General features: G+C 60.6%; 42 protein-coding genes. 20 read left to right on the top strand and 22 right to left on the bottom strand.

The features are described from left to right. Positions 1 to 403: 403 nt before the first annotated feature. The 6 genes from ytfQ to U1A24_RS20805 all read left to right on the top strand — a co-directional run bounded on the left by ytfQ (position 404) and on the right by U1A24_RS20805 (position 6,709). Positions 404 to 1,372 carry a galactofuranose ABC transporter, galactofuranose-binding protein YtfQ gene (gene ytfQ / locus U1A24_RS20830; RefSeq protein WP_322323906.1) on the top strand — a complete coding sequence of 323 codons (969 nt, stop codon included), beginning with the start codon at positions 404 to 406 and terminating at the stop codon, positions 1,370 to 1,372. A gap of 109 nt (positions 1,373 to 1,481) precedes the next feature. Beyond that, on the top strand, positions 1,482 to 3,017 hold the full coding sequence (locus U1A24_RS20825; protein WP_322323905.1) for a sugar ABC transporter ATP-binding protein: 1,536 nt from the start codon (positions 1,482 to 1,484) through the stop codon (positions 3,015 to 3,017). Next, positions 3,014 to 4,015, top strand: coding sequence for an ABC transporter permease (locus tag U1A24_RS20820; RefSeq protein ID WP_322323904.1), 1,002 nt, complete (start codon positions 3,014 to 3,016; stop codon positions 4,013 to 4,015). Before U1A24_RS20825 ends, U1A24_RS20820 begins: the two co-directional genes overlap by 4 nt. Then, positions 4,012 to 4,989, top strand: a complete 978-nt coding sequence (gene yjfF / locus U1A24_RS20815; protein WP_322323903.1) for a galactofuranose ABC transporter, permease protein YjfF — start codon at positions 4,012 to 4,014, stop codon at positions 4,987 to 4,989. Before U1A24_RS20820 ends, yjfF begins: the two co-directional genes overlap by 4 nt. 1 nt (position 4,990) lies before the next feature. Further along, positions 4,991 to 5,725, top strand: a complete 735-nt coding sequence (locus tag U1A24_RS20810) for a FadR/GntR family transcriptional regulator (protein ID WP_322323902.1) — start codon at positions 4,991 to 4,993, stop codon at positions 5,723 to 5,725. Positions 5,726 to 5,728: 3 nt separating this feature from the next. Further along, complete coding sequence (locus tag U1A24_RS20805; protein WP_322323901.1) at positions 5,729 to 6,709, top strand: aldose epimerase family protein; 981 nt, start codon at positions 5,729 to 5,731, stop codon at positions 6,707 to 6,709. Here U1A24_RS20805 and U1A24_RS20800 read toward each other — a convergent pair. The 5 genes from U1A24_RS20800 to U1A24_RS20780 all read right to left on the bottom strand — a co-directional run bounded on the left by U1A24_RS20800 (position 6,706) and on the right by U1A24_RS20780 (position 12,934). Then, positions 6,706 to 8,268, bottom strand: a complete 1,563-nt coding sequence (locus tag U1A24_RS20800; RefSeq protein WP_322323900.1) for a CRTAC1 family protein — start codon at positions 8,266 to 8,268, stop codon at positions 6,706 to 6,708. The genes U1A24_RS20805 and U1A24_RS20800 overlap by 4 nt on opposite strands. A 3-nt stretch (positions 8,269 to 8,271) precedes the next feature. Next, positions 8,272 to 9,573 (bottom strand): vanadium-dependent haloperoxidase, encoded by a 1,302-nt coding sequence (locus U1A24_RS20795; RefSeq protein ID WP_322323899.1) that lies wholly within the window; start codon positions 9,571 to 9,573, stop codon positions 8,272 to 8,274. Positions 9,574 to 9,629: 56 nt separating this feature from the next. Next, complete coding sequence (locus U1A24_RS20790; protein ID WP_322323898.1) at positions 9,630 to 10,388, bottom strand: ATP-binding cassette domain-containing protein; 759 nt, start codon at positions 10,386 to 10,388, stop codon at positions 9,630 to 9,632. A 12-nt stretch (positions 10,389 to 10,400) separates the two neighbouring features. Next, positions 10,401 to 11,705, bottom strand: coding sequence for a sugar ABC transporter permease (locus U1A24_RS20785; RefSeq protein ID WP_322323897.1), 1,305 nt, complete (start codon positions 11,703 to 11,705; stop codon positions 10,401 to 10,403). Between the two features lie 203 nt (positions 11,706 to 11,908). Further along, positions 11,909 to 12,934, bottom strand: a complete 1,026-nt coding sequence (locus tag U1A24_RS20780) for a substrate-binding domain-containing protein (protein WP_322323896.1) — start codon at positions 12,932 to 12,934, stop codon at positions 11,909 to 11,911. A 213-nt stretch (positions 12,935 to 13,147) separates the two neighbouring features. Here U1A24_RS20780 and U1A24_RS20775 point away from each other — a divergent pair, with 213 nt between their 5' ends. After that, a complete protein-coding gene (locus tag U1A24_RS20775; RefSeq protein ID WP_322323895.1) occupies positions 13,148 to 14,425 on the top strand; it encodes an ROK family transcriptional regulator in 1,278 nt (425 codons plus the stop codon). 124 nt (positions 14,426 to 14,549) lie between these two features. Here U1A24_RS20775 and U1A24_RS20770 read toward each other — a convergent pair whose 3' ends face one another. Together U1A24_RS20770 and U1A24_RS20765 are read right to left on the bottom strand one after the other, a co-directional pair. Next, positions 14,550 to 15,470: an NAD(P)-dependent oxidoreductase gene (locus tag U1A24_RS20770; RefSeq protein WP_322323894.1), complete on the bottom strand. Its 921-nt coding sequence runs from the start codon at positions 15,468 to 15,470 to the stop codon at positions 14,550 to 14,552. Positions 15,471 to 15,576: 106 nt separating this feature from the next. After that, a complete protein-coding gene (locus U1A24_RS20765) occupies positions 15,577 to 15,744 on the bottom strand; it encodes a hypothetical protein (protein ID WP_322323893.1) in 168 nt (55 codons plus the stop codon). Positions 15,745 to 16,035: 291 nt separating this feature from the next. Between U1A24_RS20765 and U1A24_RS20760 the strand changes: the two genes are divergently transcribed. Then, a complete protein-coding gene (locus U1A24_RS20760; RefSeq protein WP_322323892.1) occupies positions 16,036 to 16,500 on the top strand; it encodes an Rrf2 family transcriptional regulator in 465 nt (154 codons plus the stop codon). Positions 16,501 to 16,509: 9 nt separating this feature from the next. Here the strand turns inward: U1A24_RS20760 and U1A24_RS20755 are convergent, their stop codons facing one another. The 5 genes from U1A24_RS20755 to U1A24_RS20735 all read right to left on the bottom strand — a co-directional run bounded on the left by U1A24_RS20755 (position 16,510) and on the right by U1A24_RS20735 (position 22,010). Next, positions 16,510 to 18,573, bottom strand: coding sequence for an NAD(P)-binding protein (locus U1A24_RS20755; RefSeq protein WP_322323891.1), 2,064 nt, complete (start codon positions 18,571 to 18,573; stop codon positions 16,510 to 16,512). A 90-nt stretch (positions 18,574 to 18,663) separates the two neighbouring features. After that, positions 18,664 to 19,608, bottom strand: a complete 945-nt coding sequence (locus U1A24_RS20750; RefSeq protein WP_322323890.1) for a LysR substrate-binding domain-containing protein — start codon at positions 19,606 to 19,608, stop codon at positions 18,664 to 18,666. A 63-nt stretch (positions 19,609 to 19,671) separates the two neighbouring features. Next, a complete protein-coding gene (locus U1A24_RS20745) occupies positions 19,672 to 20,343 on the bottom strand; it encodes a DUF1028 domain-containing protein (protein ID WP_322323889.1) in 672 nt (223 codons plus the stop codon). Positions 20,344 to 20,440: 97 nt separating this feature from the next. After that, a complete protein-coding gene (locus U1A24_RS20740) occupies positions 20,441 to 20,857 on the bottom strand; it encodes a RidA family protein (RefSeq protein ID WP_322323888.1) in 417 nt (138 codons plus the stop codon). A gap of 19 nt (positions 20,858 to 20,876) precedes the next feature. Beyond that, a complete protein-coding gene (locus tag U1A24_RS20735; RefSeq protein WP_322323887.1) occupies positions 20,877 to 22,010 on the bottom strand; it encodes an aromatic ring-hydroxylating oxygenase subunit alpha in 1,134 nt (377 codons plus the stop codon). A 230-nt stretch (positions 22,011 to 22,240) separates the two neighbouring features. Between U1A24_RS20735 and U1A24_RS20730 the strand changes: the two genes are divergently transcribed. After that, positions 22,241 to 23,458: an NAD(P)/FAD-dependent oxidoreductase gene (locus tag U1A24_RS20730; RefSeq protein ID WP_322323886.1), complete on the top strand. Its 1,218-nt coding sequence runs from the start codon at positions 22,241 to 22,243 to the stop codon at positions 23,456 to 23,458. 79 nt (positions 23,459 to 23,537) lie between these two features. Here U1A24_RS20730 and U1A24_RS20725 read toward each other — a convergent pair whose 3' ends face one another. Both U1A24_RS20725 and U1A24_RS20720 read right to left on the bottom strand, forming a co-directional pair. Then, a complete protein-coding gene (locus U1A24_RS20725; RefSeq protein WP_322323885.1) occupies positions 23,538 to 24,557 on the bottom strand; it encodes an ACP S-malonyltransferase in 1,020 nt (339 codons plus the stop codon). Further along, positions 24,554 to 26,734, bottom strand: coding sequence for a thiamine pyrophosphate-dependent enzyme (locus U1A24_RS20720; RefSeq protein ID WP_322323884.1), 2,181 nt, complete (start codon positions 26,732 to 26,734; stop codon positions 24,554 to 24,556). The genes U1A24_RS20725 and U1A24_RS20720 overlap by 4 nt, the downstream gene beginning before the upstream one ends. A 203-nt stretch (positions 26,735 to 26,937) precedes the next feature. Here U1A24_RS20720 and tpa point away from each other — a divergent pair, with 203 nt between their 5' ends. The 11 genes from tpa (at position 26,938) to U1A24_RS20665 (ending at position 42,137) form a co-directional block, all read left to right on the top strand. Then, a complete protein-coding gene (gene tpa / locus U1A24_RS20715; protein ID WP_322323883.1) occupies positions 26,938 to 28,320 on the top strand; it encodes a hypotaurine--pyruvate aminotransferase Tpa in 1,383 nt (460 codons plus the stop codon). A 245-nt stretch (positions 28,321 to 28,565) separates the two neighbouring features. Then, positions 28,566 to 30,026, top strand: a complete 1,461-nt coding sequence (locus U1A24_RS20710; RefSeq protein WP_322323882.1) for a PLP-dependent aminotransferase family protein — start codon at positions 28,566 to 28,568, stop codon at positions 30,024 to 30,026. 88 nt (positions 30,027 to 30,114) lie between these two features. Beyond that, positions 30,115 to 30,513, top strand: coding sequence for a hypothetical protein (locus U1A24_RS20705; protein ID WP_322323881.1), 399 nt, complete (start codon positions 30,115 to 30,117; stop codon positions 30,511 to 30,513). A 180-nt stretch (positions 30,514 to 30,693) separates the two neighbouring features. Further along, positions 30,694 to 32,466 (top strand): sulfoacetaldehyde acetyltransferase, encoded by a 1,773-nt coding sequence (gene xsc, locus U1A24_RS20700; protein ID WP_322323880.1) that lies wholly within the window; start codon positions 30,694 to 30,696, stop codon positions 32,464 to 32,466. Further along, positions 32,463 to 33,209, top strand: a complete 747-nt coding sequence (locus U1A24_RS20695) for a sulfite exporter TauE/SafE family protein (protein WP_322323879.1) — start codon at positions 32,463 to 32,465, stop codon at positions 33,207 to 33,209. The genes xsc and U1A24_RS20695 overlap by 4 nt, the downstream gene beginning before the upstream one ends. A gap of 1 nt (position 33,210) precedes the next feature. Then, on the top strand, positions 33,211 to 34,281 hold the full coding sequence (locus U1A24_RS20690) for an acetate kinase (RefSeq protein ID WP_322323878.1): 1,071 nt from the start codon (positions 33,211 to 33,213) through the stop codon (positions 34,279 to 34,281). Between the two features lie 148 nt (positions 34,282 to 34,429). Further along, complete coding sequence (locus U1A24_RS20685; protein ID WP_322323877.1) at positions 34,430 to 37,213, top strand: molybdopterin-dependent oxidoreductase; 2,784 nt, start codon at positions 34,430 to 34,432, stop codon at positions 37,211 to 37,213. Next, positions 37,210 to 37,947, top strand: coding sequence for a 4Fe-4S dicluster domain-containing protein (locus U1A24_RS20680; RefSeq protein WP_322323876.1), 738 nt, complete (start codon positions 37,210 to 37,212; stop codon positions 37,945 to 37,947). Before U1A24_RS20685 ends, U1A24_RS20680 begins: the two co-directional genes overlap by 4 nt. Then, complete coding sequence (locus tag U1A24_RS20675; RefSeq protein ID WP_322323875.1) at positions 37,947 to 38,816, top strand: dimethyl sulfoxide reductase anchor subunit family protein; 870 nt, start codon at positions 37,947 to 37,949, stop codon at positions 38,814 to 38,816. Before U1A24_RS20680 ends, U1A24_RS20675 begins: the two co-directional genes overlap by 1 nt. 8 nt (positions 38,817 to 38,824) lie before the next feature. Beyond that, positions 38,825 to 39,697, top strand: coding sequence for a choline kinase family protein (locus U1A24_RS20670; protein ID WP_322323874.1), 873 nt, complete (start codon positions 38,825 to 38,827; stop codon positions 39,695 to 39,697). Between the two features lie 7 nt (positions 39,698 to 39,704). Beyond that, positions 39,705 to 42,137, top strand: a complete 2,433-nt coding sequence (locus U1A24_RS20665) for an FAD-dependent oxidoreductase (RefSeq protein ID WP_322323873.1) — start codon at positions 39,705 to 39,707, stop codon at positions 42,135 to 42,137. Positions 42,138 to 42,139: 2 nt separating this feature from the next. On the opposite strand, the gene U1A24_RS20660 is transcribed toward U1A24_RS20665, so the two are convergent. From U1A24_RS20660 to U1A24_RS20625, 8 genes are all read right to left on the bottom strand, one after another. Beyond that, positions 42,140 to 42,454, bottom strand: coding sequence for an L-rhamnose mutarotase (locus U1A24_RS20660; protein ID WP_322323872.1), 315 nt, complete (start codon positions 42,452 to 42,454; stop codon positions 42,140 to 42,142). Between the two features lie 2 nt (positions 42,455 to 42,456). Further along, complete coding sequence (locus U1A24_RS20655; RefSeq protein WP_322323871.1) at positions 42,457 to 43,266, bottom strand: sugar phosphate isomerase/epimerase; 810 nt, start codon at positions 43,264 to 43,266, stop codon at positions 42,457 to 42,459. Position 43,267: 1 nt separating this feature from the next. Beyond that, entirely contained in the window at positions 43,268 to 44,317 is a 1,050-nt protein-coding gene (locus U1A24_RS20650) for a Gfo/Idh/MocA family oxidoreductase (protein ID WP_322323870.1), read from the bottom strand. Position 44,318: 1 nt separating this feature from the next. Continuing rightward, positions 44,319 to 45,035, bottom strand: coding sequence for a FadR/GntR family transcriptional regulator (locus U1A24_RS20645; RefSeq protein WP_322323869.1), 717 nt, complete (start codon positions 45,033 to 45,035; stop codon positions 44,319 to 44,321). Continuing rightward, the gene (locus U1A24_RS20640) at positions 45,032 to 45,991 is read right to left on the bottom strand and encodes an ABC transporter permease (protein WP_322323868.1); all 960 of its coding nucleotides are present in this window, start codon (positions 45,989 to 45,991) and stop codon (positions 45,032 to 45,034) included. Before U1A24_RS20640 ends, U1A24_RS20645 begins: the two co-directional genes overlap by 4 nt. Beyond that, entirely contained in the window at positions 45,988 to 47,004 is a 1,017-nt protein-coding gene (locus tag U1A24_RS20635) for an ABC transporter permease (protein WP_322323867.1), read from the bottom strand. The genes U1A24_RS20640 and U1A24_RS20635 overlap by 4 nt, the downstream gene beginning before the upstream one ends. Continuing rightward, a complete protein-coding gene (locus U1A24_RS20630; RefSeq protein WP_322323866.1) occupies positions 47,004 to 48,503 on the bottom strand; it encodes a sugar ABC transporter ATP-binding protein in 1,500 nt (499 codons plus the stop codon). The genes U1A24_RS20635 and U1A24_RS20630 overlap by 1 nt, the downstream gene beginning before the upstream one ends. A 56-nt stretch (positions 48,504 to 48,559) precedes the next feature. Continuing rightward, positions 48,560 to 48,952: substrate-binding domain-containing protein (locus U1A24_RS20625; protein ID WP_416173512.1), on the bottom strand; the 393-nt coding region annotated here is incomplete at its 5' end.

The raw sequence follows: 48,952 nt of genomic DNA, 5'->3' as shown, positions 1-48,952 counted from the left end.
TTCGAATAGAGCAATTCCAAGAGTCCCCGCCTCTAGTAGCTCTTTCTGAAATACTCCCGCCGGAGGCTTCTGCAACTCATGCCGGAGACTGTCGCCTAAAGAATGAAATGGTTTTTCATAGTGCGAATCCAAAACGGAATTCTTCGCGATTGCGTGATTCTCTTTTTCGACTCGTGCTTGGGTCTGTCGATTTGCGCTGCGCTGCGGCTGAAAAATGCTGCGGACGCGCCTTGCGCCCTCTCGTTCAACGTTTTGTGATTTCGCAACGGCTTAGCTTTGCAATCTGCCCCAAATACCGGCAAAACGCCCTCAAACTTCGTATTTTACATATAGTAATACTTTTGCTAGCCTTCTCTCAGGCCGGTGAGGGAAGACACCTGCCGCAAAATCCTAGGGAGGGATCATGTCCATTATCAAAAAACTCGCGCTGGCCGCGGGTGTCAGCGCCTTATTGTCTTCGGCTGCCTATGCCGACCTGTCGGGCAAAGTTATCGGCTTTTCGCAGATCGGCTCAGAGTCTGGCTGGCGTGCGGCAGAGACGTCGGTGACGAAATCCGAAGCTGAAAAGCTGGGGGTTGATCTGAAATTCGCCGATGCGCAGCAGAAACAAGAGAACCAGATCAAGGCGATCCGGGGCTTCATCGCCCAAGGTGTTGCGGCGATTTTGGTGGCACCCGTGGTTTCGACCGGCTGGGAAGAGGTGCTGACCGAGGCCAAGGAAGCCAACATTCCGGTCATCCTGCTCGACCGTGGCATTGACGCGCCGCAGGATCTGTATCTGACCTCGGTGGCCTCGGATCAGGTCAAAGAAGGCCGTGTGGCGGGCGAATGGCTGGTCGGCGCTGTGGGTGACAAAGAGTGCAAAGTTGTGGAACTTCAAGGCACTGTGGGCTCCAGCCCGGCGATCAACCGCAAGCAGGGCTTTGAAGAAGGCATCGCGGGCCATGCCAATCTGTCGATCATCCGCAGCCAGACCGGCGATTTCACCCGTGCCAAGGGCAAGGAAGTGATGGAAGGTTTCCTGAAAGCCGAAGACGGCGGCAAGGGGATCTGCGCGGTTTATGCGCATAACGACGACATGGCGGTCGGGGCGATTCAGGCGATCAAGGACGCCGGCCTGAAGCCGGGGGCCGATATTCTGGTGGTGTCGATTGACGCTGTGCCGGATATTTTCCAGGCGATGGTGGCGGGCGAAGCCAATGCGACGGTTGAGCTGACGCCGAACATGGCAGGCCCGGCCTTTGCGGCGCTGGATGCCTATCTGACCGACGGCACGGTGCCCGAGAAGTTCATCATCACCGAGTCGAAGCTGTATACCCCGAATGATGATCCGCAGGGCGAATATGATCGCCGCAAGGGTCTGGGCTATTAATCTGGCCTGAAGGTTGCGTCGGCCAGAGCGATCTGGCCGGCGTTGCTTTATCTGGGCTTTATCCAGGCTTTCGCGCAGAGTGGAAAGCAGGACATTGGGGAGCAAGGGCATGGTCGAAGGCATAAAGCCAGTCGTGCAAGCGCGCGGCATTGTTAAGATTTTCGGCCAGCATCGGGCTTTGGATGGCGTTGATTTCGAAGTGCGCCCCGGCGAGGTGCATGCGCTTCTGGGCGAGAATGGTGCCGGAAAATCTACACTTATCAAGATCTTGACCGGGGCCTATCAGCCTGATGGCGGTGAGATCTTGCTGGATGCAGCGCCAGTGCGATTTTCAGATCCGCTGGATGCGCAGCGCAATGGCATCGGCACGGTTTACCAAGAGGTGAATTTGCTGCCGAACCGCTCGGTGGCTGAAAATCTTTTTCTCGGGCACCAGCCGACACGGTTTGGCATCGTGCAGCGTAAGGTGATCGAGGTGCGGGCGCGGGAGTTGCTGGCGGGCTACGGGCTGGAAATCGACGTGAAGGCGGAGCTGGGCAGCTATTCGGTTGCGATGCAGCAGATCGTGGCGATTGCGCGGGCGGTGGAGCTTTCTGGCAAGGTTCTGGTGCTGGATGAGCCGACGGCGAGCCTTGATCGCAATGAAGTGGCGAAGATGTTTGAGGTGGTGGGACGGCTGAAGGCGCGCGGCCTTGGCATCATCTTCATCACGCATTTTCTGGATCAGGTGTTTGAGATTGCCGACCGGGTGACGATCCTGCGCAATGGCCGTCTGATTGGCACCAAAGTGCTGTCAGAGGTGACGGCGACCGATGTGGTGCGGATGATGCTGGGCAAGGATCTGGCGTTTGATCATGGCGGCGTGGGCGTGGCCGAAGCCCTGCAAGGCCCGGTGCGGGTAGAGTTCAAGTCTTTGGGAAAGCAGGGAAAAGTGGCTCCGTTCTCTTTGACCCTGCATGAGGGCGAGGTCGTGGGTGTGGCGGGGCTTTTGGGCTCGGGTCGCACCGAGATGGCGCGGCTGATGTTTGGCGTCGATACCGCGGATGGCGGCGAGATTTCGGTGGGCGGGCGCGTGGTCAGCATCCGCAATCCCGCACAGGCGGTGGCGGCGGGCTTTGGATTTTGCCCGGAGGACCGCAAGCTGGACGGGATTTTTGGTGAATTGTCGGTGCGCGAGAACATCATCATCGCGTTGCAAGCCAAGCTTGGTTGGTTCCGCGCGCTGAACCGCGATGAGCAGATCGAGATTGCCGGCAATTATGCCGAGGCGTTGGACATTCGCGCGGCGGATCATGAAATGCCGGTAAAGCTGCTGTCGGGCGGCAATCAGCAGAAGGTAATCCTGGCGCGCTGGCTGGCGATTGACCCGAATTTCCTGATCCTGGACGAGCCGACGCGGGGGATCGACGTGGGGGCACATGCGGAAATTGTGCGCACGATCAATCGGTTGCGCGAGGAGGGCTTAGCGTTGCTGGTGATTTCATCCGAGTTGGACGAGGTGGTGGCCTATTCCAACCGCATCGTGGTGATGCGCGATCGTGAGATGGTGGCGGAGCTGAGCGGCGCAGATATTGCGCCTTCGGTGATTGTGGCGGCGATTGCGGATAATCCGGGAGCCAAAGTTACGGCGGAGGTGGGGGCATGAAGCGGATGAACTGGCGGGGCGCACTGCTGCGGCCGCAATTTATGGCGCTGGCGGCAGTGTTGTTGATCAACTGGCTGCTGTTTCCGGGGTTCTTCGACATCACCTTGCAGGATGGGCGACTGTTTGGCAGCGTGATTGACGTGCTGAACCGCGGTGCTCCGGTGGTGATTTTGGCGATTGGCATGACGGCGGTGATCGCGACCAAGGGCGTCGATCTGTCGGTGGGCGCGGTAATGGCGATTGCAGGGGCGGTGGCCGCGGTGCTGGTGACAAGCGGGGCCTCTGCCGTGGTGGCGGTGGCGGCGGCGCTGCTGGTGGGGCTTTTGTGCGGGTTGTGGAACGGGATTCTGGTGACCTATCTGGAGATCCAGCCGATTATTGCCACGCTGGTGTTGATGGTCGCGGGGCGCGGGTTGGCGCAGTTGGTGACCGAGGGGTCGATCGTGACCTTCTCGGATCCGGTGCTGATTTTCATCGGCACGGGGTCGTTTTTCGGGATGCCGATGCCGATCGTGATCGCGGCGGTTTTGGCGGTGGCGGCGACGCTGATCGTGCGCAAAACCGCGTTGGGATTGCTGATCGAAGCAGTGGGGGTGAACCGCTCGGCTGCCAGATTTGCGGGCATTTCCAGTGGCTTGCTGTTGGTGGTGGTCTATACGTTCGCGGGGTTCTGTGCGGCAACCTCGGGGTTGATCGTGGCGGGGGATATTCGCGGCGCGGATGCCAATAACGCCGGGTTGTGGCTGGAGCTGGATGCGATTTTGGCTGTGGTGATCGGCGGCACCTCGCTACTGGGCGGGCGGTTCTCGATCCCGATGTCGGTGGTTGGTGCCTTGATCATTCAGGCGATGAACACCGGGATTCTGATTTCGGGCTTCTCACCCGAGTTCAACCTGGTGGTGAAATCCGGGGTGATCATCCTGATCTTGATGCTGCAATCGCCGATGGCCGGACAATGGCTGCGCAACCGGACTTCGGTGGAAAGGAAGACGCTATGAACCGCGCTTTGCGGCCCTTGGTGGCCACCACAGCGATCTTTGCGCTGGCGTATCTGGCGGCAATTCTTCAGTTTCCGGCCATGCTTTCGACGCGGGTGTTGGGCAATTTCCTGACCGACAATGCCTTTCTTGGCATCGCGGCGGTGGGGATGACATTCGTGATCATCTCTGGTGGGATTGACCTTTCGGTGGGGGCGGTGATCGGTTTTACCACGGTGCTGAACGCGGTTCTGATCATGTGGCTGGGGCTGCACCCGCTGTTTGCTTTCGCGATTTCGCTGACGGTGGCGGCGGGGTTTGGCGCGGTGATGGGGGCGGCTATCCACTATCTGAAGGTGCCAAGCTTTATCGTTACATTGGCGGGGATGTTTCTGGCACGCGGCGGGGCTTCGGTTTTGTCGCCCGACAGCATTGGCATCAAGCATGAGCTTTATACAACGATATCAAAGAGCTACATCCTGCTGCCCGGAGGCGGGCGGCTGACGGTGATCGGGATGATCATGCTGACAGTGTTCGCGCTGGGGATGATTTTGGCGCATCGCACGCGGTTTGGCAGCTATGTCTACGCCTTGGGCGGATCAGAGGTTTCTGCCGGGCTGATGGGGGTGCCGGTCGCGCGCACCACGATCTTGATCTACACGCTGTCGGGGTTTCTGGCGGGACTCGCCGGGATCGTGTTTTCGCTTTACACCTCGGCGGGCTATTCGCTGTCGGCGCTGGGGGTGGAGCTGGACGCCATCGCGGCGGTGGTGATTGGCGGCACGTTGCTGACCGGGGGCTATGGCTTTATCGCCGGCACCTTTATCGGGGTGATGTTGCAGGGCCTTGTGCAGACTTACATCGTGTTTGACGGCTCACTTTCGAGTTGGTGGACAAAGATTGTGATCGGCGGCTTGCTTTTCCTGTTCATATTGTTGCAAAGGCTGGTGTTCTCGGCCGCATCGCCGCGCAGGAAAGTGTTTTGGAAAACCTGAGATGAGTGAACCCGGAAGCCTTGTCCGTGCGCTTTCCGGGCGGCAGGTGGCGCGTAATTTTCATTCCTATGTGATCAGTGAGGTCGGCATCGGCATCGCCTCGGGGCAGCTTGCGGTGGGCTCGATCCTGCCGAACGATGCCGAGATGATGGACAAATACGGCGTCTCGCGCACGGTGTTGCGCGAGGCGCTGAAAACGTTGGAGGCCAAGGGGCTGGTGGAAGCGCGGGCCAAGGTGGGCACGCGGGTTTTGCCGCGCAGTCGCTGGAATCTTTATGATCGTCAAGTGCTTGGCTGGCTGCAAGAGGCGGGGCCGGGCTTGGCTTTTCTGCAATCCTATGTCGAATTGCGCGAGATGATCGAGATGCAGACGGCGCGTTTGGCAGCTTCGCGGCGTTCGGCGGAACAGTTGCGCATGCTGTTGTATTGGCTGAACCAGCGCAGCACGATGGCCGCATTGGCAGAGCCCTTCGCGCTGGCAGAGTTCGAATTTCACCGGATCTTGTGTGAGGCGAGCCAGAACCCGTTTCTGCGCGCGGCTTCGGCTTTGGTGGAATTTGGCGTGGTGCAGGCGGTGGCACCGCAATTGCGGGCGGGCTTGGCGGATTTCGCGGCAGAGAAAGCTGTCTGGTATCAGGCCTTGGCGGATGCGGTTGGCCATGCCGAGCCTGACATGGCGGGTGCCGCGATGGCTGCGATACTGGCGGTGGATCGGGTTTGGATTTTGGGGGCGTAAAGCATGGATACGCAGGTTTTCACGATCAGCGACGGGGCGGATTGTTCAGCGGTTCTAAGCCCTTACGGCGCGCGGCTGATGCAGTTGTGGGCTCCGGGGCGTGGGGGCGTGCTGGCCGATATTGTGCTGGGGCATGATGATGTGCAGGGTTATCTGGATCATCCGGGGACGTATTTTGGCGCGACCTGCGGGCGCTATGCCAACCGGATTGCGGGCGGGCGGTTTGACTGGCCGGGTGGCGTGGTGCAGCTGGATTGCAATGAGGGCGTTAACCATTTGCATGGCGGCGCGCGTGGGTTTGACAAGCGGGTGTGGCAGGTGCTGCGGGCGGATGCGCGGGGCGTGACGTTCGGGCTGCATTCGCCTGATGGTGAGATGGGGTTTCCGGGCGATTTGGATGTCGAGGCGCGGTATGAGTTTACGGGGCCTGCGCGGTTGCAGATTGAGATGACGGCGCGGGCGGCTGCGGATACCGTGGTTAATCTGGTCAACCACGCCTATTTCAACATGGCGGGGCAGGGCAGCGGGGTGGTGGACAGCCAGCTGTTGCAGATTGATGCGGATCGCTATTTGCCGGTTGATGCCGCGCTGTTGCCTTTGGGTGCGCCTGCGGATGTGGCAGGAACTCCTTTTGATTTCAGAGAGTTGCGGGAACTGGATGCTGATGTGCCTGCGGGTGGGTTTGACCACAACTTTTGCCTGAACGGCGGGGTGGGGCCTGCGGTGGTGGCGGTTGATCCGGTGTCGGGACGGGGATTGCGGTTGTTTACCAATCAGCCGGGGGTGCAGTTATATACCGGATCTTATCTGCCCGAGGGGCTGCCGGGGAAAGCTGGCGCTGTGACGGGCGCGCGGGCGGGGTTCACGCTGGAGACGCAAGTTTGGCCGGACGGTCCGAACCATGCCGATTACCCCTCCGCCGTGGTGGTGGCCGGAGGAGTTTATCGGCATGAGATGGAGTTCGCGTTTTTCGTGGCCGATTAGGGTTTTTGCAGGCGGTAAGACGCGTCGGCTTTAACCATTTCCCACGCACCGATCGTGCCATCCGGCCAGATCACCCGCACCTCAGCCTGCGTCAGATTACCCAAGCCGAAATGGCTGGGGCCAAGACTGCCACCCGCCTGACCGCCGCCGATGGTGATCTCGCGGCGCTGGATGTGGTCGGGCATTTTTACCTCGACCCAAGCGCCAATGGCATCGGTGTTCGGCGCGGTTTGGGCGAGGGTGAGCTTAAGCCAATGGTTCGGGCTTTGGCTGGTGTTGCGCCAGATTTGCGCGGGTTCGCGGCGGTTGACGACGACCAGATCCACCAGGCCATCGGCGTTGAAATCGGCCAGCGCCGCCCCGCGTGACAGGCCGGTGGCGGCAACGCCTGCGCGGTCACCGGCCTCTTCGAACGTGCCGTCGGCGCGTTGCAGCAGCAGGTTGTTGGGATCGCGCAGCGCGAAATCCGGCATGGAATCGACGTTGCCTTTGGCGATGAACAGATCGACGAGGCCATCATTGTTGACGTCTTCAAACTGGGCGTGCCAGCCGGTCGAGGGGTTCAGATCGTCGCCGGTATAGGGGCGTTGGGCGATGGCGTGTTTGGGATAGGCCACGTCTTTGAACGTGGCTTTCGCGGTGCCATCGGTTGGGATTTCTGCCAATGTTTGCAGCTTGTTATCCGCCATCGAAGTGACGAAATACTCCGGGTAGCCGTCGAAGTTCAGATCATGGCTGGCGATGCCCATGCCCCAGATGCGCAGGCGTTTCCAACCCTCTTTCTCGGTGTAAAGTGCGGGTTCCTGACCGGGGATGACGTGCCAGAGCTGCTCTTGCCCGCCTTTGTAATATTCGCGGTCATTGGCGATGCGTAAGGACGGCGTGCCAGACCGGTTCCAGTCGGAGAACAGCATCGACAGGGCGCAGAAGCTGGGTTTCAGCGCGGTCGGGGCGGCGAATTTCGCGCCCTCGGGGCGGTGCAGCCAGTTGTCGGTGCAAGAGCCCCAGGGGAACATGTCTTGTGCGATGTCGATGTAGTTGCCGACTGCCAAGGTGGGCCAAGACTGGCCTTTCTCCCAAGTGGCGGCGAAGGCGGCGGACCAGGCGTTGCCGCCGTCGAAGCCCCAAGCCTCATTCGCGCGTTCAAACTTGCAGTTGCCAAGGCCCCGCATCACCTCATTTTCGCCTTGGCGCAGCAGGACGATGTCGGGGACGCCGTCGCTGTCGATGTCGATGGGATAGGCACCGAGGACGTCTGTGCGTTCCAACCCGCTTTCGGTTTCTGTGAAGGCCAGATCACCGCCTGCTTCGCTGTTGTTGATGAACAGTTTTGCTGGGTTGGTGCCGCCCGCGATGATCAGATCGGGGCGGGCGTCGGCGTTGCAGTCGAAGCTTGAGACCCCGCCGCCAACCATGTATTCCCAATCGCCCGCGAAGATCTGAGTGACGCCTGCGGTGGCGGTGACTTCGCTGAAGCTGGGCAGCAAGGGTGCGGGAGGGGCAGTTTCGGCATGGGCAGCGACGGGCAGTAGGGCGAGGCTGAAGGTGAGAATTTTCATCGTTTAGGCCAGCGTTTTCAGGGTGTTGATAAAGCTGCCAACTTCGGCGCCTTGCCGCAGGCCGTTCTCATTTGCGGCGCGGAAATGGATGCCACCATAAAGGCGCGATGCGGCGGCCTCGGCTGCGGCGGCGTCGAAATTGGGGAAATGCCGGGGTTTGATGCCATCATCGGCATGGGTGGCATCGTCAAACGCGAAGTTCTCACCGAACACCGCTGTCAGCACCACAGCCGCCGCACCCGATTGGGTGGAATGGCCCGAGGGATATTCCGCGAAGGGCGGGGTGATCAGCATCGGCTCCCACGTTTTGTCGATCACCCGCTTGATATAGGTGACGGGGCGCAGGCGGTTGTAATTGATTTTATCGGCCCAGCAGGCGACGAAGGCATCGCTGACCACCATGCCGACCCGTGCCAGTGCATCGGCTGCGTGCAAGGCATCGGTGCCGTCGCGATGCAGGATTTGCAGGGTGATCGAGATCCAGTGGCCGGGCGGGGTGGGCGACAGCATCGGGTCATCCGACCAGAAGCGGGCGATGGCTTTTTGATCATCGGTCAGGGTTTTGGAGACCTCGTAGACCTCCATCGCCTCTAAGTAGAACTCGGAGGTTGGGTCTTCGGAATAGGCGGGCGGATCGCCTGCGGTGCAGGGGGCATCTACGGGCATCGCGAAGGGGCGGTTTTTGCCCCAGTTGGGCAGCAGCGGAGCCTGTTGCTGGACGATCACGCTGGTGGGCACCCAGAATTCGGGGCCTTTTTGCAGGGTCCATTCCATCGGGAAGCCCATGTTTTTCACATCATGGCCGCCATCGGATTTGCTGTAGTCTTCGATGTGTTTGGCAACGGCGAGGCCGTAGGCCGCAGAGCGGGCTGCGACATCTTCGGCAACGCCGTCGCGCAGTTTCATGCCGAGTTTGTCGCGCATCGCGGCCATCGAGCGTTGGCCGGTGGGTCCGGTATTGCCAAAGAAGGCAGCCACCGTTTCGCTGAGCACAGCATGCAGCACGAGGGCTTCGTCATAGGTGCCTGCATCACGCGCGGGCAGGGCGGTGAGCCCGTTGATTTGGCCTGCAAGGCTGACAGCGCCGGCACCTGAGGCGAGGGATTCATAGGCTGCGACGCCGAGATAGCCGAAAGCGCGGGCCGCGACCGGGGGGGAATAGGTGGCGGTGTGGCGGACCAGCTCTATGACCAGTTTATACCATGTCAGCAGGGTATCAGTTGGGGTGAGGTTGGCTGCGTGCAGCGGCAGAGCGGGAAGGGCAAAGGCGGCCCCGGTCAGGGCGAGAAAATGGCGGCGCTGCATGACGGCTCCTGATGGGGATGGAAAAATGGCGCGAGGTTGCCCCCGCGCCTGATGCTTCAAACGGCTTGGGGCGGTTTCTTGCCCATGATGATCATGCCAAGGATGTCTTCATCGGTGACTTCATTGACGTTCACCGTGCCAACGCGCTGGCCGTTCTTCATCACCACGGCACGATCACACAGATCCATGACGGCGTGAATGTCGTGTTCGATCAAGAAGATACCGAGGCCCTGCTTTTTCAGCTCTTGAATAAGCTCGGCCACCATCTGGGTTTCTTGCGGGCCCAGAGCGGCGGTCGGCTCATCCATGATCAGGATTTTGGCGTTAAAATAGACCGCGCGGGCGATGGCGACGGATTGGCGCTGACCGCCCGACAAGGCGCTGACCGGCACGTTGAACTTGCGGAAGTTCGGGTTCAGTCGGGCCATGATCTTGCGGGTTTCAGCCTCCATCGCTGAATCGTCAAGGAAACCGCCTGCGCCGACAATTTCGCGGCCCAGAAACAGGTTGGAGGCGGCGTTGAGGTTATCGGCCAGTGCGAGGGTCTGGTAGATGGTCTCGATATTATACTCGCGCGCGTCGCGGGGATTGTTGATCTCGGCGCGCTCACCGTTGATGTAAATCTCGCCCGCATCGGCTTTGTATGCGCCCGAAAGACATTTGATCAGCGTCGATTTGCCAGCGCCGTTGTGGCCAAGAAGGCCAACAACTTCGCCGGGATGCAGATCAATGGTGACGTGATCGACGGCCTTGATGCCACCAAAAGCGATGGAGATGTCACGCATCTCGACCAGAGGAGTGCCAGTGTTTGCCATTGCTTCAACTCCTCACTTGGTTTTCTTGCGGTAAAGATTGTCGAGATACACGGCCAGAACCAGCGCCACACCGACGACGATCTTGCGATACGATCCATCGCCAAAGCCGATCAGCACCATGCCGGTTTGCAAGCTTTGCATCACCAAAGCGCCGATGATCGCGCCGTAGATGGTGCCGACACCGCCCGCGAGCGAAGTGCCGCCGACCACGGCAGAGGCGATGACGTAAAGCTCGTCCAGATCGCCAAGCGCGTTGGTGGCCGAGTTCAACCGGGCCGAGGCCACGACAGCGGCGAGGCCGGACAGCATCCCCATCAGCGCGAAGATTTTCAGCGTGACCCAGCGGGTGTTGATGCCGGAAAGTGCGGCTGCCTCGGGGTTGCCGCCGATGGCGAAGACGTAGCGGCCAAAGCGGGTGCGGGTCATCAGGATGGTCATGACGATGCCGACAACCGCGAGGATCAGCACCGGATAGGCGAAGCCGTGGCTGACAAACGCGTCTTCCGGCAGGTTCATCTGCTTCAGGATGCCTTTCGGCCAGGGGTAGGCGTTGACCACCAGAACGGCGCCAATCAGTGCGCCGCAGCCCAATGCGCCAAGGGTGTATTCAGCCCAGACCGGGCGCAGCGCGAAGCCATGTTTCTTGCGGGCGGTGCGGCCCGAACGCAGGATCCACAGCACGGCCACACAGCCCAACAGGCCGACGATCCAGCTGCCGATCTCACCAATCGAGCCTTTTGGTCCGCCACCGAGCAGGGCGAAGCTGGAATCCACCGGCGAGATCGTGCGGCCGCTGGCCGACAGAAACGCCATGCCGCGCCAGACCATCAGGCCGCCCAAGGTGACGATGAACGAAGGGATGCCGCGATAGGCGATCAGCCAGCCGTGGAAGGCGCCGATCATCGTGCCGGCAATCAGGCCGACGATGACGGTGATGATCCAGATCGCCGGATGGCCAAGCCCAAGGTATTGCGGCAGAAATTCAACTTGCAGCAGGCCCATGACCATGCCCGTCACGCCGACAATCGAGCCGACCGAAAGATCAATGTTGCGGGTGATGATGACCAGCACCATCCCCGTCGCCATGATCCCGGTCATCGAGGTTTGCACCGACAGGTTCCACAGGTTGCGCGGGGTGAGGAACACGCCCTCGCCGTTGACCAGCGCGCCATAGAGGTGAAAACTAAGCCAGATCAGCAGCAAAGCGCCAACCATGCCCAGCATCCGGGTGTCGAGTTCGGTGTCGCGCACAAACCGGGCGACGGGGCCGAGTTTGACATTGCTGCCCTGTGGGGCGTGGGTGGGGGTATCTGTCATGTCCTCGTCCAGCTTGTGAGAGGTGGGGCGACCGGGCTGTTTCTGAACGCCAGTGCGACCCTGCGCGCTGATTTGCGGAGGGGCGGGCAATCGGGGGCCTCGGGTCTTGGGAAAAGCCCGGCGTCAGCTTAGGCTGACGCCGGACCGCTTAGATCAAAGCCGTGGCAGGATTGGCAAAGCGCCGATCCGCCGCAAGCGATGGCTTACTGGCAGGCTGCAACGCCTTCCATAGCGCCTTCACATGCCACTTCTTTGGTGATGTGGCCTGCGTCAATCGCAAGGTTCAGCGTGTCTTTGGTGATCGGCGTCGGGGTCAGCAGGATGGCGTTCATCTCGACACCCTTCTCGCCGTCGCTGAATTTGGTCGCGCCCTCGATGGCGTCAAGTGCAGCACCGTTCGCCAGAGCGGCAGCAATTTCGCCCGCTGCTTTGCCGAGTTGACGCGAGTCTTTCCACACCGAAACGGTCTGGGTGCCGCGTGCCACACGGTTGATTGCCGCCATGTCGCCATCTTGGCCACCGACCGGGATCACCATGCCCTGAGCCGACAAAGCAGCCACAACGCCGCCAGCCATACCGTCATTTTCCGACAGAACAGCGTCAACCGCGTTGTTGTTGGCGGTCAGGATCTGCTCCATGTTCTTCTGAGCGTTTTCCGGCTTCCAACCATCCGACGAGGCTTCGCCGACAATCTTGATGGTGCCAGCTTTCACCGCATCACCGATGACTTCTTCCATGCCGGCACGCAGGAAAGCTGCGTTCGGATCACCGGGGTCGCCCAGGATGATCGCGTAGTTGCCATCCGGTTTCACCTTGGTGACTTCTTCGGCGATGATCCGGCCCACGCCTTTGTTGTCAAAGGTGAGATAGAAGGTGCGGTCGTCTTCGATCAGACGGTCATAGCCGACCATCGGAATGCCTTCAGCGGCAGCCTTTTCGACGGCTGGGCCGATGGCATCTTTGTCCCAAGCGTTGATGATCAGCGCATCCACGCCTTGCGCGATCAGCGCGTCGATGTCGGAGAGCTGTTTTTCCGCCGACGATTGCGCGTCAGCCGAGATGTATTCATCGCCAGCGGCTTCGATCGCGGCCTTCATTGCGGCTTCGTCGATCTTCCAACGCTCTTCCTGGAACTGCGCCCAAGACACGCCGATTTTCTTGCCTTCTGCCAAAGCAGCCGACGAGAAACCCGCTGCGGCGATGACCGCAAGCATAATTACCTTACGCATTTTTATCCTCCCTATGGATTCGGCCAGCGTATGACCTGTTCCGCAGATTCGCTAGAACTGGCAGAAAATTGCCGCTAATAAATTCAGTTGTCAAAATAAAACTGATGGGCCAGAACGGAACAGCCGGAATATCTTGCAAATCTGCGCTGCAATGCAGCAATAATAGATCGTGTAAGAACAATTTCGCCTTGTTTTTGTTCGGAGATCAAATAAATGGCGGGTTTTGGCGGTGCAGAATCGGCAGAAGTGGGGGGCTTGGGCTGCGGCCCGCTGATCGCGCCGCTGTCCGAATCAATGCGTCCGCTGCGCCAGCAGGTGTTTGAACGGGTGCGCGCGGCCGGGCTGATTGCGCGGGTGCAGGTCGCCAAGGATCTGGGGGTTTCTCCGGCCTCGGTGACCACAATCACCTCGGAATTGATCGAGGCCGGGTTGATCGAAGAGGTCAGCGCGCCGCGCGATACCGATGTGGGGCGGGGCCGTCCTGCGGTGGCGTTGGGGGTGCGGGCGCAGGCGCATCTGGTGGCGGGCATGAAGATGTCAGACCGCGAACATTCGGCGGTGATCGTTGATTTTGCGGGCAATCTGCTGGCGAATGAGGTGGTGCCGCGCAGGCCGGGTCCGTTGCCTTTGCCGGAAATGCTGGACGCGATGGAAGCTTTGCTGAACCGGGTCTGCGCCAATGCCGGGATCGGGCGCGAGGCTTTGTCCGAGATTGGCATCGGCTTGCCGGGCTTTGTCGATCAGGCCGAGGGCGTGGTGTTGTGGTCATCAACCCTGACCGAGCGGGCGGTGCCACTGGCGCTGGCGGTGCAACAGCGGCTGGGCCTGCCGGTCAGCATCGACAATGACGCCAATCTGGTGGCGCTGGCCGAATTGTGGTTTGGGGCAGGGCGCAGTTTGGCGGATTTTGCGGTGGTGACGTTTGAGCATGGCGTGGGCATGGGGTTCGTGATGAACCACCGGATTTATCGCGGCGCGCAACGTCTGGGGCTGGAATTGGGCCACACCAAGGTGCAGCTGGACGGGGCTTTGTGCCGCTGTGGTCAGCGCGGCTGTCTGGAGGCTTACGTTGCCGATTACGCTTTGGCACGCGAGGCGACGACGGCGCTGAACTGGGGCCACCGCGAGGGACAGTCAATCTCGGTGTTGCTGGAGAGTTTGTATGAACACGCGCAGGCCGGGGACGCCACGGCGCGCAGTATTTTCCGCCGTGCCGGGCGCTATCTGGCGGTGGGGCTGGCGAATGTGGTCAATCTGTTTGACCCCGCGCTGATCATTCTGTCGGGAGAGCGGTTGAAATTTGACTATCTTTATGCGGCCGAGACTTTGGCCGAGATGGACAATCTGGTGATCAACACCGGACGGCCGCGCCCGCCAATAGAGATCCACGCTTGGGGCGATCTTTTATGGGCGCATGGGGCGGCGGCTTTGGCTTTGTCTTCGGTGACCGAGCGCGTTTTGACGGCACCGCGGGAGCTTGCGGCGCAGTAGGCTTGCGGCGTTGCACGCCGGGGGTATCACACCCCCCATGCCATTGGTCTCTCGAACCAATGGCGATACCAATGGCAAACCCGTGGGATATTTGAGCGCAGAGGATGACAATTTTAGTCAAAGTTTAGCTGCTGCCGTTCTGTTTGGCGGTGAAATCGGCCAGATGCGGGACGTAATCTTCCGCGCCATCGCCACCATTTGCCATCGCATAGGCGAAGGCGTTCTTTGCCGCCGATGCCATGCTGGTGACCACCTTGGCATCGTTCGCCATCGATTCCAGATAGCGCAAGTCCTTGTAAGCATTTGATATGGTGAAGCGATGCGCCTCGCGGTTGCCTTCCAAGGCGCAGGCCATGAAGGTTTGGTAAAAGCCGCAATCCATCCGCCCGCCGCGAATAACGCTGTCAAAGCGCGCTATCGGGATGCCGACCTTTTCCGACAGTGCAATCGCCTCGGCATAGATCGCGGCATAGCCGAGCGAGATGAAATTGTTCAGCAGTTTCATGCGGTGGCCGTCGCCGACCCCGCCGATATGCACGATCTTGCCCGCCCAAGTGGCGATGATCGGGTGGATGCGGGCGAAGACTTCTGGCGTGGCGCCGACCATGCAATCGAGTGTGCCCGCCCACGCCTCTTTCGGGGTGCGCGATAGCGGGGCATCGGCAAAATCAACGCCGATGGCCGCCAGATCGCGGGCCAGGCTTTCGGTGATCACCGGGTCAGAGGTCGAGCAATCGATCAACACCGCACCTGGGGTGAGGCCGGGTTTCAGGGCTGTCACCACCTCGGAGACCTGCGGCGAGCCGGACAGGCATAGCAAGATCACATCGCAAGCGCGGGCGAGGTCGGCCAGCGTGGCGGCCTCTGTCGCGCCGCGTGCGATCAGATCCTCAACGGGGGCGCGGTTGCGATGGGCATAGACCGTCAGCGGATAGCCTTTGCCGACGATATTCGCGGCCATGCCCTGACCCATCAGGCCCAAACCGATAAATCCCACGCGCGTCTGTGCCATGCTCGCCCCCTTATGTTTGGGAGAGAGTTGCATCGCAGTTGCAGAGTTTCAAGACTGGGCGTTTCAAGGCGGGGGGCAAGGCGGGCTTTGAATACAAAAGGCAGGCCGCGCTGACCTGCCTTTCTTTGGTTTTGATCGCTTACTCGATTTGCTGCGTCGCAATCAACGGGCTGCGACTGTAGAGACTGCCCTCGGGGGCAAAGATCACCACCATAACGCCGATATAGGCCAGCGCAAAAACAGCAAAAGCAACATAGGTCGCGCGCCGAGAAGGGCGCTGAGACATGGTCTGAGTCATTTTGAACATCCTGTGCAGCTTTGGATGGATCGTGACAACACAGTATCAAGCTTTTGTGAGTCGCGAAAGCAATATTAATCTACCAAATATATCGTGATTGATTCGGGTGGGATGAGTTGGCGGTTTCCCCTGTAATTTCGCGGGTTTCAGGGCTGGTGATCCATCGGCGATTGTTAGCTTGTGCGCAGATCCCGTGGTTCTCATTGGCAAAACCGCCGTTCAGCGGATTTGTGTCAAGTTTTTTTACAATCCCGCCACGCACAGATTGATTCCTTTTTCGGCGCCAGCTAGGTCTTGGATATGATTACGCAAAAGATGAAATACGCGTTGAAAGCGCTTTTGGTGCTGGCAGATGCGGCGGCACAGCCCGCACCTGAGGCCTTGACGATCGAAGCGATCGCCAAGCGCTCTGGCACGCCGAAGCGGTTTTTGGAGCATATCCTGCTGGAAGTGCGCAACGCGGGCATCATCGCCTCGACCCGCGGGCGCTCGGGGGGGTATCAGCTGATCAAACCGCCTGCCGAGATTTCGATATCCGAACTGCTGCGGCTGATCGACGGGCCGATAGCGCCGTTGCCCTGCCTGTCGCGCCGCGCGTACCAGCGCTGCGAGGATTGCGTCGATGAGGAAAGCTGCCGGATCCGCAAGGTGTTTGCCGATATTTTCTGGTCGTATCTGCTGCTGATTGAATCGCTGACCTTGGCGGATATGCTGCGCTCGGGCGTGGTCGCCTCGCAAGTTCTGACCGAGCCTTTGGCGTCTTAAGCCCCTCGTCTAATCCTGTAACGCCGTGACTTCGCGGCGGAACGGCAAAGCGTCACCGATATCGGGCATGTCCAATTCGCGGGCATAGCGGTGGCCGGCATAGGTCGCCCAAGCAATCGGGCCGGGGGCGCAGGCATCGCCGATCACCTTGACGGATTGAATGCCCGCATCGGCCCAATCGGCTGCGCGCGCTTGCAGATCGCGGTAGAGCTGGTCTTGGGCGGTGCGGCTGGCGACCATCACCACTGCTTCGGTATCCATGTGGGATTCGGTGCCGGTATAGACGCAAGTCGTTGTAATGCCATCAGACTGCATCGAAGCGAGTCCGGTGTTCAGCACGATTTTCACCCCAGCCGCCACCAAACGCCGATGGATTGATGCTTGCTCCAGGGTGTTCAGCGTCCAGTCCGAGACATAGGCCGAGGGTGTCACCAGCGTCACCTCACAGCCATTCTGCGCCAGAAGTTCGGCCAAAACCCCGCCCATATAGTAGTGGTCGTCGTCAAACACCGTCACACGGCCCTTGGGCAGGCGGCCCGCCATTAGATCATCGGGGGTGTAGACGGGCAGGCCCACATTGGGGATCGGTTCGACATGCATCCGGGCGACGCCATCGGCCCGCCACAAGGCACCGGTGGCAATGGCAATATGCTGAAAGCCAAAGCCGAGGATATCTTCAGCGGTCAGGCGGCTGTCGAAATAGGTTTCCACATTCGGGCGCTGGCTGATCTGATAGGCGCGGTAATCGGCGACGCGGCCCCAAGCCGACAGGCCGGGCAGCAGGCGTTCTTTCGCGACGCGGCCACCGAGGGTTGTGGTGGCTTCGGCCAAGGCCACGTCATAGCCGCGCAGGGAAAGCGCACGGGCTGCTTCCAGACCTGCGGGGCCTGTGCCCACGATCAGCACGTTTTGGCTGGGGCCTTTGGCGTTCATCTTCTCGGGATGCCAGCCTTTGCGCCATTCCTCCATGAAGGTCGGGTTTTGGGTGCAGCGGCTGATGCTTTGCGTCATGTCGCCGGTCACGCAGATATTGCAGCCGATACATTCGCGGATGTCCTCGATGCGGCCTTCTTCGATCTTTTTCGGCAGGAAGGGGTCGGCGATGGAAGGCCGGGCACAGCCGATGAAATCAAGCGTGCCTTGGCGGATCATTTTCGCCATCACATCGGGGCTGGTGAAGCGGCCGACGCCGACGACGGGGCGGGTGGTGAGTTCACGGATGCCTTTGACGAGGATCTCTTGCGCGGCTTCGTCCTTGAAACGGCTGGGGCCAGAACAATCTTCCCAAGTGCCTTGCGCCAGATCCCACAGGTCGGGCAGATCGCCGTTCATCGCGATGAAATCGCGCAACTCGGCATTGGAAAAGCCAAGCTTGCCAATCTGTTCATCCAATGAGACGCGCATGGTCAGCGCCATGGTGTCGCCCACCGCATCGCGCATATCGGCCAGCACTTCGCGGGCGAAACGCGAGCGGTTCTCCAGGCTGCCGCCATATTCATCGCTGCGCTGATTGGTGGCGCGGGACAGGAAATGTTGAAAGATACCAAAACCATGCGCGCCGTAGAGGCAGATCAGATCGAAGCCCGCCAGTTGGGAGCGTTTGGCGGCATTCACAAACCAGCGCCGCAGGTTTTTGATGTCGGTCTTATCAAGCCCGCGCGCCTGCACCGGGTCATTGGTAAAGGTGCGGATCGGGCCGGGCGAGACTGCCATCGGCACCTCTTTGGTGTAGAAATTCGGGCCGTTGATGCCGGAATAGGCCAGTTGAATCCCCGCCAAACCGCCGTGGGTTTTCATCGCCGCAGCCATCTTGGCGATGGCTGGAATGTCCTGATCTTCCCACAGACGCAACTCAATGAAGGGGGTGATTTCAGAGGTGTGGTGCATCTCGGTCTGTTCGGTGAAGATCACGCCCCAACCGCCCTCGGCCTTGATGCCGCGCATCGCAGCGGCGGCGGATGGGTCGCGATAGCCCGCGCCATTGCAATGCGGCACCTGGTAGAAGCGGTTTTTGGCGATCAACGGGCCGATGGCTTGCGGCTGAAACAGAATATCGTAGCGGGGGTCGCGCATTTTCCGGCCTCTCGGGTGGGGTGGCGGCACATTGGCAGGCAGGGGCGTGGCGTAAAGGATGTAAAGATGAAGCGTGACTTAGGCTGTGCCTTAGCTGCTGCGGGGGACTTTCAAATGGAGGCCGGGGGTGGAGTTCAGGGTGATCTCGGCGCGGGCGTGGTCGATGAACGCCTGCACGGTTAACGAAATCCCCGCGCCTTCAGCGAGGGCAAGTCCCAGTTTCATCGGGCGCACGGCCCCCGTCAGCGGCACATAGCGCAGGCGGCGGCCATCGGGGGCGGCGTCGGTCAGGGGCCTGATATTGGCGATGGAATAGCCAAAACCGTTGGCCACCATCGACTGCATCACGCCCATATCGCGGGTACGCTCGACGATGTTGGGACGCAGATTGTTGGCGGTGAAATGCGACAGGAAATAGTCGGCGGACAGCGGCAGATCCAGCAGGATCATCGGATACTCCGCCAGATCGCGCGGGGTGACGTGATCGCGCTGCGCGAGCGGGTGGTCGGGCGGCATCACGGCGTAGGGCGGCAGAGTGACGAGGGGGATGAAGTTGAGATCAGAGGGAATATCAAGATCATAGCTGAGCGCGATATCGAGGCTGGCTGAGCGCAGAGCGGCGAAGATTTCAACCTGGTTCAGTTCCACTTGGGTGAAATCCACCTCGGGGAATTGCTGCACAAAGCTGTGGCGCAGTTGCGGCAGAACCATCTGGGCGAAGGTAACAAGGCAGCCGACAGAAAGCGGGCCACGCACCTTGCCGGTGATCTGATTGGCGAGTTCATTCAGCTTTCCGGCCTCGGTCAGCACCTGCTTGGCTTGCGCAACAAATTGCTTGCCGCCTTGAGTCAAGGACAGCCCATGTGCATGTTTGCGCACGAACAGCGCCAAACCAAATTCAGCCTCAAGCTGCGAGATCGCTGCCGAGATTGAGGGGCTGGAGACGTTAACCTTTTCGGCGGCAAGCGCGATTGAGCCACTGTCACCGACGGCCACAAGATATTCCAACTGACGAAGCGTGAAGCGAAGCGGCATTTGGGGCTGTTCCCGGATTTGGATTAGGGACAGCCTAAGCATAATGCGATGTCTGCGGCAAACCTATTCGTCGCCGGGCACGCCGTAAGACGGGGCTTGGGTGGGGTCTTGCGCGCGTTGCACATAGGCCGCCATTTGCGGGCGGTAGATTTGCCAAGCAGTCTCAAGGGCTTGGATCGGAGTGTCGGACCAATCAATCCGCAGATCGACCAAGGGCCAGTCGAGTTTGTCGGCGATTTTCATTCCCGCTGAATGCACAGGGCCAGCTTCGCCGCCTGCGGCCAGACCTGCGGTGAGAGCTGCAATCAGGCGGTCGCCGAGATGGCCTTTGGTGGTTTCAAACGCGGCGATCATCGCGTTGGGAATGGTGGGGTTGGCCAGCAGATTGCCACCTGCGGCACAGTCTTGGCCTTGGGCTTCGCCCCAGATGCCGAGGACTTGTTTGCCGGAATGGATGGCGGTTCTGCCTTGGGCATCAATCACAATAAGTTGTCGGAAATCAATATGTTGACGGCCTGTGGTGATCTCCGCCAAGGCCTGTTCTGCGGATTTGCCTTGGGCCAATGCGTCCAACAACAGCGGCCCCAAGCCTGGGTCGGTGATGTTTTGACTGGCGACGGCACCAACGCCCGCGCGGGTGTGGGCGCAGCGGGCGGCGACTGCGGGGGAGGAGGACGAGATCACCATGCCGAATTGGCCGGTTTTGGCGCAGCGGGCGATGAGGGAGAAGGTCATATGTCGTCCTTTTGGCCAAGCGCCGGGGGTTTCACACCCCCGGACCCCGGTGGGGTGTTTTGGGACAGATGAAAAGTTTTAGCTAAGTTTTAGGCAGTTAGTCTGGGATGACTGCCGTTGCATCAATCTCGACCAGCCAATCCGGTCTGGCCAAAGCCACCACGGTCAGCCCCGTGCAAACCGGATGCACGCCTTTGATATATTCGCCCATCACGCGGTAGACCGGTTCGCGGTGGCGCACGTCGGTCAGGTAGACGACGAGCTTGACCAGATGCTCCATCCGGCCACCGGCTTCTTCGATCATCTGTTTGATATTGGTCATGACTTTATGGGTTTGCTCGGCGGGATCATGACTGCCAAGGTTCTCGGCGGTGTCGAGATCTTGCGGGCAAGCGCCGCGGAAATACAGCGTCGTTCCGCCACGGGTGGCGACGAGGTGGCAGAGGTCGTTGTCGAGGTTCTGCTCGGGGTAGGTGACTTTGGTGTTGAACTTGCGGTAGCGGGTGATGGTCATTGTGGTTTCCTGTAGGTCGTTAAGCCGGGATGCGGCTGGCGAGGTATTGCGCGAATTCGAAATTTGGCCGCTCTAGATGGCTCAGCGGGCCGGGGGTTCCCATGCCCGAAAGCAGGCCGCGATAGACTTTCTCGGTGCAGCCTTTGTCCTCGGCGTTCACGTCATCCAGCAGGGCTTTCACCTTGGCCAGATGGGCCGGGGCCTTGGGGTCTGCCAGCCAATCGGCGCTCATCCCCATGCCAAACAGCACGTTGACGCGGCCGGGGCCGTCGGGGGTTAGCGACAGATACCAGAAATAGCCCGGTGTCAGGGTGATCAGCAGCGAGGGGTAGATCGCCAAAAGCCAAGTCTTGCGGCGATCATCGCCTTGCAAGGTGGTGTTGGCGGGATGGGCGAGGGCCAGCGGAACGGAATCGTTTTTCAAAATCCAGTGGTAGTTGAAGGCTTCGGTGCCTTCGGGGCAGATCATCTCATCCAGTTTCGAAGCCCCGCCGATGGTGCCCGCGTGGCACATCGGCAGATGGTAGGATTCCATGAAGTTCTCGGCCAGAACCTTCCAGTTCGTCGCCCAGTTGAAGCTTTCCTGATAGGTCTCGGTATAGGTCGACATATCCAAGTTCGGGATCAGATCACGCACATCGGCGAGGGCGATTTCGGGATCGGGCGCGTCGGGATTCAGGCTGACCATGATCCAGCCTTGCCAGATCTGGCAGCGGATTTGCGGCAGGGAAAGCTGATCTTTGCAGAAGCCTTCATTCAGCGTCATCGCGGCGGCCCCGCGCAGAGTGCCGTCGAGATTGTAGGTCCAGGCGTGATAGGGGCAGACGATGGCGCGGGTGGTGCCACGGCTTTGCAGCAATGTGGACATGCGGTGACGGCAGACGTTGGACATCGCGCGGATTTGGTTGTCGCGGTCGCGCAGCACGATCACCGGCTCTCCGGCGATTTGCATCGTCAGATAATCACCGGGATTGGCGAGGGTTTCGGCGCGGCCCGCGCAGAGCCAGTCTTGCGCGAAGATGTATTTCTGTTCGGCGGCAAGGAAGGCATCGCTGGTATACAGCGATTTCGGCATCGCGTGGGCCTGATTGAACGGCACTGAGACATTGGCGTGCAACTCGGCGGCGGGGGTGATGCTGTGATGCTGGTTCATGGCGTGCTCGCGGCTGAGGGCTCGGGTAGAGCCTGAACTTTGCCCGAAAGCGCGGTCGTGGGCTATCAGTGTTTTGCTCAGCTTTGCTTAGGCGGTGGTTAAGCCAATCTGTAGGGTAGCTTCGAGCTTAGCCTAATCAATGCTGCATGAAATCCTTATTTGCGCAGGGCCGTGGCTGTCTTACACGATGGGGAACAGCCGATGAGGCCACGACAGAAAAGGACGCCGCGATGCCCGTTGAACATATTGACACGCTGATCATTGGCGGCGGACAGGCCGGGCTTGCGATGAGCGCGCAGCTTAAGGAACGCGGGGTGCCGCATCTGGTGCTGGAGCGGCACCGGATTGCCGAGCGGTGGCGCACGGAACGTTGGGATTCGCTGGTGGCCAATGGTCCGGCCTGGCATGACCGCTTTCCGATCCTGACCTTTGACGAGATCGACCCGGATGCTTTCGCGCCGAAAGAGCGGATTGCGGCGTATTTTGAGGCTGTGGCCGAGAAGATCGCAGCGCCGATCCGCTGCGGGGTTGAGGTGACCTCGCTGGAGCCTTCGGGGGAGCGGTTTGTGGCCGAAACCTCGGCGGGGCGGGTTGAGGCCCGCAATGTGGTGGTGGCGACGGGGCCGTTTCAGAAGCCACTGATCCCAACTTTGGTGCCGGACAGCGCCGGGATCGTGCAGATGCATTCCAACGCCTATCGCAATCCGGGGCAGTTGCCGGAAGGGGCGGTGCTGGTGGTGGGAGCGGGGTCTTCGGGCGCGCAGATCGCGGATGAATTGATGCGGGCGGGCAAGCAGGTTTATCTGTCGGTTGGGCCGCATGATCGGCCACCGCGCGCGTATCGGGGCCGCGATTTTGTCTGGTGGTTGGGCGTGCTGGGGCAGTGGGATGCGCGCGCGAAAGAGCCGGGGACCGAGCATGTCACGATCGCGGTTTCGGGTGCGCGGGGTGGGCATACGGTGGATTTCCGGCGCTTGGCGGCGGGGGGGATGACCTTGCTGGGGCGCGTCGGGGAATATCGCGACGGGGTGTTACAGGTGGGCGGCGATCTGGCCGCGAATATCCGGCGCGGAGATGAGAATTATCTCGCGACCTTGGATCTCGCGGACGCTTATGCGGCGGCTGAGGGGTTGGATCTGCCTTTGGAGCCGGAGGCGCGGCTGATCGGGCCGGACCCGGATTGTGTGAGCAATCCGATCTTGGCGCTGGATTTGCAGGCGGCGGGGGTTTCGTCGATCATCTGGGCGACCGGGTTTGGACTGGATTATGGTTGGTTGAAGCTGGACGCATTCGATGAAAAGGGCCGTCCGGCGCATGATCGTGGAGTTGCGGGGGTGCCGGGATTGTATTTCCTGGGGCTGCCTTGGCTGTCGCGGCGGGCGTCTCCGTTCATTTGGGGGGTCTGGCATGATGCGGATTATTTGGCGGAACATATCGCGGGCAGGTAGTGTCCACGCGTGGACAGAAAGCGCCGCAAGTGAAATCAATCACTTGCGGCGTTTCGTTTACTGTTTGGTAACGCTTGGCTCAGGTGACGAGGCTGCGTTGCTCGGGCAAGCCCATTGAAATCAGCAGCGGGTTGGCGGCTTGGCGGGCTTGGAAATCTGCTTTGCTGGATAGGCCCTGCCAGTTGGCGAGGATCAGGCTTTGCGCCACAGCGCCGCCGAGCGTCGTTCCGGGGCCTGCGATGATGAACAGGTCGGGGGCGAATTCGCGCGCAGCGGTGCGGATGGCGGCGGTGAAGTCGTAGGGTTCGGTGACTTGGTGGCCGAGGGTGTAATCGTAGAGGTCGGCGGTGTGGGTGGCGCCGGGCCACCAGATGCTGCCGCGCCCGTCGATCAGCGGTTTTTGCGGGTGTTGGAACAGGGTTGCGGGCAGGGCGGTGCGGCCTTGCGCGGCCACGGGGGCTTGCAGGGCGGTGTGGAAGGCTGCGTGATTTGCAAGCCGCATCGGGAAGCGGGATTGCTCGGGGGGGACGATTGCCTCGAAGGCTTTCAGGCCGGATTCGTTGCCTGCGAGGACCAGCATGCCACCTAGGTCGATGGAGAGCGTCAGGATGTGATCGGGGCGGGTGTTGATATCCGCCGCTATCGCCAGCAATTCGGATTTGCGGGTGGGGTTTGGCTGCCAGTTTTCATCCAGGAACGGATGGATGATCTGGCCGCCGATCAGGCTTTGCTGCATCAGCGTGCCCATGGTGTTGACGACTTCAAAGCCGTTTTCAGGAGTGAGCGCGCCCGCGCAGGCGAGGGCCGAATACCAGCCCATTGAATTGCCAGTGACGGCTGTGATTTCAATGCCTTGCAGGCTCAGGGCATCGCCCAGAGTGCAGGCGTAGATCAGGGCGGAGGCGTTGTCGCCTCGGGTGTGTTTTGAGACGGAATAGGTCGCGGCGCTATCGAGCGCGGTCAGGGTTTCTTGGTTAAGGGCCGTTCGGCGGGCATCGAAGTGGGCCAGCAGCTTGCGGTCGGGGAAGCGGGCAAGGCTGCCGAGTTCGGTCTTGGTATAGGTGCCACGACCGGGGCAGATCAGGATGGCTTTTCTCATTTGCAAAGCTCCACGGCGGCGGTGGTGATGGAAGCGGCGCTGGGCATCGTTGCGGCATAGGCGGGGCCGGTGGCGATGAAGCTGTCTTGTGCCGTCAGGCGGGCGAGGTTGGTGGGCGGGCCTTCGTGAAAGAGCGCCATCAGGGCTTCGGCCACGCCGCCGGAATGGCGGGTTTCATCGACGATCAGGATGTTTTTGCAGCCTTTTGTGGCGGCGAGCAGGGCCTCGACGGGAAGAGGGGAGAGCCAGCGGGTATCAATGATGCGGGTCCTGATGCCAGTGGCCTCGATTTCCGGAAGCGCTTGATGTGACAGGTAAGTACCGTTGCCAAAGGTGACGATGGCGAGGTCGGTGCCGTCGCCGTGCTGGCCGACTTCACCAAAGGCGATGGTTTGATCGGGGGCAGGGTAGCGTTGCATCCAAGCGCCGTCTTTGTCGCTGTGCAGATCGCGCGCAGGATACAGCGCGATGGGTTCGAGGAACACCACGAGGCGCTGTTCTTCGCGGGCAAGGCGGGTGCATTCGCGCAGCATTTTCGCGGCATCGGCACCGTTTGAGGGTACGGCAAGGATCAGGCCGGGGATGTCGCGCAACACGGCGACCGAGTTGTCATTGTGGAAATGGCCGCCGAAGCCTTTTTGATAACCCAGACCCGCGATGCGCAGCACCATTGGGTTGGAATATTGGCCGTTGGAGAAGAACGGCAGGGTGGCGGCCTCGCCGCGCAACTGGTCTTCGGCGTTGTGCAGATAGGCGAGGAATTGGATTTCCGGGAACGGGATGAAGCCGTTTTGTGCCATGCCGATGGCGAGGCCGAGGATGCTCTGTTCATCGAGCAGGGTGTCGATCATGCGGGCTTGGCCGAAGCGCTGGGTGAGCTTTTGGGTCACACCATAGACGCCGCCTTTGCGGCCAACATCTTCGCCCATCATCACGATTTCGGGGTGGGTCAGCATCAGATCGGTCAGCGCCCAGTTGATCAGGCGCGACATGATTTGCGGCTCGTCCATCTGTTTCAGATCACCGCCGAAGGCCGCTGCGCGGGCGTCGGGGCTGGGGCCATTACTGGGCTTGCAGGTGCGGAGGGGCGGGATGATCGCGGCCATCACGTCTTGGGCGGTTTTCAGGTGCGGGCGGGTGATGGCTTCGGCGGCGATGCGGGTGATGCGCTGGGCGGTGTCGTTATAGATATCGAGCGCTTGGGTGGCGGTAAGGGCGGCGGCCTGGTCGAGTTGGCGGACCATGTGGAGGAGGGAATCGTGGGCCTCTTCGGCCTCGACTTCCTCTCGGGCTAGGTAGGTGGTGGGCATGTCCGCGCCTGCGTGGCCGTAGAGGCGGATGGTTTTCAGGTGCAGAAAGGCGGGTTTGCGGCGGGTGCGGACATAGTCGGCGGCCTCTTGCGCGACCTTGTAGGTCTCGTAGATATCGAGACCATTGGCGTGGAAATACTTCAGGCCGGGGCGGTGTTTGAAGCTGTTGGCGATCCAGCCGGTGGGGGTTTTGGTCGAGATGCCGATGCCGTTGTCTTCGCAGACAAACAGCAGCGGCAGGGGGAGGGACTGATAGGAGGTCCAGCCTGCGGCGTTGAACGCGCCTTGCGCGGTGGAATGGTTGGCAGAGGCATCACCAAAGCTGCAATAGACGATGGCATCATCGGGAAGTTGTGCATGCTCGGGTCGGTTTTTCTTTGCCGCACCAATGGCATAGGCGGCACCGACGGCTTTCGGCAAGTGGGAGGCGATGGTGGAGGTTTGCGGCGGGATGTTCAGCGATTTGGAGCCCAGAACCTTGTGGCGGCCGCCGGAGATTGGGTCATCGGACGAGGCGGCGAAGCTGAGAAGCATGTCGTAAGCGATGGTTTGCCCCGGCACTTGGCCCGCGCGGGCGATCTGGAAGGCGGCGTCGCGGTAGTGCAGGAAGGCCATATCGGTGGGGCGCAGGGCGAGGGCGACCGCCGCCAGCCCTTCATGGCCCGAAGATCCGATGGTGTAAAACCCGGTGCCTTGGCGCTGCATCTCCCGCGAGGTGCGATCCAGTGCGCGGGAGATGCAGGCGGCGCGGTAGATCGCGACGGCATCTTCAGGGGCCAGCGGGCCAGTGGGGGCGGCACCTTGCGGGAAATCGCGGGCGGCGACTCGGCGCAGGAAATTTTCGTGCACGATGACAGAGCGGCCCATGATCTTCTCCCGATTTGCCGCATTTTTAGCCGAAACCGCAGGGCTAAGATATTGAGAAGACAGCATGGGACTATGCAAAATCGGCATAGAGGCGGCTGGCCTTATCGGCCCTTATCGTCTGGACATAAGAGGAAGCCGCAGTTTCCCGGATTATGACGAGAAATCAGGCCGCGCTGGGCGGTCCATCAATGTGAGGTTGCGCCATGGAAGGCTATACAAACGCCAATGACATTTCTGCGGTGGTCGCCGCCGACAAGGCGCATGTCTGGCACCATCTGAGCCAGCACAAGGGCTATGAGACGCCGGATGTCGACCCTCGGATTATTGTTGAGGGCAAGGGCCTGCGGGTGTGGGATGCGCGCGGCAAGGAATATATCGACGCGGTGTCGGGCGCAGTCTGGACGGTGAACGTCGGTTACGGCCGTGAAAGCATTGCCAATGCGGTGCGCGATACTTTGTTGAAAATGAACTATTTTGCTGGTGTGGGCGGGTCGATTCCGGGCGCGTTGTTTGCCGAGCGGCTGATCTCGAAAATGCCGGGAATGAGCCGGGTTTACTATTCGAACTCGGGGTCCGAGGCGAATGAGAAGGTCTACAAGATGGTGCGCCAGATCGCGCACAAGCATCACGGCGGCAAGAAATGGAAGATCCTGTATCGCGAGCGGGATTACCACGGCACCACGATTGGCACGCTGGCGACAAGCGGTCAGTTGGAGCGGGCTGCGCAGTATGGGCCGTACCCGGATGGCTTCGTGATGGTGCCGCACTGCCTTGAGTATCGCAAGCAGTGGGATGTCGAGAACTACGGTGAGCGCGCGGCGGATGCGATTGAGGAAGTCATTCTGCGTGAAGGCGCGGATACTATTGGGGCGCTGGTGCTGGAGCCAGTGACGGCGGGTGGTGGAGTTATTACGCCACCGACCGGGTATTGGGAGCGGGTTCAGGAAATCTGCAAGAAATACAACATCTTGCTGCACATTGATGAAGTGGTCTGCGGTGTGGGCCGCACCGGCACCTGGTTCGGCTATCAGCACTTCGGCATCAAGCCCGATTTCGTGACGATGGCGAAGGGTGTGGCCTCGGGCTATGCGGCGATTTCCTGCACGGTGACGACGGAAGCCGTGTTCGACATGTTCAAGGATGCCGGTGATCACATGTCGTATTTCCGCGATATCTCGACCTTTGGCGGCTGCACGGCGGGGCCTGCGGCGGCGCTGGAGAATATGCGGATCATCGAGGATGAGGGGCTGCTCGACAACACCCTGAAGATGGGCGCGCGGGTAATGGATAACCTCAACGCTTTGATGGAAAAGCACAAAGTCATCGGTGATGTGCGCGGCAAGGGGCTGTTCTGCGGCGCGGAACTGGTGGCGGATCGGGTCACCAAGGAACCGATGGATGAGAAAAAGGTCGCGGCAGTGGTCGCCGCGTGTAATGCGCAGGGCGTGATCATCGGCATGACCAACCGCTCGATCCCCGGTCTGAACAACACGCTCTGCCTTTCACCTGCGCTGATCGCCACACCGGATGATATCGACCAGATCACCGGGGCGATTGATAACGCGCTAACGACGGTGTTTGGCTAGGTCTTTCGGATTTATCTAAAATTTGCGCTTTCTGATTGACCCCGTGCCATGATTGGTGCGGGGCTTTTCTTTTGATCGTTCGAGTGTTGACGGCAAGAATTGAGTATTTGGAAAAGAGCAATTCCCTTGTAGTTGCTCTTTTTGAAATACTCCCGCCGGAGGCTTCCCCGGCTGGTCCAGATCACTTGACTTTGCCAGCTTGGCGCAGGCCTATAAGTCCAGTCATCCACCGCCATGAGGCCAGAATGTCGATCCCTGCCGAAGCCTTCGTGCTGCCGCCTGCTGCGCGCGGCACCTTGCAGCAACGTATCCGGCAGATGGTAACGGAAGGCGTGCTTTCGGGGCGGTTTCGCGCCGGGCAGAAGATGCCGTCGTCGCGGGGGCTGGCGGAGCATCTGGGGATTTCCCGGATCACGGTGACCTTATCTTATGCAGAACTGGTCAGTGCGGACTATCTGATGGCGCGGGGGCGGTCGGGGTATTTCATCTCGGAAAACGCGCCGCGCGCGCCGGAGTTGCAGGCGCGCGCGCCAAGGGCCGAGGGCGTGGATTTCGCGCGGCTGACGGGTCGGCGGTTTTCCGGGCTTGCGACGGTAAAGCGGCCGCTGGATTGGGAAAATTATCAGTTTCCGTTCATCTACGGGCAGGCGGATGCCAGTTTGTTTGATCATCAGAACTGGCGCTTGTGTGCTTTGCGGGCCTTGGGGCGGAAGGATTTTGCGGCGCTGACCTCTGACATGTATGACCGCGATGATCCGTTGTTGATCGAGCATTTGCTGCGTTCGATCCTGCCGCGCCGGGGGATTGCGGCGCGCGAGGATGAGGTGTTGCTGACCTTGGGCGCGCAGAATGCGCTGTGGATCACGGTGGCGACCTTGCTCGGGCCGGGGCGGCGGGCGGTGGTGGAGAATCCGGGATATTCCGGCCTGCGCGGGGTGTTGGAGCCTTCGGGGACCGAAGTGATTTCGGTCGACGTCGATGCCGATGGGCTACCGCCGGATCGGTTGCCGAAGGGCGTGGATGTGGTGTTCACCACCGCCTCGCATCAATGCCCGACCAATGCGACGATGCCACTTGAGCGGCGGCTGGCATTGTTGGAGGCGGCGTCGCGGGAGGATTTCGTGATTGTGGAGGATGATTACGAGTTCGAGATGTCTTTCCTGAAACCCGTCTCGCCCGCGCTGAAGTCTTTGGACAGCGAGGGGCGGGTGATTTATGCGGGGTCGTTTTCCAAGTCGGTGTTCCCGGGGATGCGGCTCGGCTATCTGGTGGGACCGGCGAGCTTTATCCGCGAGGCGCGGGCGCTGCGGTTGATGATGCTGCGGCATCCGCCGGGGCATATTCAGCGCACGGTGGCGTATTTTCTAAGCCTTGGGCATTACGATGCGCTGATCAATCGGATGCGGAACGCGTATCGCCGCAGGCGGCAGGTGATGGAGGAAGCCATTCGCGACAATGGCTTGGCGGTGGCGGGGCAGGGTGGTTTTGGCGGATCGAGTTTCTGGATGCGGGCACCTGCCGGAGTGGATACCGAAGTGTTGGCAGAGGGGCTGCGGGCGGAAGGCGTGTTGATCGAGCCGGGGCGGGCGTTTTTTGATCCCGCACAGGCGCCGCGGAATTTCTATCGGTTGGGGTATTCCTCGATCTCTCCGGCGAAAATCCCCGAGGGAATTGCGCGGATTGGGCGGGCGATCAGGGGGGCCTGACGATATAAGAGGGCTGGGGTAGGGATTTGGATAAAAGGGAACCATAAGCAAGCCGGGATCGTTGCCTCTTGAACTGAAGGAGGCTGATATGAACCGTTTTGCTTTGCTGATTTTGCCTGTCGCGCTGGCCGCTTGCATGCCCGAAGCCCCCGACACAGGATCGGACGGTGGTGTGGCAATCCCTGCGGCGATACAGGGGCGCTGGGGCCTTGCCGCAAATGAATGTACAGCAGATCCGTCAATTGCCAAAGGTCTGCTGACGATTGATGCGACCACGCTGAAGTTTTACGAGTCGCGTGGAACGTTGGTTGAGGTGAAAAGTGCGTCCGCCACTCGGCTGGAAGGCACGTTCGATTTCACCGGTGAGGGCCAGATATGGCAGTTGCAACAGACGCTGGATGTTCAGGACGGCGGAGCAGTTCTGATCCGACGTGAATACGGCCCGGATGCGGCACCAGGGGCGCTGCGATATGTGTCGTGCGGTTAAGACACTGGCATAGAGGGCGGCTGCGGTTCATCGCGGTCGCCTTCGCATTGGGTAAGGGCTCTCTGGGTTAGAGCGGGGTCGAGGGCTCTGGACTTATGGCGCGATGGGCTCTGGCCCTATGGGCTTTCCCGGTGCAGGATAGAAATGGCGCAACCATTTCTCGGCCTTAAGGATAACCCCATGCGGATGACCACGGAAGAAGCCTTCGTCAAAGTGCTGCAAATGCATGGCATTGAACATGCTTTTGGCATCATCGGCTCGGCATTCATGCCGATTTCCGATCTGTTTCCGCGTGCGGGGATTAGCTTCTGGGACTGCGCGCATGAAGGCTCGGGCGGGATGATGGCGGATGGCTACACGCGGGCCACCGGCAAGATGTCTATGATGATCGCGCAGAACGGGCCGGGGATCACCAACTTTGTGACGGCGGTGAAGACGGCCTATTGGAACCATACGCCGCTGTTGTTGGTCACGCCGCAGGCGGCGAACAAGACCATCGGCATGGGCGGGTTCCAAGAGGTGGAGCAGATGGCATTGTTCGCCGATATGGTGGCCTATCAGGAAGAAGTGCGTGACCCAAGCCGGGTCGCCGAGGTGCTGAACCGGGTGATCATCAATGCCAAGCGGGCCTCGGCCCCGGCGCAGATCAACATGCCGCGCGATTACTGGACGCAGGTGATCGACATTGATCTGCCGGCGATTGTGGAGTTTGAGCGGCCTTCGGGCGGCGAGGCGGCGATTGCGGCGGCGGCGGAGTTGCTGTCATCTGCGAAGTTTCCGGTGATCTTGAACGGGGCGGGCGTGGTGCTAGGCGGGGCCATTCCTGCGAGCATGGCTTTGGCCGAGCGGTTGGATGCGCCGGTTTGTGTGGGCTATCAGCACAACGATGCGTTTCCCGGTTCGCACCCGCTGTTTGCCGGGCCTTTGGGCTACAATGGCAGCAAGGCGGCAATGGAGTTGATTTCTCAGGCGGATGTGGTATTCTGTCTGGGTACCCGATTGAACCCGTTTTCAACGCTTCCCGGATACGCGCTGGACTATTGGCCTAAAGAGGCCAAAATCATCCAAGTCGATATTAACCCTGATCGGATCGGGTTAACGAAGAAGGTGACTGTTGGCATTGTCGGCGACTCCAAGAAGGTCGCCGAGGCGGTTTTGGCGCGGTTGGCCTCTACCGCTGGTGACCATGCGCGCAGCGAACGTAAAGCCAAGATCGCACAGACCAAATCGGCATGGGCGCAGGCTTTGTCCTCGATGGATCACGAAGACGATGACGCGGGCACCACATGGAACCAGCGGGCACGGGCGGCTAAGCCGGAGTGGATGAGCCCCCGGATGGCATGGCGGGCTATACAGGCGGCGCTGCCGAAAGAGGCGATTATTTCTTCTGACATCGGTAACAACTGCGCGATTGGCAATGCCTATCCGACGTTTGAGTCGGGGCGGAAATATCTCGCACCCGGTCTGTTTGGACCCTGCGGTTACGGTCTGCCTGCCGTGGTGGGCGCGAAAATCGGCTGCCCGGATGTGCCGGTGGTGGGGTTTTCGGGCGACGGTGCGTTTGGCATCGCGGTGACGGAATTGACCGCGATTGGCCGGGGGGAATGGCCTGCGATCACCCAGGTGGTGTTCCGCAATTACCAGTGGGGCGCGGAAAAGCGCAACTCGACGCTGTGGTATGATGATAACTTCGTTGGCACCGAGTTGGACACGCAGGTGTCTTATGCCGGGATTGCAAAGGCTTGCGGGCTGCAGGGCGTTGTGGCGCGGACGATGGACGAACTGACGGCGGCGTTGCGGCAGGCGATCCTTGATCAGGCGGCGGGCAAGACCACGCTGATCGAGGCGATGATCAATCAGGAGTTGGGCGAGCCGTTCCGCCGCGATGCGATGAAAAAACCAGTGGCGGTGGCGGGGATTTCTGCGGCTGATATGCGGCCGCAGCAGGTATGACGCTACCGTTTGATCTGGGTTTTGGCGCGGCGGCCTTCATGGCCGTCGCGATCCTGCTTTCCGCCTTTGTGCGGGGGTATTCGGGCTTTGGGTTTTCGGCGCTTGTGATCTCGGCGGCGGGGCTGGTGACCAATCCGCTGCATGCGGTGGCGGTGGTGGTGCTGTGCGAGGCGCTGATGTCGGTGCAGGCATGGCGCGGCATTGGCGCCTATATCGACTGGCGCAGAGTGTGGCTGCTGATGGCCGGGGCGGCGATTGGCATGCCGCTGGGGCTGTGGGCGCTGACCTCGATTTCCGAGGATGCGGCGCGGGCGGTGATCTCGGGCTATGTGCTGATCATGTGTCTGGTGCTGCTGGCGGGCTGGAAGCTGGGGCGCGAGGTGCGTGGGCAGGGCAACTTCTGGGCCGGTTTGGCCTCGGGTCTTGCCAATGCGCCGGGGATGGGCGGCCTGCCGGTGGTGGCGTTCTTTGCGGCGCAGACCATGCCTGCGAATGTCTTCCGGGCCACTTTGGTGGCATATTTCCCGCTGCTGGATATCTATGCCGCGCCGCTGTATTTCTACAGTGGTCTGGTCAGCTGGGATACGTTGTGGGCCAGCCTGATGGCGCTGCCGATGGTGTTCTTGGGAAATTGGCTGGGATCACGGCATTTTCTGAACACCGATCCACAGGATTTTCGCAAGTTTGCCATAGGGTTGCTGGCGCTGTTGTCGGTGCTGGGCCTGTTGAAATCGGTGCTGTAAAATGTTGCTGGTGGTCAATGCCGGGTCATCCTCGATCAAGCTGGCGGTGTTTGATGCAGGGTTGCGCGCGGTTCTGGCGGGATCTGTCACCGAGATTGGCGGGGCGGGGTGCTTGCGTCTTGGCGCGGTGGATCGCGATTGTGCAGCGGCGGATCATCGCGCGGCTTTGGCGCTGGCGTTTGAGGCGATGGCGGCGCAGGGAGTGGCGCTGGCGGATCTGACGGCGGCGGCGCATCGGGTGGTGCATGGCGGCGAGGCTTTGGTGCAGCCCGCGCGGGTGACGGCTGCGGTGATCGAAGGCATTGAGGCTTGCATGCCGCTGGCCCCGTTGCATAATCCGGGCAATCTGACGGCGATCCGGGCTTTGCAGGCCTTGGCCCCCGATCTGCCGCAGTTTGTCAGCTTTGACACGGCGTTTCACAGCACCAATCCCGAGGTGGCGGTCAGCTATGCTTTGCCGGTGGCGGAACGGATGCGCGGGCTGCGGCGCTATGGCTTTCATGGCATCAGTTATGGCAGTTTGGTGCAGCATTTGGCGGAGCGGGGCATGCTGCCCGAGCGGTTGCTGGCGCTGCATCTGGGCAATGGCGCGTCGCTGTGTGCGATCAAGGCGGGCGTGTCGGTGGCGACGACGATGGGCTATTCGCCGCTGGATGGCATCACGATGGGCACGCGCACCGGTGGCATTGATGGCAATGCCGTGCTGCGTTTGGCAGAACTGCATGGCATCGCGGGCGCGGGGCGGATTTTGAACCGGGAAAGCGGCTTGTTGGGCCTTGGCGGGCATAGTGACATGCGGGCCTTGCACGCGGCAGGGACGGCAGAGGCCGCGTTTGCGGTCGATCATTTCTGCTATTGGGCGGTGCGGCACGCAGGCAGCATGATCGCGGCGATGGGGGGCTTGGACGGTATCGCCTTCACTGGCGGCATTGGCGAGAACGACGCCGTGGTGCGCGGGCGGATTGTCGATGGCCTGGCTTGGGCCGGGGCGGTGCCGGTGCATATCGTGGCGGCCGAGGAAGAACGCTTTATCGCGGCGCAGGCTTTGGCGCTGCTGCGGGCGGGTGTCTAACCGCATGGGGACGTGGGTTTTTTCGGGTTTGCGAGGGTGGGGCGGAAGTTTTTCCGAGATTACGGCGAATGTCGCAACCCCGTGTCGTAATCAGGCTTGTTTGGCGAAAAACTTCCGTCCAGATTGACGGGAGACGTTTGGGGGGAAGATGACTGTTCAGCCGAAGATTGACACCTCGCCCCCGGTTTCGGACGAAATCCGCAAGACCACCTGCTATATGTGCGCCTGTCGCTGCGGCATCAACGTGCATCTGAAGGAGGGGCGCGTCAGCTATATCGAGGGCAACCGCGACCATCCTATCAACAAGGGCGTGCTGTGTGCCAAGGGCGCGTCGGGCATCATGCAGGTGACCGCACCGTCGCGGTTGCGGGCACCTTTGAAGCGGGTGGGGCCGCGCGGGTCCGGCGCGTTTGAAGAGATTTCCTGGGACGAGGCTTTGGCACTGGCGGTGTCGTGGATGAAGCCATTGCGCGAAACAGCACCTGAGAAGCTGGCGTTTTTCACTGGGCGGGATCAGTCGCAAAGCTTTACCGGCTGGTGGGCGCAGGCGTTTGGCACGCCGAATTATGCAGCCCACGGCGGGTTTTGCAGCGTCAACATGGCGGCGGGTGGGATTTACACCATAGGGGGCGCGTTTTGGGAGTTCGGTGCGCCGGATTGGGAGCGCACCAAGCTGTTCGTGCTGTTTGGCGTGGCGGAAGATCATGACAGCAATCCGATCAAAATCGGCTTGGGAAAACTGAAAGAACGCGGTGCGCGGGTGATCGGCGTGAACCCCATTCGCACCGGCTATAATGCGGTGGCGGATGATTGGCTGGGCATCACGCCGGGCACCGATGGGCTGCTGATCCTGTCGCTGATCCACTGTCTGCTGAAGGCGGGCAAGGTTGATCTGGAGTATCTGGCGCGGTTTACCAATGCGCCGTTGCTGGTGGTGGAGGATGGCCCCGAAAAAGGGCTGATCGCGAAGAACGCCGAAAGCCAACCCTTTGTGATTGATCGCAGAACCGGCGCGCCTGCACCTTGGGATGGCAAGGGCGTGCAGCCTGACTTGGGGGCCACCTATCAGGGCAACCGGACGGTATTTCAGCATATGGCCGAGAAGTATCTGGCCGATGACTATGCCCCGGAAGCGGTGGCTGCACGCTGCGGCATTGCGGCGGATCGTATCCGGGCACTGGCCGCAGAACTGGCGCATGTGGCGTTTGATCAGGCGATCGAAATCAACCAAAGTTGGACGGATTTCCGCGGCGATTTCCATGCGGCCATGCCGGGGCGGCCGGTTTCTTTCCACGCGATGCGCGGGATTTCGGCGCATTCCAACGGCTTTCAAACCGCCCGCGCGTTGCATCTGTTGCAGATCGTTCTGGGCACGGTCGAGGTGCCCGGTGGCTACCGTCTGAAGCCGCCCTATCCAAAACCGATGGAGGCGCATCCGACGCCGCATTTTGTCACAGCACCCGGTAAGCCGCTGTCTGGGCCGCATTTGGGCTATGTGCGTGGGCCGGAAAATCTGGCACTTAAGGAAGACGGCTCACCGGTGCGGATCGACAAGGCGTTTACCTGGGAGAACCCGTTTTCGGCGCATGGGCTGATGCATATGCTGATCCCGAACGCCCATGCGGGCGATCCTTACAGGATTGATACGCTGTTTTTGTATATGGCCAATATGGCGTGGAATTCGTCAATGAATTCCGCCAAGGTCATGGAAATGCTGACAGATAAGGCTCCGGATGGCGAGTATGTCATCCCCCGGATCATCTATTCCGACGCCTATGCCAGCGAAATGGTGGCCTATGCCGACCTGATCCTGCCCGACACCACCTATCTTGAACGGCACGATTGTATCAGCCTGCTGGATCGGCCGATTTCCGAACCGGATGCGGCGGGTGACAGCATCCGCTGGCCGGTGGTGGAGCCTGATCGCGATGTGCGGCCGTTCCAGTCGGTGCTGCTGGATCTTGGCGCGCGTCTGGGGCTTGCGCCGATGGTGAATGCGGATGGGACGCCGAAGTATAAGGATTATGCCGACTACATCGTGAACCATATCCGTCGCCCCGGTGTGGGGCCGTTGATCGGCTTTCGCGGCGATGGCACATTGGAAGGGCGCGGCGATGCCAACCCCGATCAGCTGGCGCGCTACATCGAAAATGGCGGGTTTTATCAAGCGCATGTGCCGGAGGAAGGTGCATTCTACAAGCCGTGGAACATGGCCTATCAGGATTGGGCGGTGAAAACCTCGTTCTACGAGTCCCCGCAGCCCTATCTGTTCTCGATCTGGTCAGAGCCGATGCGCAAATTCCAGATGGCAGCCGAAGGCTTGGGGCCGATCCAGCCGCCCGATCATCTGCGAGCGCGGCTGAAACAGGCGATGGACCCGCTGCCGATCTGGTATCCACCGTTCGGCGATCTGGAGGCGACCGGTTGGGGCTATCCGATCCACGCGATCACCCAGCGGCCGATGGATATGTACCATTCCTGGGGCAGTCAGAACGCGTGGTTGCGGCAGATCAGGGGCACGAATTTTCTTTATCTGCCGACGAAAATCTGGGCCGAACATGGGTTTAGCGAGGGCGACTATGCCCGTGTGATCTCACCCAACGGCGGCATCACCGTTCCCGTCGCGCATATGGCGGCGCTGAACGAGAACACAGTCTGGACGTGGAATGCGATTGGCAAACGCAAGGGGGCCTGGGCGTTGGACGATGGCGCGACCGAGGCGACAACGGGGTTCTTGCTCAATCCCCTGATTTCGGAACTGCTGCCCGACAAGGGCGACGGAGCGCGGCTGTCGAATTCTGATCCGATTACCGGGCAGGCGGCGTGGTTTGATCTGCGGGTGCGGATTGAGCGGGTGGGGGCAAAGACACAGTCTGAACCAAGTTTCGCGCCGATCCCGCGCGTGGTACCGCAAGGGAAGGATCGGGCATGACCTGTTTACCAGTATCGACCGAAAAGCGGCTGGGTCTGGCGATTGATCTGGACACCTGCGTTGGTTGTCAGGCTTGCGTGACGGCATGCAAGGGATGGAATGATCAGGGATATGGCATGCCCTTGTCGGATCAAAATCCTTATGGCGCAGAGCCTTCTGGGGTGTTCTTAAACCGCGTTCACAGTTATGCTGTACAACCTATTGAGGGTGCTGCACAAACTATCAACTTCCCGCGATCCTGCTTGCATTGCGAGGATGCGCCCTGCGTCACGGTTTGCCCAACTGGGGCCAGCTATAAGCGCAGCGAAGATGGTATCGTATTGGTAAACGAGGATGCCTGTATCGGTTGCGGTCTTTGCGCTTGGGCCTGCCCTTACGGTGCGCGGGAAATGGATGCGGCGGCGGGGGTGATGAAGAAATGCACGCTGTGTGTGGACCGGATTTACAACGAAAATCTGCCAGAAGAAGACCGCGAACCGGCCTGCGTGCGCGGTTGCCCGACGGGAGCGCGGCATTTTGGGGATTTTGCCGACCCCGATAGCAAGGTCAGCCGGCTGAGTGCGGAACGCGGCGGCTATGCGCTGATGCCCGATCTGGGGACAAAACCGGTTAACCGCTATCTGCCGCCGCGGAAGAAAGATGTGCGACAGGATGCCAGCGTTCTGGCGCCGTTGTTGGACATCAAGGCCAGCGGTTTTGCCGGATGGCTTGACCGCGTTCTGGGGAAGATCTGATGCATCCGGCACCTTCGGTCATACTGTTTTCGGTGCTATCGGGGGCGGGGTTTGGCCTGCTGTTCTACCTCGGCTTTGGCTTTGCGCATCCGTCCGGGATGCTGGCCTTTCTGTGGTGGGGCCTTGGCTATGGCCTTGCGGTGATTGGTCTTTTGGCCTCGACCTTCCACTTGGGCAACCCGCAAAGGGCATTGCTGGCATTCTCGCAATGGCGGACAAGCTGGCTGTCGCGCGAGGCGTGGACGTCGATTGCGGCACTGGTTTTGCTGGCGCCGATGGCGCTGTCAGATTGGTTGGGCTTGGGCCTGCCGCGCCCGTTCGGCTGGCTGGGAGGTGCTTTGGCGCTGGCCACGGTGTTCACCACCTCGATGATTTACACCCAGATCAAAGCGGTGCCGCGCTGGCATCATTGGTTAACGCCGGTGATGTTTTTAACCTTTGCACTGGCGGGGGGCGCGGTTCTGGCGGGGCAGAGTTTTGCTGCGGTATTGCTGGCGGCCTTGGTCGTGGTGTTGCTGGCGATCTGGCAGGTTGGTGACGGCCAGTTTGCGCGCAAGGCGCAGACTTTGGGCACGGCAACGGGGCTTGACCGGATCGGTGAGGTGACGGTGTTTGAACAGGCGCATACGGCGGGGAATTACCTGTTGCGCGAGATGATTTTCGTGGTCGGGCGCAAACATGCGCAAAAGCTGCGGGCAATTGCGCTGGCCACCGCTGCCGTGATTCCAGCGGTTGTGCTGGCGGTTTCGGGTGAGGTTTGGGCTTTTACGCTGGCCGCAGTTTGCCATCTGATCGGGGCTTTGGCCGCGCGCTGGTTATTCTTTGCAGAGGCCGAGCATGTGGTAGGGTTGTTCTACGGCAAACGCTAGGAGGGGCGATGACTCCGCTGGAAAGGGTGCAAAATCTGCCGATCTGGCAGGGTGCTGTGCGGGTGGAGCCTTTGGGCGGTGGCATCACCAATGTGAATTTTGTTGCAGAAGATGATGCACAACGCGTGGTGGTGCGGATTGGCGATGACATTCCGCTGCACCAGATCTTGCGGTTCAATGAATTGTCAGCCAGCCGCGCGGCCCATGCGGCCGGGGTGTCGCCGCCGGTGATTTACCATCAGCCGGGGGCCTTGGTGATCGGTCATATTCAGGGCCGCACGATGACGCCTGCGGATTTCGCCGATGATGCAGTGTTGGATCAGGCGCTGGATCTGGTGGCGCGGGCGCATCGCGATATTCCGCAATATTTGCGTGGCCCGACGCTGGTGTTCTGGGTGTTTCATGTGCTGCGCGATTATGCCGGGACGCTGCGGGATGCGGGGTCGGGATATGCCTCGGCGCTACCGGAACTGCTGGGGCAGGCGGCGCGGTTAGAGGCGGCTGTGGGCCAGATTGATCTGGTGTTTGGCCATAACGACCTGCTTCCGGCGAATTTTCTGCATGACGGCAATCGGATGTGGTTGATCGACTGGGATTACGCCGGGTTCAACTCGCCGCTGTTTGATCTGGGCGGGTTGGCGGCAAACAACGGGCTGACTGAGGCACAAGAGGCGCGGATGTTGGGAGCCTATTTTGATCGGGTGCCAGATGACGATTTATGGCGCAAATACAAGGCTATGAAGGCGGCAGCAGCACTGCGCGAGACGCTGTGGAGCATGGTATCAGAGATCTATTCCGAGATTGATTTCGACTATGCGGCTTATACGTCGCAAAATCTTTCCACCTATCGGGCGGCCTTTGCCGCCTTTGAAAACACCTGAGGATAACATGGTTGACCTACCCACGACCGCGCGCGCTGTCATCATTGGCGGCGGGATTATTGGCTGTTCGACCGCCTATCACATGGGGAAATTGGGCTGGACCGACACGGTTTTGCTGGAGCGGAAAAAGCTGACCTCGGGCACGACGTTTCACGCAGCAGGCTTGGTAGGGCAACTCCGAACCTCGGCTAACATCACGCAATTGCTGGGGTATTCGGTAGAATTGTACAAACGTCTGGAAGCGGAAACAGGCTTGCAGACCGGCTGGAAGATGAACGGCGGGCTGCGGTTGGCTTGTAACGAGGCGCGCTGGACCGAGGTAAAACGGCAGGCGACGACGGCGAAGTCTTTCGGACTTGAGATGCACCTACTGACGCCGCAAGAGGCGCAGGATTTGTGGCCGTTAATGACGATTGATGATCTGATAGGGGCGGCTTATCTGCCGACTGACGGGCAAGCAAACCCTTCGGACATCACCCAAAGCCTCGCCAAAGGCGCGCGAATGGCGGGGGTAAAGATTTTTGAGGACACCCCGGTGACGCGAGTGATCGTGGAAGATGGTCGCATTCGCGGGGTGGAAACGCCGTTCGGGGTGATCGAATGCGAGAAGGTGATCTGCTGCGCGGGGCAGTGGACGCGGGTGCTGGCGGGATCGGTGGGCGTCAACGTGCCGCTCGTTTCGGTCGAGCACCAGTATATGATTACCGAGCGTATTGAAGGGGTTACGCCGGGCCTGCCGACCTTGCGTGACCCGGATCGACTGACCTATTGGAAGGAAGATGTTGGCGGTCTGGTCTGGGGCGGCTACGAGCCAAACCCGAAGCCCTGGGCGGTCAAAGGCATCCCCGAAGGCTTTCATTTCGATTTGCTGACCTCGGATTTCGATCACTACAGCCAGTTCATGGAGGATGCGATTGCGCGGGTGCCTGCGCTGGCGACGGCGGGCGTTAAGCAACTTTTGAATGGGCCGGAAAGCTTCACGCCGGATGGGAATTTCATCTTGGGCGAAGCGCCGGAGTTGCGGAATTTCTATGTGGGGGCGGGGTTTAACGCGTTTGGCATCGCCTCGGGCGGTGGCGCGGGCATGGCTTTGGCGGAATGGGTTGCGAAGGGCGAGGCGCCGTATGATCTGTGGCCGGTGGATATTCGACGCTTTGGAAAGGTGCATCAATCGACCGATTGGGTGCGGACGCGGACGCTGGAGGCTTATGGTAAACACTACACCATTGCTTGGCCGTCTGAGGAAATGCAGTCCGCGCGGCCGACTCGGCGCTCGGCTTTGTATGGGCATTTGCAGGCGGCGGGTGCGTGTTTTGGTGAAAAACTGGGGTGGGAGCGGCCGAACTGGTTCGCTGATCTGTCAGTTGGGGAAAAGGCGGTCGATGTCTACTCATACCAGCGCCCCGGCTGGTGGGATCAGGTGCGGCGGGAGCATTTGGCCTGTCGGGAAGGGGCTGTGCTGATTGATCAATCGTCGTTCGCGAAGTTTGTGCTGAAAGGGCCGGATGCCGCCAAGGCGTTGAATTATATCGCAGCGGGGAATGTGGATCGGGCGGTGGGCAGCTTGACCTACACGCAGATGCTGAACGCGCGGGGGGGCATTGAGGCGGACCTGACCGTGGCGCGCACGGCTTGGGATGAGTTTTACATCGTCACCGGGACGGGCTTTGCGACGCATGATTTCGACTGGATATCGCGGAACGTGACTGGAAATTGTCAGTTGGTTGATGTGACCTCAGGCTCGGCGGTGTTGTCGCTGATGGGGCCGGAGGCGCGCAACGTTCTGGCGCTGGTTTGCCCAGATGATTTGTCGAATGAGGGGTTCAAGTTCGGTACGGCGCGGCGGATTTCAGTGGCGGGCTGCTCGGTTTTGGCGCTTCGGGTGACCTATGTCGGCGAGCTCGGTTGGGAATTGCATATGCCGACCGATGTAGCGGTGACGGTGTATGAGGCTCTGATGGAGGGGGGCGGCGTGGTGAACGCGGGGTATCGCGCGATTGAGACGTTGCGGCTGGAGAAGGGTTATCGGGCTTGGGGCGCGGATATCGGGCCGGATCATACGCCAGTGGAGGCGGGTCTGACATGGGCCTGCAAGATGAAATCGGGGGTGGATTTTCTGGGCCGGGCAGCGCTGGCAGCGCAGCTTTCTGGCGGCGTGAAGAAGCGGCTGGCGGCGTTTACGGTGGATGATCCCTCGGTAATTTTGCTTGGTCGGGAAACGATCTACCGCAATGGCGAGCGGGTGGGTTGGCTGTCTTCGGGTGGGTTCGGCCACACGATCAACAAGCCGATTGGCTATGGCTATGTGCGCCGCGAGGGGGTGGACGAGGCGTTCATGACCTCTGGCAGCTACGAGCTGGAGGTGGCTTCTGAACGGGTGGCGGCTAGGCTGCATCTGGGGGCGCTCTATGATCCGACAGGCGCGCGGATCAAGGCGTAAGGCTATGCCATGTAAAACTGTTTCGGCAGCAAATACGGGTAGTTGGTGGTGGGGTCGATCTCGATCTTCATGATTGGCGCCATCCACTCTCCCCAGCGTTTATCCACTTCGGATGTGCGCAGATAGGCCTTGGTGGCCTCTAGATCATCGGTCTCGAAGAAGCCGAACAGGGTCAAGCCGTGGCGGAAGATGTTGTAGTTACGGATACCGGCGGCGCGCAGAGTTTCCAGCATTTCCGGCCAGATTTCGTCATGGCGTTTGAGGTATTCAACCTCGTATCCGGGGCGGACTTCCAGCATCCAAGCATATCCGGGCATCGTTAACCTTTCCAGTTTTGGAAACAATCGCGCATCAGGATGGTTTCCGTCAGCACGTCGTCGGTGAGGGTGTTCATATAGTCCTGATGCACGGCTTCCAGCGACAGATGGCCCTTGTAGCCCGCGTCGCGCAGGGTGGCGAACATGGCGGGAAAATTGAGCGTGCCTTGGGCGAACTTGGCTTGCAAATGGCCCATCTTAGCTTGGCGCAGATGGACATGGGTGGCGTGTTGGGCGAGCGGGTCGATCTCGTCCTGTCGGTAGCCGAGGCAGGTGAAGTGGCTGTAATCCAACGCCAATCCGACGCCGGTCTGGTCGATCAGCCGCTGGGTCAGGGCGGGGCTTTCGGCCCAGCTTTGCACATGCGGCTCAACGCAGAGTTTGGCTTTGTGGTGCGAGGCGACCTCCAGCAGGGCTTTGATCGATTCGGCGGCTTGGGCAGCTGCCTGATCGCGGGACTGGCCGGGGTTGATGATGCCGGGAAGGATGAAAACCGAGCCGATGTTGGCAGCGTCGGCGAAGGTCAGGACGGCTTCGATGTCTTTGATGTTTTGGGATATTGTGTCGGGCAGCGCGAGGTTTTGACCGCTGAGACCTTCGCCAAGCAGATGGTAGTAATTTGGAATGGTGACGCCGAGGCTGCGAAGGGGCTCTGCCGCAGCTTTCGGATCAGCGAGAATTTCCGATTTGTTAAGACCTGAGCGGTAAAACAAACCGACATCTAGCGCGCTGATGCCCAAAGCGCGGCTGATGGCGGCGCATTCTTGCAAACTACAGGCGGGGAAAGACCATGACGTAAGCGACAATTTCATCTTAGCCCTCAATCTGCACGGCTTGGCCTGCGGCGGCGGAGGCATACATCGCAGCAATGGCTTCGGTCACGCGGGCACCATTTTCGCCGTTTGCGGGGTTGCCGACAGGCTTTCCGGCGCAGAGAGCGGCGAAATGCGTCACGGGAAGGGTGCCGTCGTAGTCAGCCTCGCCTGGAGCCATTGCGTAGGTCTCGTTGCTGCCGTCGAGCCGCGACAGTTCAAGCCGGGCGCGGCCCGCTTCGCAATCAAACCAGATCACGCCTTCGGTGCCGTAGAGGCGGATATCGGTGTGCATGCCGCGTTGTTTTGGCACGGTGGAGGAGCCGGAAAGCGCCACGGTCGCGCCATTGGTGCAGCGGCCTACGGCGGCATCGTAATAATCGACGCCGGTTTTGGATTTGCCATCAAGGCAGTAGATTTGCTGGAATTTCACATCGGCGACATGGCAAAGCCAAGCCAGCGAATGGCTCATCTGGCCCCAAGCATAGCCGCCGGCTTTTGCCGGATCAGACCAAGTCGAGGCCGGGGGGCGGAACAGGTGGTTGGCGGTTTCTAACATCGGCTCGCCCGCCATCAGATCATCCAGCGCGCTGCCCATCTGGCAGACGGCGTGGCGGATCTGGCCGATTTGACCCTGCGCGACCCATGCGGCGGCTTGCGCGGTGAAACGGGTGTAGTTGAGGCCGGTCGAGATCAGCACCTCACGACCGGCTGCAATGCCTGCGGCCGCGATGGCGCGACCATCGGCGGCATTGGTCGCCATCGGCTTTTCGACCAGCACATGTGCACCGGCTTGCAGGGCGGCAATGGCGGGGCGGGTGTGGGCGACGTGGGGCGTGGAGATGATCACACCATCCAGCGCCTCGGCCTTGATCATTTCGGTCACATCGCTGTAGCGGGCAGTGATGCCGAATTGATCGCCGACTTGCGTGAGGCGTTCAGGATCAAGATCACAGATCGCGATTTTATCAACATCGCCCGAGGCTTGCAGGGCGGGGATATGATTGAAACAGGCCCACCAGCCGATACCAACGACTCCGATTCTGGCCATGTTAATCTTCCTGTGCAACGGTGGATTGGTAGACGTTCTGCATATGCGCCTCGGCTGCTGCTGCTGCTGCTGCCGGGTCACGGGCTTTCAGGGCATCGAGCAGGCGGCGGTGGTCGTGTAGCGATTGATCGAGCACGCCGGGGCGTTCCGAGGCACGTTTGCGGAATTCGAGACCGATGACGTTCAGGGTTTCGCCGATGCGTTTCAGGAAGGCATTGCCGGAACCGATCCAGATGATTTCATGAAATTCGAAATCTGATTTGCGGAAGGCAATCGCGTCGCCAATGGTATCATGCTGGGCTGCCAGCACGGCCTCAAGCCGTTGCAGATCGGCGTCGGTGATGTTGACGGCGGCGCGGCGAGCGACATCGGATTCGATCAGGGATCGGGCGTCATAAAGCTCGCGAATGTTCATCTGTTCGAGCGAGAGGTAGAACTGGATCGGGCCGAGCAGGGCATCGGGGCCGAGATCAGAGATGTAAGCGCCGCCACCTTGGCGGGATTTCACCACGCCAAGCACCGCCAGCCCGCGCATTGCTTCGCGCACCGAGGGGCGCGAGACATCTAGCGACAGCGCTAGATCGCGTTCGGGCGGCAGGGCATCGCCCGCCTTCAGAACCCCCGATTTCACCATGTCGAGAATACGGCGGACCACCATTTCAGCGACGGACTCGCGCTGGATCGGGGTTTCGAATTCGATGCGGATCGGATCGGTCATGCTGTCGCCTCGGGCTTGGAGGACCTAGGGATAGGGAGTTTGATGCGCGGGATCACCACGGATGCGATGAGCAATAGGCCAATCACGCCGGTTTGGATATGGCCGGTGATGCTGAGTAGCGCCATGCCGTTGCGCAGGTTCAGCACGATCAGGATCGACAGCAGGGTGCCGACGAGGCTGCCTTTGCCGCCGAAAATGCTGACGCCGCCCAAGAGGACGATGGTGATGACGTCGAGTTCAAAGCCGGAAGCCACATCGCCGCGCACCGCGCCGACGCGCGCGGCGTATAGTAGGCCCGCGAAGGCGGCGGCGAGGCCCGACATGGTGAAGATGATGATCTTGTGGCGGGCGGTGTCGATGCCTGCAAAGTCGGCGACGTCGCGGTTCGAGCCAATCACATAGGTTTTGCGGCCAAAGCCTGAGCGTTCGAGCAAGATGTAGAGCAAGACGAACAGCACCACAAAGGCGATCAGTGCGAAGGGGACGGGGCCAATGAGGCCCTTTTGTCCGAGGGCTGCGAACCAATCGGGGAAGCCGCCGATACCGCGATCTTCCAGCATGACGCGAGCGAGGCCGCGAAAGCCGATCAGCGTGGCGAGAGTGACGACGAGGCTGGGCAGGCCAAGCCGGGCGGTGAACCAGCCGTTGAACAGACCGCCGGCGATGCCGATGCAGAGGCAGATCAGGATCACGAGGGGGGCGGGGAGGCCCATCTGGTGGAGGTAGCCGAAGGTGCAGGCGGAAAGGCCCATCATCGAGCCGACAGAGAGGTCAATTTCGGCATTGATGATCACGAAGGTCATCACGAGGGCGAGGATGATCTTTTCAATCGACAGTTGGAACAGGTTGATCTGGTTGGAGACTCCCAGAAAATCTGGCGCTGCGATGGCGTTGAAGGTGAAGATCACCACGAGGCAGGCGAACAGGAAGCCTTCCCAGCTGAACAGACGGCTCATTTCGCGGCCTCCTTCGATTTTTTAGCGCGCAGTTTGGTAAGGCGGCGCGACAGGATGGTATCGGTGGCGACGGCGAGCAGGATCAGTGCGCCGAGCACAGCCTCGCGCCAGAATTCGGAGACGACGGCCCAGCGGACAAGGCTGGTTTCGAGCAGGTCCACGAGGATCGCGCCGAGAAAGGCACCGATCACCGAGCCGGAACCGCCGAAGATATTGACGCCGCCAACCACGGCCGAGGCGACGGATTTCAGCTCGAACCCCAGCCCCGCGACGACGGTGATGTTGCCGAAGCGGGCGAGGAACATGAAGCCTGCAAGGCCTGCCATCAGGCCCGAGAGGGCGAAAGCTGCGAACACCACGCGCTTGGCGTCGATGCCTGCCATGTCGGCGGCCTCGGGGTTGGAGCCGACTGCGAACAAGGCCCGGGCGGGGCGCAGGCGGGTGAGGCAGAGGTGGACGAGGATCACCACAACAAGGCTGGCGGTAAAGCCCGCGCGGAATTCCAGCGTGCCGATCGAGAACACCGGCAGGTTGGGGAAATCGGTCAGCCAAGTGGGCAGGCTGTCGGACGTGATGGATTTGGCGTTGGAATATTCGACAAGGAAGGAGCGGAACAGCGCCATGGTGGCGAGGGTGACGATGATCGAGGGCACGCGGGCGTAGGCCACAAGCAGGCCGTTGACGATGCCAAAACTGGTGCCGACGAGGGCGGAGTAGAGCAGCAAAAGCAAGGGGTTGAGGTCAGGGTGGTTGGTGATGATCGAGCCCGTGGCGAAGGCGGAAAAGCCGACGATAGAGCCTACCGACAAATCAATATTGCGGGTCAGGATCACCAAAGTTTGCCCGGTGGCGATCAGCGCCATGATCGCGACTGACGAGGAAATCCGGTTGAACAGGCGGCCGTTCAGGTAGCCTTCGATCTGGGAGGCGAAGAACAGGATGACGATGGCAAGCACGGCCAGCAGGGCGAGGATGCGTAAAGCGGCGGGGGAGAGGCGGGAAAGCAGGGACATCAGGCGGCGTCCTTTTGTCCGGTGGCAAGCGCCATGATGGATTCTTGGCTGGCATCGGCGTGGTCAAGAATCGCCATCTGGCGGCCTTCGCGCATCACCAGAATACGGTCGCCTAGCGCCAGAACTTCGGGCAGATCTGACGAGATCACCAAAGCGGTGCCGCCTGCTGCGGTGAAAGCGCGGATCAGGGCGTGCACCTCGGCCTTGGCGCCGACGTCGATGCCGCGGGTGGGTTCATCGACGATCAGCAGGTCGGGCGCCATGTTGAGCCATTTCGCCAGCATGACCTTTTGCTGATTGCCGCCTGACAGGTTGCCGACTGCTATATCAGTGTTCGGCGTGCGGATGTTCAACTTTTTCTTGTAATCCCAAGCGGTTGCGATTTCGGCATGGGTGTTGATCAGGCCCAGGGGCGTGAGATATTTCTGCAAGGTCGCAAGGCTGATATTCCAGCGGATCGGCAGCGCCATCGCAAGGCCCAGTTTGCGGCGGTCTTCCGAGACATAGGCGATGCCAGCGTCAATCGCTTGGCGCGACGAGGTCACTTTCAGGGGCTGGCCCTTGTAAGTCACGCTACCCGCACTGGTTTTCAGCATACCGAACAGCGCCAAAGCCACATCGGTGCGGCGCGCGCCGATCAGGCCGGCCATCGCGAGAATTTCACCGCCTTTGATGTCGAAAGAGATATTTTCAAACACCCCATCAACGCTAAGGCCCTGCACGGACAGCAGAGTTTCCGAGGTGGCGGTGGAGGGCATCTTGGTGAAATAGTTGCCCACTTCACGACCGACCATCTCGGCGATCAGGGTTTGCGGATCGGTGTCGGTGATCAATTTGGTGGAAATATGCTTGCCATCGCGGATCACCGAAACCCGGTTGGCGAGCTGAAACACCTCTTCCAGACGGTGCGAGATATAGACCACCGAGACGCCGTCATCCGCCAAGGCGCGGGCGATGCGGCGGAGTTCGGTTGCCTCATGCGCGGACAGGCTGGCGGTGGGTTCGTCCATGATCAGTACGCGGACGTCTTGGGAAAGCGCGCGGGCAATTTCGACGGCCTGCTGCTCGGCGAGCGAAAGGCCAGAGGCGATGCGGTCCACATCCAGCGTCATGCCGATGCGGGTGATTAACTCTTTCGCGGCGCGGCGCATGGCGGGTCGGTTGAGGAACAGGCCGGAAGTGGCTGAAATAAAGATGTTTTCGGTGACATCCAGATCGGGAAACACCATCGGTTCCTGGTAAATCGCCGCAATCCCGCGCAGACGGGCGGCTTTCGAGCCGTTCAGCACAACGGGCACGCCATCAACCTCCAGAACGCCAGACGAGGGTTGGTGAATCCCGGTCATGATCTTGATCATGGTGGATTTGCCCGCACCATTTTCGCCGACAATGGCGTGCACTTCGCCAGGAAACAGATCCAGCGTCATGTCGGTCAAGGCGGCTGTCATCCCGAAGTTTTTCGAGACTCCGCGCAGGGCAAGCGTGGGGGCTAAGGTCATAGGTCAATCCGTCGAGAGGAGCGCGGCCGGAATGATCCCGACCGCGCGAAAAAGCCTTACTTTGCAGCGGCTTCGACGTTGTCTTTGTTGTAGACGGTGAATGGCCCCATCAGGATGCGCTTGGCGCCTTCACGGCCCGGATCGGCCTCAATCGCGTAATCACCCATCCGACCAGCGGTGAAGGTTTCGCCGATTTCACCCTTCAGCTGACCCGTCGCGAGGCCATAGGCGGTGAAATAGGTCAGATACCCTAGGTCGCGGAAGTCCCACAGCGCGAATTCTGGCGCGCAACCGTTCATCGTGTAGCTGACCATTTCCGACGGCAGACCAAGGCCTGAGACTTTGACTTTGTCGCACAAGCCTTCGTCCTGCATGGCTTTTGCGGACGCTTGGATACCAACGGTGGTTGGCGACATGATCAGGCCAAGGTCGGGGTGCTTGTCGACCAA

Origin of the sequence: Cypionkella sp. (assembly GCF_034376685.1) — a bacterium.
In the GTDB taxonomy this organism is placed as follows: Bacteria; Pseudomonadota; Alphaproteobacteria; order Rhodobacterales; family Rhodobacteraceae; genus Cypionkella.
Note: the sequence above shows the minus strand (reverse complement) of the source record. Positions and strands in the feature narration are given on the sequence as shown.

Coding starts and splice junctions, on each gene's coding strand:
- ytfQ (WP_322323906.1), top strand. CDS start 404: ATGTCCATTATCAAAAAACTCGCGCTGGCCGCGGGTGTCAGCGCCTTA.
- U1A24_RS20825 (WP_322323905.1), top strand. CDS start 1,482: ATGGTCGAAGGCATAAAGCCAGTCGTGCAAGCGCGCGGCATTGTTAAG.
- U1A24_RS20820 (WP_322323904.1), top strand. CDS start 3,014: ATGAAGCGGATGAACTGGCGGGGCGCACTGCTGCGGCCGCAATTTATG.
- yjfF (WP_322323903.1), top strand. CDS start 4,012: ATGAACCGCGCTTTGCGGCCCTTGGTGGCCACCACAGCGATCTTTGCG.
- U1A24_RS20810 (WP_322323902.1), top strand. CDS start 4,991: ATGAGTGAACCCGGAAGCCTTGTCCGTGCGCTTTCCGGGCGGCAGGTG.
- U1A24_RS20805 (WP_322323901.1), top strand. CDS start 5,729: ATGGATACGCAGGTTTTCACGATCAGCGACGGGGCGGATTGTTCAGCG.
- U1A24_RS20800 (WP_322323900.1), bottom strand. CDS start 8,268: ATGAAAATTCTCACCTTCAGCCTCGCCCTACTGCCCGTCGCTGCCCAT.
- U1A24_RS20795 (WP_322323899.1), bottom strand. CDS start 9,573: ATGCAGCGCCGCCATTTTCTCGCCCTGACCGGGGCCGCCTTTGCCCTT.
- U1A24_RS20790 (WP_322323898.1), bottom strand. CDS start 10,388: ATGGCAAACACTGGCACTCCTCTGGTCGAGATGCGTGACATCTCCATC.
- U1A24_RS20785 (WP_322323897.1), bottom strand. CDS start 11,705: ATGACAGATACCCCCACCCACGCCCCACAGGGCAGCAATGTCAAACTC.
- U1A24_RS20780 (WP_322323896.1), bottom strand. CDS start 12,934: ATGCGTAAGGTAATTATGCTTGCGGTCATCGCCGCAGCGGGTTTCTCG.
- U1A24_RS20775 (WP_322323895.1), top strand. CDS start 13,148: ATGGCGGGTTTTGGCGGTGCAGAATCGGCAGAAGTGGGGGGCTTGGGC.
- U1A24_RS20770 (WP_322323894.1), bottom strand. CDS start 15,470: ATGCAACTCTCTCCCAAACATAAGGGGGCGAGCATGGCACAGACGCGC.
- U1A24_RS20765 (WP_322323893.1), bottom strand. CDS start 15,744: ATGTTCAAAATGACTCAGACCATGTCTCAGCGCCCTTCTCGGCGCGCG.
- U1A24_RS20760 (WP_322323892.1), top strand. CDS start 16,036: ATGATTACGCAAAAGATGAAATACGCGTTGAAAGCGCTTTTGGTGCTG.
- U1A24_RS20755 (WP_322323891.1), bottom strand. CDS start 18,573: ATGCGCGACCCCCGCTACGATATTCTGTTTCAGCCGCAAGCCATCGGC.
- U1A24_RS20750 (WP_322323890.1), bottom strand. CDS start 19,608: ATGCCGCTTCGCTTCACGCTTCGTCAGTTGGAATATCTTGTGGCCGTC.
- U1A24_RS20745 (WP_322323889.1), bottom strand. CDS start 20,343: ATGACCTTCTCCCTCATCGCCCGCTGCGCCAAAACCGGCCAATTCGGC.
- U1A24_RS20740 (WP_322323888.1), bottom strand. CDS start 20,857: ATGACCATCACCCGCTACCGCAAGTTCAACACCAAAGTCACCTACCCC.
- U1A24_RS20735 (WP_322323887.1), bottom strand. CDS start 22,010: ATGAACCAGCATCACAGCATCACCCCCGCCGCCGAGTTGCACGCCAAT.
- U1A24_RS20730 (WP_322323886.1), top strand. CDS start 22,241: ATGCCCGTTGAACATATTGACACGCTGATCATTGGCGGCGGACAGGCC.
- U1A24_RS20725 (WP_322323885.1), bottom strand. CDS start 24,557: ATGAGAAAAGCCATCCTGATCTGCCCCGGTCGTGGCACCTATACCAAG.
- U1A24_RS20720 (WP_322323884.1), bottom strand. CDS start 26,734: ATGGGCCGCTCTGTCATCGTGCACGAAAATTTCCTGCGCCGAGTCGCC.
- tpa (WP_322323883.1), top strand. CDS start 26,938: ATGGAAGGCTATACAAACGCCAATGACATTTCTGCGGTGGTCGCCGCC.
- U1A24_RS20710 (WP_322323882.1), top strand. CDS start 28,566: ATGTCGATCCCTGCCGAAGCCTTCGTGCTGCCGCCTGCTGCGCGCGGC.
- U1A24_RS20705 (WP_322323881.1), top strand. CDS start 30,115: ATGAACCGTTTTGCTTTGCTGATTTTGCCTGTCGCGCTGGCCGCTTGC.
- xsc (WP_322323880.1), top strand. CDS start 30,694: ATGCGGATGACCACGGAAGAAGCCTTCGTCAAAGTGCTGCAAATGCAT.
- U1A24_RS20695 (WP_322323879.1), top strand. CDS start 32,463: ATGACGCTACCGTTTGATCTGGGTTTTGGCGCGGCGGCCTTCATGGCC.
- U1A24_RS20690 (WP_322323878.1), top strand. CDS start 33,211: ATGTTGCTGGTGGTCAATGCCGGGTCATCCTCGATCAAGCTGGCGGTG.
- U1A24_RS20685 (WP_322323877.1), top strand. CDS start 34,430: ATGACTGTTCAGCCGAAGATTGACACCTCGCCCCCGGTTTCGGACGAA.
- U1A24_RS20680 (WP_322323876.1), top strand. CDS start 37,210: ATGACCTGTTTACCAGTATCGACCGAAAAGCGGCTGGGTCTGGCGATT.
- U1A24_RS20675 (WP_322323875.1), top strand. CDS start 37,947: ATGCATCCGGCACCTTCGGTCATACTGTTTTCGGTGCTATCGGGGGCG.
- U1A24_RS20670 (WP_322323874.1), top strand. CDS start 38,825: ATGACTCCGCTGGAAAGGGTGCAAAATCTGCCGATCTGGCAGGGTGCT.
- U1A24_RS20665 (WP_322323873.1), top strand. CDS start 39,705: ATGGTTGACCTACCCACGACCGCGCGCGCTGTCATCATTGGCGGCGGG.
- U1A24_RS20660 (WP_322323872.1), bottom strand. CDS start 42,454: ATGCCCGGATATGCTTGGATGCTGGAAGTCCGCCCCGGATACGAGGTT.
- U1A24_RS20655 (WP_322323871.1), bottom strand. CDS start 43,266: ATGAAATTGTCGCTTACGTCATGGTCTTTCCCCGCCTGTAGTTTGCAA.
- U1A24_RS20650 (WP_322323870.1), bottom strand. CDS start 44,317: ATGGCCAGAATCGGAGTCGTTGGTATCGGCTGGTGGGCCTGTTTCAAT.
- U1A24_RS20645 (WP_322323869.1), bottom strand. CDS start 45,035: ATGACCGATCCGATCCGCATCGAATTCGAAACCCCGATCCAGCGCGAG.
- U1A24_RS20640 (WP_322323868.1), bottom strand. CDS start 45,991: ATGAGCCGTCTGTTCAGCTGGGAAGGCTTCCTGTTCGCCTGCCTCGTG.
- U1A24_RS20635 (WP_322323867.1), bottom strand. CDS start 47,004: ATGTCCCTGCTTTCCCGCCTCTCCCCCGCCGCTTTACGCATCCTCGCC.
- U1A24_RS20630 (WP_322323866.1), bottom strand. CDS start 48,503: ATGACCTTAGCCCCCACGCTTGCCCTGCGCGGAGTCTCGAAAAACTTC.